The organism is Caproicibacter fermentans (assembly GCF_014303955.1).
Classification (GTDB): domain Bacteria; phylum Bacillota; class Clostridia; order Oscillospirales; family Acutalibacteraceae; genus Caproicibacter; species Caproicibacter fermentans.
Window position 1 is genome coordinate 2,750,049 of record NZ_CP060286.1, and the last position, 56,666, is coordinate 2,806,714.

Consider the following 56,666-nt stretch of genomic DNA (forward strand, 5'->3'; position numbering starts at 1 on the left):
GTCGTGAGCGGTCTGGGCAACACAAGGCGGCTGATTGAGGCGGTGCAAAACGGAAAAGCCCGTTATGATTTCGTGGAGGTTATGGCCTGCCCCGGCGGCTGCTCCGGGGGCGGCGGGCAGCCGATTCTGGAGGGCGAAGAGCCCGCCGGCGTTCGCAATGAAAATCTGTACGGACTCGACCAAAGCAGCAAAATCCGCTTTTCCCATGAAAATTCCGCAGTTTTGCGCGTGTATCGGGATTACCTGGAAAAGCCGTTGTCCCACCGGGCGCACGAGCTGCTGCACACGGACCACAGGCTTTGGAAGATGCCTCTTTCCCCCGGGGCCGCCGGGCGGGAGACGGCGGAGCCGGACCGGACGGACTGGTAAAAAGCTTGGAACACAAAAGGCGCGGGAGAGTTTTCCCGTGCCTTTTGTGTTCTTTATGATGGTTGAGAAGCGCAGAGCTTTTTACGAAAACACGAGTCGAGATGATCGTTCACAAGTCCGGTCGCCTGAAGGTGCGAGTAAACGATGACCGGGCCGAGAAACTGAAATCCGCGCTTTTTCAGGTCGCGGCTGACCTGTTCGGAGAGCTCCGTTTTCGCGGGAATCTCATCGAGCGTGTCGTAATGCCCGACGACCGGCTTCCCACCGACGAATCCCCAGATGTATTGGTCGAAGCTGCCGAATTCCTTTTGCACCTCCAGAAAACGCCGCGCGTTGTTTACCGCGGATTCAATTTTTCTGCGGTTCCGGATAATGCCGGAGTTGGTCATCAGCTCCTCGATTTTATCTTCCCCGTAGGCCGCGATCTTCTCCGGGTCGAATCCGTCGAACGCCGCGCGGTACGCTTTGCGTTTGCGCAGAATCGTGATCCAGCTCAATCCTGCCTGCGCGGATTCCAGAATCAGGAATTCAAAGTGTTTTCGGTCGTCGTGAACGGGAACGCCCCATTCCTCGTCGTGATAAGCCCGGTAAAGATCGTCGGATTCGCACCAGCCGCAGCGCGTCATAACAGAATTCCCCTTTCGTCTTTCACCTCGGCGGTATAAAAAGATATGTCTATTATAAAAGATTCGAACGTTTGTTGTCAAGCGCCTGCGGTTTAAGCGCCGTTAACCTACCTCTGCCGGTGAGGCCGGAAAAGCTTAGTATAAAACGCCTTTAACGTTTCTCCTTTTTGTTTGCAGGGGGACAGAAATGAAATGGACGAACGGCTGCCTTTTTGGAAGGCCGCAGGAAACATACTGCGCCTTGGAGCCGCGGAAGTACCACCGCACATTAACCGGTCATTTCAGCGCGCGCGAAGCGTTCAGAATGGCGAGAACCGACACTCCGACGTCCGCGAAAACGGCTTCCCACATGTTGGCAAACCCAAGCGCGCCAAGAGTCAGCACGATGAGTTTTACGCCCAGCGCGAAGACAATATTCTGCCGGGCGATGAGGAGCGTCCTTCTTGAAATGCGGATCGCGTCCGCAATTTTGGAGGGATGGTCGTCCATCAGGACGACATCGGCGGCCTCGATTGCCGCGTCGGAACCAAGCCCCCCCATTGCGATGCCGATGTCGGCGCGGGAGAGCACAGGCGCGTCGTTGATGCCGTCTCCGACAAACACCAGCTTGCCGCGTCCGGTTTTTTGACCGAGCAGGCGCTCGACCTGCTCCACCTTGCCGGCGGGCAGCAGTTCGGCGTGGACTTCGTCGATCCCGAGGCGCGCGGCGACGTCTTCCCCGACGGCTTTGGCGTCGCCGGTCAGCATAACGGAGGAGCGGACGCCAAGCTGTTTTAACGCGGCAATCGCTTCGGGCGCGTCTTCCCGTACTTCGTCGGAAATCACGATATGCCCCATATACGTCCCGTCGACTGCAACATGGACGATCGTGCCGGTCAGTTCGCACTCTCTGCCGTGCACACCCTCTTGCTCCATCAGCTTGGCGTTGCCCACGCTGACCGATTTGCCGCCGATTTTCACGCGCACGCCCTGTCCCGCGATTTCCTGTACGTCCGACACCTCCGACCGCTCCGGCTCCTTTTTACAGGCCTCTTTCAGGGAGCGGGAGATCGGGTGTTCGGAATAGCTTTCCGCCAGCGCGGCCAAGTCGAGAAGCTCCTGCTCGGAAATCTGCTCCGGGTGGACCGCCGTCACGCGAAACGTGCCTTTGGTCAGGGTCCCCGTTTTGTCGAACACGACGATTTCCGCCCGGGCAAGCGCTTCCAGATAGTTGCCTCCCTTTACGAGAATGCCGCGCCGCGAGGCGCCGCCGATGCCGCCGAAGAAGCTGAGCGGAATCGAGATGACGAGCGCGCAGGGGCAGGAGATCACAAGGAAGATCAAGGCCCTCTGAATCCAGTCGTTCCACCCGCCGTGGAAGAACAGGGGAGGAAGCACGGCGAGGAGCAGAGCGCCGCCGACCACCGCGGGGGTGTAGTAGCGGGCAAAGCGGGTGATGAAATTTTCCGCTTTCGCTTTTTTGGCGGCGGAATTTTCCACTAGCTCCAGAATTTTGGAAACAGTGGATTCCTCGAACGGACGGCTGACCCGCACACGCAGCAGGCCGTTCAGATTGACGCATCCGCTGACGACCTCGTCGCCGGTCCCCACCTCACGCGGAAGCGATTCGCCGGTCAGGGCGGAGGTGTTTACGCTTGAGTTTCCATCCGTCACAATGCCGTCCAGCGGGATTTTTTCTCCGGGACGGACGACGATGATATCGCCGACCTGAACCTCCTCCGGGTCAACCTGCCTCATTTCGCCGTTTTCCTCTAAATTGGCGGAATCGGGCCGGATATCCATCAGGTCGGAGATCGACTTTCGGGAACGGCCGACCGCATAGCTTTGAAACAGCTCGCCGACCTGATAAAACAGCATGACCGCCGCGGCTTCGGGGTACTCGCCGGTCCAGAACGCGCCGACCGTTGCGACGCACATCAAAAAATTTTCGTCGAATACCTGTCCGTGCGCGAGATTGCGCGCCGCTTTCCAGAGAATATCACCGCCGACAACGGCGTAGGGAATCAGATAAAGAAGAAGTTTAAAAAAACCGGTTGTCGGAATGAATTGTAACAGGACGAGAAGAACAGCGCTTACACAGATGCGCAGCAGCATTCTTTTTTGTTTGTGATTCATTTCGCCGCTCCTTGCTTTGATTTTGGTGTGTTACGGATTGAGCCTGCAGTCCGGTTCAATCTTTTTGCAGACGGCCGCCGCCTGCTTCACAATTTCGTCAAAACGGCTTTCGTCCGCGTCCAGCGTGAGCTTCTGTGTCAGAAAACTGACGGTCGCGCTGTTAACGCCCGGAATTTTGCGGATGGCTTCTTCCATTTTCGCCGCGCACGCGGCACAGTCAAGGTCCGTCAGCTTAATTCGCTTTTTCATGGTTGTAACCTCCATTTGTTTCTTTATTCGCCGACATGCTCCATGCCCTGATCCAGAATGGCGCGCACATGGCCGTCCGCAAGGGAGTAGAGGATCGCCTTGCCCTCCCTGCGGTACTTGACCAGCTTGCTCTGCTTGAGCACCCTGAGCTGATGGGAAATGGCGGATTGGTTCATGCCGAGCAGCTGCGCGATGTCGCAGACGCACAGCTCCGATTCCAGCAGCGCGTAAAGAATCTTGATGCGCGTGGAGTCGGCAAAAATTTTAAACAGATCCGCCAGATCGTAAAGGATTTCATCGTCCGGCATTTCGATGTCGGTTCGGTTCGGCGCTGATTCCAAAGAAGAAAGGCCTGTTTTGTCATTGTTGGTCATAAAGCATCAAACATCCAATCATATGATCTATTGTTCATATGTTTATTTTATGTGATTTTTCAGAAAATGTCAATAGAGCATGAACGCTGCAAAAAAAATATTTCCGAATCCACTATATATTCGTATTGAATGGAGTATCAGGCGAATCAACTTTTTTGATTCCTGTGCGGCAAGGCATCGGTTCAGCGCCTTTGAAAAGGAAGGCTCAAAGCTGGTTCGAGAATGATGGATAGAACTGTTTTCGGGACAAATAATAAATTCGAGGTGATTGCATGAAAGGGACTATCGCAATACAAAAAGATCTTACGCCGGTCAGGGACTACCTGGCCGGAAAAGGGTACCATGTGGAATCAATCAATCTGGACGAACAGCAGTCTGCTTCCAAATTGCGGAATTACGACGCGATCGTGCTTTCCGGGGAAAATTCCGATTTTCTCGGGTATGAGGAGGCCAGGACGAAAGCGGTTGTCATCAACGCGAGCGGGCTGACGCCGGAGGAAGTGGCCGGAAAAATTGAGGCCGGCGGTTAAATACGCAGCAAAATCCTGTAACCGTTTGGGCTACAGGATTTTTTGCAGAAGCGAGGCGTGTGCGCCTGCGCCGGCTTTCCGATTATTTCAGGCGCTGATTGAGCCGGAAAAAGCCATCCCAGGGGTCTTTTTCCTGAATGCGTTTCAGGGCGTCCGCCATATGGATTCCGCTGGGGGCGACCGTGTCGAGCTCTTTCCAGGTAATCGGCATGGAGACGGAAGCCCCCGCTCTCGCCCGGATGGAGTAGGGGGCGATGCTGGTGGCGCCTCTGCCGTTTCGAATCCAGTCGATGAAAATCCGGCCTTTCCGCTTTTCTTTTCTGATATTGCTCGTGTAACGATCCGGCCATTTTTGTTCCATCAGCTCCGCGGTGCGTTTTGCAAAATCATGAAAGGCATCCCAGCCGACGGAGGGCTGGAAAGGGACGACGACGTGGTAACCCTTGCCCCCGCTGGTTTTGAGAAACGAGGTCAGCGAAAGCTGGTCCAGCACGCTTTTGATGTCCCGTACGCCCCGCCGCACCCCTGCCAGCTCCATTCCCTCGTCCGGGTCCAGATCGAATACCATCAGGTCGGGCTTTTCAATGTTTTCGACCCGGCTTCCCCAAATGTGAAATTCCAGCGTGCCCATCTGCGCCTCTGAAATCAGGCCGGCGGCGTTTTCAAGATAAAAATAATCCTCCGTCTCTCCGCTTCCGGTTTGAACCGGAATGGTTACGACTCCCTTGCTGCCCGGGCCGGGGTGTTTTTTAAAAAAGCAGGCCGCGGAAATTCCCTTGGGGCAGCGCACGATGCTGAGGATCCTGTTTGCAGCGTAGGGCAGCATGCGCTCCGACACCGCCGCGTAATACCGGGCGACGTCCGCTTTGGTGATTCCGGAATCCTCGAACAGAACCTTTTCCGGATTACTGATCCTGACGCCCATAACCGCGGCGCCGCCGTCGGATGATGATTTTGCCGCGCCGGAGGGCGCCGGTGTCTTCGGCCCCTCCGCGCTCTTGTCTTTTTCGGAATTCGGCTCTTCCATTCTGACCTCCTCGGGGTTTTTGTCCGACCGCAGGCCCTTGAAACTTGCCTGCCTTAACAGATGTTCTTCCGTCCACTCGGCAAATCGAATCTCCGCGACCGTTTCCGGCTGCAACCAGGTGACGGTTTCATTTTTCTTCGTCTTCGGCGCCTGCCGGAACGGCGGCGATTCCCGTTTGATCGGCTCGAATTTTTCTTCTAGCTCTCTCATGCTTTTTTCGCTCAAACCCGTTCCGGCGCGTCCCGCGTAAACCAGATCTTTTCCTTCGTAGACGCCGAGAAGAAGCGAGCTGATCCCGCCGAGCCTTTTTTCAGACCGCGTATATCCCCCGATGACGAATTCCTGCCGCTTTTCACATTTGAGCTTGATCCAGTCGCCGTTTCTTGTCCCGCTGTAGACGGAACCGGGTTTTTTTCCCACGATTCCCTCCAGATTTAACTTGCAGGCCGCAAGCAGGCTTTCTTTTCCGTTGCCTTCGACATGCCGGCTGTAGCGGAGGTTTTTCGGCGCGTCGTTCAAAAGGGCTTCCAGCGTATTCTTGCGGTCGGTCAGGGGGAGCTCTCTCAAATCCTCGCCGTCCAGCGCCAGAACATCAAAGACGAGATAGGTGAGCTGCTTGTCTCCCGGGTTTTTCAGGTAGCTTTGCAGTGCCTGAAAATCCGTCCTGCCACGCGAATCCGCGACCGTCATTTCTCCGTCCAGTACCATTGCCCTGCCGCCTGACCAGGCGGCGATGGAATCCGCAACCTCCTGAAACCGCTCTGTGTAGTCGTTGCCGTTCCTGGTGACGAGACGGACGGCGCCGCCCTCCGCGTACGCCAGAATTCTGTATCCGTCGTATTTGATTTCGTACAGCCAGTCCTCACCCTCGGGAACTGCCGCAACGAGCTTTGCAAGCTGCGCGTCGGCGCTTTGAAAGGGGTTCCGCGTGATCTTTTCTTCTTTTCCCGCTTCGATTTCCTCCATGGAGCGCCCTGTTCGGACGCTTGTGACGAAACCGGAAATACCGTCGGTATCTTTCGCGTACCCGTCTTTTTCTTTGATCAGGAGCCAGTTGTCTTCCTCTTTGCCGGCTTTCGCTTTCAAGCGGACCAGAGCCCATTTCCCCTGAAGGCGTTTTCCTTTCAGAACAAATTTCAGGGAACCGGCGCGAAGGCCCTCCGCGACCTCCGACAGCGGTTCCCAGAAGCCTTCGTCCCAGAGCATCACGGTTCCGCCGCCGTACTGGCCTTTGGGGATGGTTCCTTCAAAGTTCCGGTATTCCAGCGGGTGGTCCTCCACCCGTATGGCGAGCCTCTTGTCGCGAACGTTCCTAGACGGCCCCTTGGGAACCGCCCAGCTTAAGAGAGCTCCGTCCCATTCCAGGCGGAAGTCGTAGTGGTCCTTTCGGGCAAGGTGATGCTGAACGACGAATTTCAGGCGCTTTCCGGCCGGGACCGGTTTTCCTTCGGGTTCCCACGTTTTCTCAAAGTTTCTTTTTCGGTTGTATTCTTCCAGTTTCGTTGCGCTCATTTTAAATTCACCCCTCCGGCGAATCCCTTGAAATCGGGTTCCAGGCTTGATGCTATTATCAGCCGGCTGCGCGGGGTTTATCCGCTGCCGAATGGCCGGGCTGCGGAAAACAAAAAAGGACGCGGCCGCAGTGCCGTGTCCTTTCCCATTTTCCGCAGCGTTAGGAATCCTGTCGTAAGGATTCCGCCAGCTCTGCGATTTTTGCTTCGATCGTCCGGATGACGGTAAGGAACTCCGCGTCGTCCTTGCCGGTCGGGTCGTGCAGGCCCCAGTCCTCGCGCCGCCTGCACGGCAGATACGGGCATTCCACGTTGCAGCCCATGGTGACGACCACGTCCACGGGGGGCAGCTCCGCGAGCAGCTTCGGGCGCTGGTTCTGCTCCATATCGATTCCGTAAAGCTGCTTCATCAAGCGGACGGCGTCGGGATTGATGCGGCTTTTTTGCACCGTTCCCGCTGAATAGCTTTCAAAAACATCGGACGCAAGCCGCTTGCCCAGCGCCTCGGCAATCTGGCTGCGGCAGGAGTTGTGAACACAGATAAACGCAACTTTTCTCATTTTGTTAGGGTTCCTTTCCATGAACGGCCCGAAACGAAACTCTCATCGGGTGTTATCGGACCTTTTGCAGGATTTTCACGACCTCTTCGGTTTTCAGGACCTTGCCGAAGGAAACCACTTTCCCGTCCACGACCAGCGCGGGGGTGGACATGACGCCGTAGGCGGCGATCTTGGTAAAATCGGTCACGTGGTCAATCGACGCATCCATGCCGAGCCGCTGAAGCGCCTCTTTGGTCGCCGCTTCCAGCTGGTTGCACTTGGCGCAGCCGCTGCCCAGAATTTTGACGCTCGCGTTCCCGCCGCCCGTGCCTGCGGCCTGCGCCGTGTTTTCCGTGCCGCAGTTTCCCCCGCAGCCGCAGGAGGGCGTTTCTTCCGTCCGGTCTTTCTTTTTAAACAATGACATAAATAAAACTCCTTTCAATGATTCAATGTGTTTAGATCAGGATTCCCTGAATCGCGTTGAAAAAGTAGCCCACGGTGATAATACCGACGGTGCAGATGGCAATGAACAGCGCCAGCAGCTTCGGTTTCACCGCTTTGCGCAGCATCACCAAGGACGGCAGGGAAAGCGTTGTCACGGCCATCATAAAGGCCAGAATCGTGCCAAGCTGCGCCCCCTTGTACAGCAGGGCCTCCGCGATCGGAATCGTGCCGAAGATGTCGGCGTACATCGGAACGCCGATCAGGGCCGCAAGAACAACACCGAAGGGATTTTTGCTTCCCAGCACAAGCGACACCCATTCCTCCGGAATCCAGTTGTGAATGACCGCGCCGATGCCCACGCCGATGAGAATATAGGGGAACACTTTCTTGAAGGTGGACAGCATCTGCTCTTTTGCGTAAGTCAGGCGGTCCTTTTTGGTCAGGTCCGGCGACTCGATATTCACGCTGCCCGCCGTCATAATAAAGCTTTCCACGTACTTTTCCATGTGAAGCTTCTCAATGATCGTGCCGCCGACGACCGCGATCACCAGGCCGACCGCCACATAGATGACCGCCACCCTTGCGCCGAAGATGCCCATCAGCAAAAGCAGAGAGCCCAGGTCCACCATGGGGGAGGAAATCAGGAACGAGAAGGTCACGCCGACCGGAAGCCCGGCGGAGGTGAAGCCGATGAACAGCGGAATGGAGGAGCAGGAACAGAACGGCGTCACCGTGCCCAAAAGCGCCGAAACGCAGTTCGCCGAAACACCGTGAAACCGCCCGAGTATTTTTTTGCTGCGCTCCGGCGGAAAATAGCTTTGAATGTAGCTGATCAGGAAAATCAGAAAACAAAGCAGGATTGTAATCTTAATGACATCGTAAAGGAAAAATTCAATGCTGCCGACCAGCCGTGTGGATGTGTCAAGGCCCATTGCCGCGAGCCCGCCGCCGATCAGCCGGTCCAGCCATTTCATGCCCAGAATCTGATTCTGGAAAAAATCCCAGACTGTTTTCAATATCTCCATTGCGGGAACCACCTCACTTTATGAAACATCAAATCAAATAAATTTGATTTGTATTGCCTGTAAAAAGCCATCGCTTCAGGATGGCTTTATTTTTTGCAGCAGATTTCTTTTGCGGCCGCGTTCGGCGTTGTCAGCTCCCTGAGCAGGTCACCGGCATAAGCACTGCCTTTTTCACTGATTTTATAGTGCGTCCACTTGCCCTCCTGGCGGCTTTCCACAATGCCGGATTCGACTAAAATCTTCATATGATAGGAAAGCCCGGACTGCCCCAGGTCCAGCTGCTCCAGCAAAACACAGGCGCATTTTTCCCCGCTGCGGAGCAGCTCCAGTATTTTCAGCCGCTTCTCGTCGCAGAGCGCCTTGAATACCCGCGCGTGATTTTCATAGACCGTTGCCAAGCAATCACCTCATATCAAAAACATTTGATATGTATAGTATATGCGTCATATCAATTTTTGTCAATATGAAAATTTTTGACAAAAGGATGCGGGAGCGCCTTGGACGCCGTCGGCGCCGGCTTCCGTTCAAGGCCTGCCATATGTTCATATTTTGAAATAAATTGCCTGCTATTTATCTTGTTAATGAGGAACTTAAATGTTACAATTTTTGAAGTGTATGCAAAATGGATAAAACTTATTTCACAAGATGACAATTTTAGTAGAAATATGTAGAAGGAGAGCGGGAATGAAAGAGGGCTGTTATGAGCTATGGAGCGCGGCGGAGCTTGTAGCCATGAAATTCTACCAGAAAGGCTGTCACACGTTCGTGCTTACCTGCACCACCAACCTGTTGATGAAGGGACCGCTGAACAGGCAGCCTATGATCGATCTGTCGCGGGCAGTCCGCTTTCTCAGAAAGCATGCCTCGGGATTCCATATTCAGCCGGGTTGAGCTGCTTCAATTCGGCGAGGACGTATGGCGGAAAAACAAGCCGAACGGCGAAGTAGCCGTACGGCCGGAGCTGCCGATCAATGGATCACAACGGTTTTGCCGAAATGAATTGAGGAATTTTCTCCGTCGGGAAGGTCCCCGGCGGGGATGAAAATAACGCTAGAAGCTTCTTGTCGTGCGACATAAAACTTGGGGGGGGTTCATTTGAAAAAGTATTTTTTTAAATTACCCAACAAATTGTCTATAAAAATTCCTTTGGCGTATTTTTTCATTTTGATTCTCACCGTCACTTTAAGCAGCACGGCTCTGAACAAGCTCTCTTCCGAGTCTGCCCAGAAGCGGGTAAATCAGGCGACTGTCAAAACAATTACCTCCATTAAAACGAATGTTGACTTCATGATTGAAGATATAGACAACTATTCGAAAATGATGCTTTCTGATAATAATTTGCAGAATTTACTAAGGCAGGGGAATATCTATTCAAACCTGCAGGTACAATCAAAAGTGAGCTATTATTTTTATAATCTGATGCAGGCGGAGCCGATTATCGATTCTGTCAATATCTTTGACAATTCCGGCAACTGTTTTTCCATTGGGAAGCAAATCTCGCCTGCTTTCAATAAAAAGGATATTAAAGACGCCTCGTGGTATCGGGAGACTATCGAAAAAAAGGGGAAATACATACTGCGTTTGAACGGCAGCGGAGCGTTTTCAAGCCAGAATGGCAATTTCGTGTCCTTCATCCGTCAGCTCCGCGATGTAAATACGATGAGCTCGCTGGGCATCATGGTCATCAACATACCGGAGAGTGCGTTCCTGCAGGCTTATTCCAATGTGGTGAACGATAATTCCATGCAAGTGGTCATTCTGGATGAAAACAACAAAACCATTGTTCCGAGCACCGCGGACATACCAAGCATCCTGTCGTTTAAGCATATTCTTTTGAACAACGGTCACGGGATTCAACAGAAGATCTCTCAGGGCGGTTCCGGCTGCATGGTGCTCGATCTGGACTCGCAGAAATACATTATCTCTTATCTCTCCGACGAGGAACAGGGTTGGAAATACATAAGCCTTATGCCTTACGGAACCGCCGGTATGGAAAACAAATCCTTTGTTCTGCTCGCGTTTTTGCTGCTGCTGATCAACGGTGTTGTCTTCTTCGTAAGCTCGGTTTTTATTTCAGAAAACACCATAACGCCGATCCGTCAGCTTTTGCAATCCATGAAAAATGTGAACGAAGGCCGGTTTATTGAAGTGAAAGTGCAGCCGCAAAATTATGAATTCGGGCAGCTCTTCAACGGCTACAATGCGATGATACGGCAGATTCATAAACTGCTGGATAAAATTATTGAGGAGCAGAAAACAATCCGAAAAGCGGAATTGAATACACTCCAGGCACAGATCAAGCCTCATTTTCTGTATAACACGCTGGACTCCATCTCGTCGCTGGCTCTTTCCGGAGAAAGCGAAAAGGTATGCGGTCTGGTCGAATCTCTCGGGAATTATTACCGCATCAGCGTAAGCAAGGGAAGGGATATCATTTCCATCGGAGAAGAGATCGAGATGGTGCGTAATTATCTCAGCATTCAAAAGGTACGGTATCAGGATCTGTTTGAGGCGGAGTATGAGATAGAGGATTCTTGCCTGAAATACCCGATTCTGAAGCTCGTTTTGCAGCCTCTTGTCGAAAATGCCCTGTATCACGGCATCAGGCGGAAGGGAACATCCGGTATTATAAAAATTGCCGTCCGTGATTCGGGAGAAACCGTGTGCCTGTGTGTGGCCGACAATGGAATCGGAATGTCCCGGGAGGAAATCGGCAGGATCCTGAATCAGGAGAAAAGCAGCCGGAGCAAAAGCTTTGGCCTGTGGGGAACGATGGAACGTATCCGAATTTTTTACGGCAGCCAGGACTGCGTCCAGCTGGAAAGTGAACCGGGAAAAGGGACCAGAATCACGATAATAATTCCAAAAGGTGAGGGTTAAGATGGAGCAGATAAAAGTATTGATCGTGGACGACGAATATTTGATCCGGAATTTGATAAGAAAAAGGATTAACTGGGAGGAGCAGGGCATGACCATAGTCGGTGAAGCCTCAGATGCGCACGAGGCCCTGAATATGGTGGATACGCTGAGGCCGGACATTGTTTTTACGGACATCTGCATGCCGTTTATAGACGGGATTGAATTCAGCCGGATGGTCACGGAAAAGCATCCGGCGATAAAAATCGTGATCATAACGGGCCATGATGAATTTGAATTCGCACGGAGAAGCATTAAACTAGGCATCGCCGATTTCATTTTGAAGCCGATTCACGCCGCCGAGCTGCTGAACGTCACCGAGCGGCTCAAGAAAAAAATTCAGGAAGAAAGAACCAGAAAACAGGAATTTGAAAAGCTGAAGGAAGAGCTGCGGCAAAGCCTGCCCTTTTTAAGGGAAAAGTTTCTGAACAGATGGATCCTGCAGCGTCTGTCTGCCAGCGAAATTCTGGAAGAGCAGTCGTTTTTCAACCTTCCGTTCACAGAGGGAAATCTTCTGCGGATTGCGGTTCTGGAACTCTCGTTGACCACTCCGGAACAGACGCAGGAACAGAATCTTTTATTGAGCATGGACGGCCGGAAAAGGGTGGAAGCCTTTTTCAGCGGAAGTCCGGAGTCGGTTGTTTTTATGGACAATAAAAACCAGATCGTTGTCATAACGGATGTCCGGGGGCGGGACGTTGCCGTCGATTGCGAGCTGCTTAAGAAGGACCTGATTCATTCTCTCAAATGCTTTGTCTGCATCGGCGTCGGAAACCGGCATTCCAGTCTGAGAGATATCCCTATCGGGTATCGGGAAGCGTGCCGTGCCCTGAACTATAAAACATTTGTGGGAAAGAATCAGGTCGTGTGCTACGAGGATGTTGTGGAGTCCGGCGAACAGCAGTACCGTTCGAACCCGGAATTGCTGGAAGAATTGCATTTTTATATCAGCGCGGGCGCCGCAGAAAAAGCAGCAGCCGTTTTAAAGGAGATTCTGCGCTTCCCGTTTTCGGAAGTGAGTCAGATGCGTCTGGCCGCCATGGACATTATCGCGCAATGCCAAAACATTGAGGCCGAGCAGAAAATCAACGGCGGGGACACTCTCAACAAAGACACTCTGGCTGCGGTTTTGCTTTCCGACAATCTTCCGGATATTCAAAAGAAGCTGGAAGCTCACATCGCCGCCCTTTCCGGTTCCATCAATGCGAAAAACAGCACCAAGGCCGGTTATCTGATCGAACGCGTTAAGGATTTTTTGAATAAAAATCTTTCCAGCCCCGACCTCAGCCTCGTCAATACCGCCGCCGCTTTTTTCGTCAGTCCCGGACATCTAGGGCGCCTTTTTAAAAAGGCGACAGGCCAGACTTTTGTGGAATACCTGACGGATATCCGAATTAAAAGAGCGGAAATCCTGCTGAAGACAACGGAGCTGAAAGGCTATCAGGTCGGCGATGAGGTGGGCATCGCCGATCCTCATTATTTTTGCATCCTATTTAAGAAAAAAACCGGTAAATCGGTCAACGAATATCGAAAGGGCACAAAATGCAATGCCTGAATTTTGAAATATTGTGCGTTTTTTTTGAATGGATTTACAGTTTCGGTTCTTATAAAATGATATCGGATTCCAGAATAAAGCTCCCGGGGAGGTGTATCTTGAGGAGCAGCATTAGGAAACGCACCGCCTGCAGCCGGCGAACCGTCAAAGGTTTCCGCTACACGCAGGCAATTACAAGGAGGCAGAGTATGAAAGGGATTATCGGAAAAACTGCCGGTGTTGTTTTGGCACTGGGCATCTTATGCAGCACGGCCGCCTGCTCCGGCGGATCCAGCCAAACGGCCGCATCCGGTCCGGCGGCAGGTTCGGCATCTGCGGGAGGAGACGGTGAAATCAAGCTGGCACTGTGGGACCAGTCCGTTGGCGAGACTGATCCGACGGCGAAAATTCTTCCCGAAGTGGTAAGCCAGTGGAATAAGGATCATCCCAATATTCAGGTGGAGCGCACCGGTACGACCGGAGAGCAGTATAAGACGAAAATAAAAACCGCATTGGCGGCAAACGAGGCGCCGGACGTGTTCTACGGAATGGGCGGCGGCAGTTTTATGCAGCCCTATATTCAAGCCGGAAACGTCCTTGTTCTGGATCAGTACGTTTCCGATGAAACCAAGTCGAAAATGCGCAGCGGTATGCTGAGTGGCTGTCAGGTAAACGGTAAAATTTATACGCTGCCCTGTTATACGCACCTTGCCAACCTCTATGTCAACACGGCGCTGTTCAAAAAAGCGGGAGCAAAGGTGCCCACGACATTTGACGAGCTTCTTGAGGCGGTCACAAAGCTCAAGGCAGCCAACATCACCCCGGCGGTTATCGGCGAAAAAGACCGTTGGCCGGGCATGTACTGGTTTGATATCATGGCGATGCGCCAGGCCGGAAACGATGCGTGCATCGCGGCGTTTAAGGATCCCGCCAAGTTCAACTCCCCTGATTTCATAGAGGCGGCCAACAAAATGCAGAAGCTGGCCAAAGCCGGAATGTTCAACAGCAGCATGTTCAGCATGAGCTACGACGAGATGCTGGCCGCGTTCAACGCGGGCAACGCGGCGATGCTGTTCCAAGCCAACTGGGTAAATGCCGGCATTGAAGATGACTCTTCAAAAACAAAGGGCAATGTCGAGGTTGTCATTTTCCCCGTTTTTACGGACGGCAAGGGCAAGGCAAGCGAATTCTATGGCGGCGGGCAGGATGGCTTCTATATTAACAGCAGCACTAAAAATCTGAAAGAGGCTGCCGAATTTTTAACATACCTGAGTGAGGAACTGGGCTCCAAGGGCTACCTTGCGGGCGCTGGACTGCCCTGCTGGAACACGGATTCCCTGGATACCTCCAAGCTTTCGACTCTTGACAAGACGGATGCGAAGCTGCTCGACACGGGAACCTCCTTCATCACATGGTGGGACAATATCCTTCCCGCAGAATCCGCAGAGATCCACAAAAACCTGATAGCGGAACTTCTGGCAAGCAAAATTACCCCGGAAGACTTCTGCAAACAAATGGCTCAGCTTAAGGCGACGGAACTGACGTTCTGACAATCTTACAAAACTTGTAAAGATGTGGTCTTGGTAATTAAATACCTGGACCACTTCTTTTGTAGGAGAACTGTTTTATGAATTCTGTTTTATCAAACAAAAAAGCAATTTGCATTTTTGTCATACCAACTCTTGCCCTGTTTTTTATCATTGTATTCGTCCCGATTGTGGTCTCGAGCTACTACAGCCTTTTGGACTGGAACGGAGTCGGCAGAGGCGCCTTTATCGGTTTGAAGAACTACGTAGAAATGTTTACAAGCACACGCGCGCTGAACGCTATGAAAAATTCCCTTTTGTTTGCCGGCGCCTCCATTTTCATACAGCTTCCGATCTCCCTTTTGCTGGCCCTGATCCTTGCCTCCGGAGTAAAGGGAGAAGGTTTTTACCGGACGGTGTATTTTATTCCGGTTCTCATTTCAACCGTGGTCATCGCGCAGCTGTGGTCGAAGATCTACAACGCCGATTACGGCCTTTTGAACACCCTGCTGAAATCGGTGGGGCTGGGATACCTTGCGCAGGACTGGCTGGGCCAGACAAGTACGGCGCTGGCGGCTTCCTTTGTCCCGACGCTGTGGCAGTATGTCGGTTACCACATGCTGCTGATGTACGCGGGGGCCAAGTCCATTTCCAAAGACATCTATGAAGCCGCCAGGATAGACGGCGCGTCGTCCGCGCGCATTGCGTTCTCCGTCACCATCCCGCTGATGAAGCCGATTCTCAAGGTCTGTCTGGTTTTTTCCATGATCGGCGCATTAAAAGTATTCGATTTGGTTTATGTCCTGACCAACGGGGGGCCGTTCTTTACGACCGAGGTACCAAGCACTCTGATGTATACGACGATTTTCGATACCTACCGCTACGGTTACGGAAGCGCTTTTTCGGTGTTTATCATTGTGGAGTGTCTGGCCTTTACCTTACTGATTAATAAATTCTTTAAAACGGAATGAGAAGTGATAGCATGGATACAACGAAGCGGGCATCCGGATCCGTCGGAAAAGTTCTTCTTCAAATCTTTTTGATTTTTGTGGCGGTCACGCAAATCTATCCGCTGATTTGGCTCGTATTCTTTTCCCTGAAAGACAACAGTGAAATTTTCAGCGGCAATGTCGCGGGGCTGCCGAGCACATTCCGCTGGCAAAACTATGCGGTCGCTTTAAATCAGGGAAACGTAATTAAGTTTTTTCTGAACAGTGCCTTTGTGACCACCGTCACCATTGTTCTGGTTTTATTTCTCTCATCCATGGCAGCCTATGCGATCACCAGGATGAACTGGAAGCTCAGCAAATTTACCATGACCCTGATTCTGGTTGGCATGATGGTGCCGATTCACGCGGCCCTGCTTCCCCTGTTTATGGTTTTGAAAAATTTGAAGCTGCTGAATACCTACGCCTCGCTGATCCTTCCGTACTCCGCGTTCGCGCTTCCCATGGCGGTGTTTATATTGGGCAGCTTTTTCAAAGGGATACCGCTTGAGCTGGAAGAGGCCGCCGTGATAGACGGCTGCGGTATTTATAGAACCTATTTTTATATCATTGTGCCCCAGATCCGGTCCGCGCTTGCTACGGTCGCAATCTTCACCTATCTGTCATCGTGGAACGAGCTGATGTTCGCCGTGACGTTTATCAACAATCAGAGTTATCAGACGCTGACCGTCGGGATGATGTCGATGGTTGGAACGTATATCACGCAATGGGGCGTCATCGGGGCCGGACTGATGGTGGCGACGATTCCGACGATTATCATCTATCTGCTGTGCAGCAGCCAGGTTCAGGAAAGCCTGATTGCCGGAGCCGTCAAAGGTTGAAAACGATTGGGAGTTGAAGCTATGAGCCGAATTATCGTTCACGCGGAACATCCGTTAAACAAAATCAGCAAAAACATCTACGGGCACTTTTCCGAGCACCTCGGACATTGCATCTACGGGGGGATCTATGTCGGAGAGGAATCTGAAATCGCAAACGTAAACGGGATCCGGACCGATGTGGTGGAGGCGCTGCGGCACATCCGTGTTCCCGTGCTGAGATGGCCGGGAGGCTGCTTTGCGGACGAGTACCACTGGAAGGACGGCATCGGGCCAAAAAGAAAACGGAAAAAGATGGTTAACAGCAACTGGGGCGGGCTTGTGGAGGATAACTCCTTCGGCACGCACGAATTCCTGGAGCTTTGCCGTCAAGTAGGCTGCGAGCCGTATATCAACGGCAATCTGGGTTCCGGAACGGTTCGGGAAATGAGCGAATGGGTAGAATACCTCACCTTTCCGGGCCGGTCCCCCCTGACCCGGCTGCGCATGCGAAACGGCAGGGAACAGCCCTGGAAGATAAAGTTTTTCGGAATCGGCAACGAAAGCTGGGGCGGCGGAGGCAATATGCGCCCGGAATACTACTCGGATCTGTTCCGCCGGTATCAGACGTACCTGAAGGATTTTGGCGGCAACAAGCTCTTTAAAATAGCCAGTGGTCCGAATGAAGAGGATTACCGTTGGACGGACACGGTCATGAAGCTGACCGGGCCTTACATGGACGCTATCGCCCTTCATTACTACACGGTCCCCGGAGACTTCAACAATGTGAAGGGGAGCGCCCTGGATTTTACCGAGGCCGAATATTACACGACGCTGAAAAAAGCTCTGAAAATGGAGCGGCTCATTGAAAAGCATACGCAGATCATGGATCGCTACGATCCGAGTCACCGGGTCGCGCTGATTGTGGACGAATGGGGCACCTGGTACGACGCCGAACTGGGCGCGAATCCGCAATTCCTGTTCCAGCAGAATTCCATGCGGGACGCGCTGGTGGCCGCTTTGACGCTGAATATATTCAACCGCCACAGCGACCGTGTACGCATGGCGAACATTGCCCAAATGGTCAACGTACTGCAATCCGTCATTCTCACCGAGGGAAAGAAAATGGTGCTCACGCCGACATATTGTATCTATGATCTCTTTCAGGCCCATCAGGATGCGGCGCTGATTGATTCCGACGTGCAGACGAAGGAAGTGGGCACGCAGGGAGCCATGATTCCTCAGATAAGCGTTTCGGCGTCCCGTAATGAGGCCGGCGAGCTGAACCTGACTATTGTCAACACTTCACTGGACGAAACCGATTTGGCGGAATGCCGGATTTTAGGTTGGGAAGCGGGCCGCGTTACCGCTTCGATCCTGACGGATGACAGTCATGCTTATAACAGCTTTGCTTCTCCGGATACCGTGAAGATCAGGGCGTTTGACCGTTTGACTGTGAAAAAGGGAGAGATAACGGCTGAAATCCCGCCCTGCAGCGTTGTGAGAATTAAAACGGCATGCTAAATCTTTCCTGCATACCCATGCGCATTTCGCAATCATACAGTAAAATAAGACTCCGCCTCAAAAAAGGCGGAGAGTCTTTTTTTGCGAAATTTCCGGGGAACAAAGAAATCACGGCGCGCCGGCGCCCGTGTCCGTTTTCAGATAAGGCGCGGGATCCCCGCAAAGGCCAGATATCCGAAAAGATACACCCCGTTCAGGCCAAAAGCAATTCAGGCACAAATTGCTCTCAAATGATAAATTTGGCGCGATGCTCGATCAGTTGGGCCGCGATACTGACGGCGATTTCGGCGGGGGTTTCGCTGTGAATGTCAATTCCGATGGGGCTGTTCACCCGATCGAGTTCGGCGTGCGAGTATCCCTCCTTCAGCAGTTTTTCACGTACGGCCGCCACTTTGCACGCGCTGCCGACGACACCGATATAGGAAGCCTGACTTTTCAGGGCGAAGCGCTCGCAGTCGGTATCACCCAGATGCCCTCTTGTCATAATGCAGACACAGTCCTGCTCTTGCAAAATAATGCCGCTGTCCGCAAGGTGTGAATAATCCGCTGTAAGCACTTCTTCCGCACCGGGGAAAAGCTCTTTTGCCGAAAATTCCGGTCGGTCGTCTGTGACCACGCAGCGAAAGCCCAAATGCACCAGAAGCGGAACCAATTCCTGCGCCAGATGGCCGCCGCCGAAAATGCAGACGCGCGCTGAGGTATTGAGCCTTTCCACAAAGCACGGCTTTCCACCCTCGGCGGCCCGCCCCCGGATCTGGCCGTGCGTAAATTCTTCGGGACGTTTTTCGAACGCGAAGGGAACCGAACCGTCCAGCGGCAGCGCCCACCAGCATTCCCTATGCCTGCTCAGCAGTCCGACGAGCCGGGCGCAGACGGCGGCGTAGCGTTCTTCGTCAGGCCAAAGGGTAAACAGCACCTCCATGTCGCCGCCGCAAGTCATTCCCAGATCCGCGATCTCATTGGGCGCGAGGCGGAACTTCCGCAGTCCGCTTTCGCAGACCGTCAGCATATCTTTTGCCAGCTGGATACACCGGTATTCCAGCAGTCCCCCGCCGATAGTACCGTACAGCCGCCCCTCTTCGCCCACCAGCATATAGGACCCGGCATGACGCGGTACATGCGCGGTACTGTCGGCCACGGTAACCAGCATGCTTTTCAATCCGGTGCTTTGCCGTTCCGATAAAATTTGAAGCAGCTTTTCCATTTTTATTTCTCCTTTATTGATAAAGTGGGAATACGTTGGCCGGGGCAACGCCCAATTCGGCGGGCAGGGGCGATGATATTTTCCCTTTCGGGACGCGCCACCAGAGGTCCGGCGTACCCGCCGCCTGCCCCTCGTAGTGAAAGCTGAGGATACTTTCAAAGGGCTCCTCCATTTGACCGGTAAACCGGACCGGGAAACGGTTTCCGGACGACCGTGGATGGAAATAATGGGCCCGGATTCCCACGGCGCACGCATCGTCCCGCACCGGCAGGGCCGTCTTCAGCCGGACGCCCCAGCCAGGCGCCTCCAGCTCAAATTCTCCCGTCTTGCGGGCCCCGGTGATATTCTTACAGCCGGTAAGCACCGCCGCCTGCCGGTTTTCAGGGTTGGCAAACAGCTCCTTCGTTTCTTTGCAGGTCAGAAAGACGCCGTTGCCCATCACCCCGATCCGCCCGCAAAGATGATATGCCTCGTCACGACTGTGTGTCACAAGAAGCACCGGTCCCCCCAGCTCACGCAGCAGCTCCAGCATCCGCATCTGAAGCTGAACCCGCAAATGGCTGTCCAGCGCCGAAAACGGTTCGTCCAGCATCAGAAGTCTCGGCCTGCTGACAAGGATGCGGGCAAGCGCCGCCCGCTGGGCCTGGCCGCCGGACAGCTGCTCGGGGCGGCGGTCCTCCAGTCCGTTTAATTCCAGCTGCGTCAGGGTCTGCCCGTAAATCTCATTCCGTTTGGCTTTCGCTTTTTCGTTCTTCAGGCCGCATAAAATATTTTGGCGCACGGTCATATTCGGAAAAAGAGCATAGCTTTGAAAGAGATACCCCACCCGACGCTTCTGGGGAGGAAGATCGATTCCCCTTTCGCTGTCAAACAGAGGCTCGCCGTCCAGTAAAATTCGGCCCCGGTCCGGACGCTCGATTCCTGCGATACAGCGCAGTGTCATGCTTTTTCCGCAGCCCGATTCCCCCAATATTCCCATGATTCCGCCGTCGGCTTCAAACCGGGAGCACAGGGAAAAGGAGCCGATATTTTTTTGAATATCCACCTGAAGCATTCAGCGGCGCACCACCTTTTTGTTTTTTTGTTCCAGCAGATTCACCGCAAGCAGCACGACGGTGGAAATAGCCAGGTTGACCAGAACCCAGCGCATGGCCCCGGCGTTGTCGTCGGTACGCCAGAGCTGGTAAACCGTAGTCGAAATGGTGGCTGTTTTCCCCGGCGTATATCCGATCAGCATGCTGGTGGCGCCGTATTCGCCCAGGGCTCGGGCAAAGGCCAGCACCGTTCCGGCCAGAATTCCCTGACGGCAGTTCGGCATGCGCACCCGCCAGAAAATATAAAAATTGGACAGCCCAAGGGTTTTACCCGCGCAGGCAAGCGTTTCGTCAAAGCTTTCAAACGCGCCCCGGGCGGTTCGGTACATCAGCGGAAAGGCGACGATGGCGGCGGCAAGGATGCCTCCGTACCAGGTCATGACAAACCGGATGCCAAACTGCGAGAGAAATACGCCCAGCGGACGTTTCACACCGAATAAAAGCAGCAGAAAATACCCGCAGACAGTCGGCGGCAGCACCATGGGCAGAGTGAGCAGCACATCCAGAATTCCCTTGACCGCGCGGGGCAGACGGGCGATGTAATAGGCGGCAAAAACGCCGAAAAAAAACACCAGCACACAGCTGACGGCAGCGATACGCAGCGAGTTCCATAAAGGATACCAGTCCATAGTCCCCTCCTTTCAGGGTTACGGACAGAAGCGATGCTTCCGTTAGTAACCCGTACGCCTTGTTTTACGCTTTTGAAAACCCTACGGCTTTAAATACGGTCATGGCTTCGTCTGTGGTCAGATAATCTAAAAACGCCTTCGCCGCGTCCGCATGTTTGGAAGCTTTCAGAACGGCGGCGGGGTAAATGACCTGTCCGCACATTTCGGCGGTCGCATAGTCCACCGGAGTCAGCCCCGCGCTGAAGGCGTCCGTACAGTATACCACGCCGCAGTCCACGCTGCCTTCGATAATCTGGGTGGTAACCTCCTTTACATTTGAACCGTAAGTAATGGAACCCGATTTTGCCAGCGCTTTTTCGTCCAGCTTGTAATACGAAAGGATTTTCTGCGTGTACTGACCCACGGGCACGTCGCTGTTACCCATGCTCATCAGCACGCCGCCGGAGGAAAGCTTCTTGGCCAGCTCGTCAAAGCTGTTAATTTTTTTCGGATTTCCCTTTGGCACACAGAGAGTCACCTTATTTTCCAGAAGATTGATGCGGCTGCCTTTCGAGATCATATCAAGGCCTTCTGTATTTACGGTCTTATCCGCCGTGATATCCAGCTGGTTCATCTGTTTCTGCCCGGCGGAAATAAACAGATCGCAGCCTGCCCCCTCCTGAATCTGTGTTTTCAAGGTGCCGGAGGAATCAAAGTTAAAGGTCAGCTTGACGTTCGGCTCGGCTTTCTGATATTGTTCGCCTATTTTCGTCAAAGTTTCGGTCATGGACGCGGCCGCAAACACGACCAGCTCCACTTTTTCCGCCGCGGGCGCGGAGGACGAGGATGGGGAAACGCTTTCTGCGGAGGATGCGTCTGAACCGGCGGAACCGCCGCAGGCAGTCGTATTAAGCGCGATGACCATCGCCATCACGAGGGAACAGATCTTTTTCATATGCCACTCTCCTTTTTGCTGTTCGCAAAATTAATTCAAACGCGGTTTTACACGTTTGTTCCTGTCCTTCAGCGGGCGCAGTCGCCTGCCGTGCCGCGCAGAAGCTCCATCGCGTGGGGAATCGTATCCAAAAAAACGTCCATGCTCTCCTGACAGGCCCTGGGGCTGCCGGGAAGGTTGATAATGATCGTTTTGCCCCGGATCACCGATACCCCCCGGGAAAGCATAGCCCGCGGCGTGATCTTCAGGGAAGCCGCCCGGATTGCCTCGGAAATTCCCGGCGCGCTGCGCTGCGCTGCCGCCAACGTCGCCTCCGGAGTAACGTCGCGCGGCGCAAAGCCCGTGCCGCCGGTTGTGAGAATAAGATCCAGCCGGCGCTGGTCGCACAGACGAACCAGCTGCCGGCGGAGCGGCTCGGCTTCGTCGGCCAGCAGCAGTGTTTCCACGACTTCGTAGCCGGCATCCCGCAGTCTCCCCGCAATAGCGGGACCGCTTTTGTCCTCCCTTTCTCCGCACGCCCCCCTGTCCGACAGAGTGATCACCGCCGCCTGCCAGGGCAGGGGGAGCCCGGCGCTCCTCCACCGTCATTTCATCTCCCTGGGAGATGGATCCCGGCTCCAGCACGCGCGCGAACACGCCCTCCCGGGGCATAATGCAGTCTCCCATTTTTTGATAGATCGCACAGTGCTTGTGGCACTCTTTCCCGATCTGGGTAATTTCCAGCAGCACGCCGCCACAGCGCAGCAGCGTGCCCACAGGCAGAGAGCTGAAGTCAAATCCCTCAACCACGAGGTTCTCCCCGAAAGCCCCGGGGGTTACCCCCGCGCCCTGCCGGTTAAAAGCCTCAATCCTGTCCGCGCTCAGCAGGCTGACCTGTCGGTGCCAGTGCCCGCCATGGGCGTCGCCCTCGATTCCCCAATCGGGAGAAAAAATGCCGGTCCCGACATTCTGTTTCTGAATACCCCGTTTTTCGCTGATACATACCGCGAGTACCTTTCCCATCTTTTATCCTCCAATCTGGCTCATGCTCCGGTGCTCGGTGACATCCTGCGCACGGCTGAAGCAGTGAGCCCGCGGTTTCTTTTCAATCGTCCTCCGGACAGCGGCTTCCAGTTCTTCGTCGGAAGCTCCGCCGCGCAGCAGCGCCCTGAGGTCCTCCGCTGTATCGTAACAAAGGCAGGGCTTGAGCAGCCCGGTGCTTGTCAAGCGCACCCGGTTGCAGCTTGCGCAGAAGCAATGGCTGACCGCGTTGATAAAGCCGATACGCCCCGTCAGCTCCCGGCTGGCATAATACCGCGCCGGACCGTTGCCCCGTTTTTCTTCCGTGGGGGAAAGATCCGGCCATTGACGGCGCAAAAGGCTCAGGGCAATCTCCGCTGGAATTCCTTTCACCGCCGCGCCTTCGCCGATCGGCATCGGCTCGATAAACCGGACGTCCACCGGCATCTGCCGTGCCAGAGCGGCCAACGGCACGATGTCCGCGCAGGTCTCCGCCAGCAGAACCGCATTCACCTTTACCCGCATCCCCCGACGAACACAGAGCTCGACTGCCTGCCGAGCGGCATCCGCACAGACGCCGTCCGTTCCGGTAACGGCGCTGTATTCCTCATTGCGCAGGGTGTCCAGACTGATGTTGACGCCATCCAGTCCCGCACTGCAAAGCGCGTCCAGCTGCGGGGCAAGCAGCAGTCCGTTTGTGGTCAGGGTCACTTGTTCCACGCCGTTCAACCCCCTTGACACGCGCGGCAAACTCCGGGAAACCGCGCCGCAGCAGCGGTTCGCCGCCCGTCAGCTTATATTTTACAATCCCCAGCCCGACCGCCGTACGGCATACGCGCAGCAGCTCCTCATAGGTAAGCAGATCGCGGTGCCGCGCCAGCCGGACGCCGTGCGGCATACAGTATTTGCAGCGCAGGTTGCACCGGTCGGTAACGGAAACCCGCATATAATCGATGGTTCTCCCGAGCCGGTCCGTCATGGGCGCTCCTCGTTTCCAAAATAAAACTCTCCGCTTTTGCCGCCGTGCTTCTCCACCAGATGAATATTTCCCATTTCCATCCGCTTGTCAACGGCTTTGCACATGTCGTAGACGGTGAGCAGGGAAACACTTACGCCGGTAAGCGCCTCCATCTCCACGCCTGTCCGACCTTCGCAGAAGACGGTGCATACCGCCTCGATTTCACTGCTTTCCGGATGCAGGGTGAACTCCACCCGGCAGTTGGTCAGGTTGAGCCGGTGGCACAGCGGAATCAGGTCGGCTGTGCGCTTCGCGGCCATAATGCCGGCCACCTGCGCTACGCCCAGAACATTACCTTTTTTGGCCGTTCCGTTCCGAACGGCCAAAAAGCACTCCCCGCTCATGCGGATGCGTCCCGCCGCCACGGCCCGCCGCTTCGTCGCGGTCTTTCCGCTAACATCCACCATTACCGCATTCCCGCCTGAATCAATATGTGTAAAATCCATGTCTTTTCGCCCTCCGTTTCAGGTTCCTTTGCCGAAGCTGCAGTTCGGGTAACGGCACTCCTCGCAGTTCAGGCACAGTCCGCCGTTTCCAAGACCCGCCAGCCAGTCCGCCGTAACGGGCACATCCGCGAGCAGGCGGGGCAGGACAAGGTCGAATACGGTTCTTCTCGCGTACATGACGCAGCCCGGCAGGCCGCACACAGGCCGACCGTCCGGCATGTACGCCGCAAGGAACATGGCCCCCGGCAGCACCGGCGCGCCGTAGCTGACGACCTTCGCGCCGCTGTTTTTAATAGCGAGCGGCGTTTTGTCATCCGGGTCCACGCTCATGCCGCCGGTGCATAATATTAGCTCGCAGCCCCGGTCCAGCATGTCTCGGATCGCCGAGGTGATCTTCTCATGGCTGTCGTCCAGCACCTCGTGGGCAATCATCGTACAGCCGTATTCCCCCATTTTTTTCTGAATCACCGGCGTGAAGGTATCTTCGATTCTTCCGTAGTATACTTCGCCGCCCGTGGTCACGAGGCCGTATTTTTTCGCTCTGATCGGTGCCAGCTTCAACAAAGGTTCGTTTCCGGCAGTTTCCCTTGCGCGCGCCATCTTGTCCTTTTCGATGACGAGAGGGATGACGCGCGTGCCGCAAAGAACATCTCCTTTTTTCACGGGAAACCCCGAAAGTCTTGTGGCAATCATCATTTCTCCCAAAGTGTTGATCCCGCGCAGCCTGTCTAAATCCACCAGCAGCAGCCCGTCCCGGTCGGCGATCAACTCGATTTTGCCTTCCTTGGGTGCCGTAGCGTGCATTCCCGGCCCCTGACAGACGGCGCGCAGGATGTCCGCCGCGTCGTTTTCATGCAGCATGGTTTCGTCGTTTTCCCAGATATACACATGGTCCTTGCCAACGCTCAGCAGCACCGGTATATCCTCCGGCCTGATGACATGCCCTTTGCGAAAGACGGCGTCCTTTACGACGCCCCGGACGATCCGGGTAATATCGTGGCACAGCACCTGCCCCACGGCTTCTTCTGTTTTCATTAATTTCATGGTGTTGACTCCTGTAATTCTTTCAAGATTTTTACCGCTTCCCCGAGCCGCCTTTCCCATGCTTCCAGGGCCTGCGGGCCGGCGCATTTTGCCCTGCTTCTCTCAAAACGTTCTTCCAGCGTTACTCCGGTCACGCCAAGCGTCAGCTTATCCGCCAGATAAAGAAGCTTTGCTTCCGGCGGCGGCGCGTCACCCAGATCGTGGTGACGCGCCACGATTTCCGCCACCCGCGGCCATCCGGCACGATCGAGAAGCTCCGCCCCCTTAAGGGCGTGCCCGTGCCCGGACGGACGGGCAATGTCGTGCAGCAGGCAGGCCGCGCGGAGAAGCCCGCGGTCCGCCCGCCGCATCGCGCCGGACAGCTCCAGCGCTTTTTCCGCCACGGCGCGGCTATGGGCTCTCACCGGACCGGGCGTGCCCGCCCGGTCAAGCAGCGACCGGATTTCCGGGTCTTCCGGATAGCACGCGGGCTGAAGACCCACGCTCTCCACCCGTAAGCCTCCGTCTCCGCAGGTCAGTACGGTGACTCCTCCCCACGGTTGCCGTACGGAAAGCACCGCGTCGGATGGGAGTCCCATCACCGCACAAAGCCAGCCCCTGCCCGCTCCTCCGTGCCCGATCAGGACAACATTCCCCCGGGTTTCCGCCAGGAGCCTGCGCACACAGCCGTCCATCCTCCTTCCCGCCCCTGTGAAGCTCTCGCCACCGGGCGGCGCAACCGTCCCCATATGCTTTCCGCGGGCGGCGTACTCCGCAGGATACAGGCTCCTGATTTCCCCAAAGGAAAGCCCCTCCCAAAGGCCCGGGTCCAGCTCCCGCAGCTCCGGCTCCTCCCGGACGGGAATCCGACCGGCGGCCAGCAGCCGCGCCGTCTGCACGCAGCGCGGCAGGGGACTTGTATATACGGTGGAAACCGCTTTGTCCTCAAACCACCGCCCAAGACGCCGGGCCTGAAGGCACCCCACCGGGTCCAGCGCGGCACCTGAGTTTCCGGAGCAGATGTGAAAACCGTTTTCCGGCTGACCATGGCGAACAAAATAAACCGTTCTCAAAGAGGGTCCCTCCGATTTGTATTTTTATGGAACTCGCCCGTCTGAATAACGGGGTTTTCCGTATAAGGCAAAACCCCGTTGTCTGAGAGGCCCGGAGAATCCTAGTCTTCCGTCTTTTTAAAAATCCGCTGATAAATTTCTTTTACCGCCTGATTCGATTCCTGTACCATCCGGTCGTAGCGCCGGAGCAGCAGCTTTCCCTTGTCGGACAGCGACGTATGGCCGCCGCCCATGCCGCCTGGATGGCGGACGATTACGGAATAATCCAGCTGCTTTTCCATCTGGTTCAGAATCGTCCAGCCCTTGCTGTAGGACAGGTTCATCTGCCGGCAGGCTGTCCGAACGGATTCGGTCCGGTCAATCAGACGCAGCAGAAGCGCCGCGTCCGGCGTCAGAAAAACCTCTTCGCGGGCTAATTCGACTTTAACCTGAGGATGGAGCAGCTGCGCATTGTGCCAGGAAAGCAGATTCTGAAAATCCTCGGGCGTATCGGCGTCGAACAGAACGCCCTCGTCCTCCACCGGAATGCGCCTGAGCTGCGCACAACTGTGATCCAGTGCGCCGCGCAGGCCGTTTTCACCGTCGTACTGCAAAATTTCCGGCAAAATTCCGCTGGAAATCAGCAGCGGATGGCCCTCCTTGTCACCGCAGAGCGGAATGGCCACGTCCGCGCCGCTTTTCACCAGCGCTTCGGCCGTCCGGACGGTAAACAGCGGAATATCCACCGGCGTAAAAAGTACCTGGCCGCATTCTGTCAGCAGATACCGGAACCCGATTTTTGCGGAATCCAGCATCTGCGTGGAGGCGTACTCCGTGTTTCTCAGGCAGATAACACCCATCTTGGAAACATGTTTCTCGAGGACGTCCGCCCGATTTCCGGTGACAACAACGACCGGATCGGCCCCGGCCTGCTGCAGCGTAAAAATAATTCTCCGGATTGCTGATATGGAGCCGACCTTCAGCATGGGCTTAAAGGCGCCCATCCGGCTGGACATGCCCGCCGCAACAATGACCGCTCCGGTTTTCATGAAATTCCTCCCTTCCCGTACCATGCGGTTCGCCTGATCCTTTCCGGCGGCCTCCGTTCCCGTAATTTTATAAGCGAACCAGACAAAAACGGAGAGACGATCAACGTTACAAGGACGTCCGGCGAAAACAGGACCGGACAGATTGAGAGCCGCGCCGGCAAAAACACAGGGGGAAAGCCGGCAAAACGTCATTCCCGCAGAAATACTCGCGTTATACACAGCCGTGATTGCCACGGCGTTCGGCAGCGGCTGCAGGAACGAATCCGGCTTCGCTTTGCAGAAAACGCACAGCCCGGCACTCCGCTTGAATTAGAAGCCGTCGGGCCGGACGGCTTTATTTTATGCGCAGGATGGAAGCTTTTAGAACCGCCTCCAGCTCATTGACCTTATACTGGTTCTTTTCAAAGGGAACCGCATTCCGGGTGGCAAGCTTTGCAGCCGCCTCGGCGGTTTCCTTCCCGACGGGCTTTCCGATCAGGTACCCCTCCGCTTCCTTGGCTTCCAGCGGAACGGGAGCAACGCCTCCCAACACGATCCGGGCACCCGTAAACCGGCCGTTTTCCGCGCGGTACAGGCTTGCGACGCTGACGATCGCGAAATCCACCGACTTGCGCAGACGGAATTTGTCATAATGCATGACCGCGCCTTGCACAACGGGGACTTCAAACGCTTCAATCACCTCGCTGGGCAAAAGCTGGTCGGAAACCCTCAGTGCGGCGGTACAGAAATCCTTTGCTTTTACCCTGCGACGGGTCGTGACAACGGTTGCGTCCAGCGCCATCAGGGCGGTGGCTATGTCGGAAGGATTCACCGCGTAACAACCGCAGTTCATACAGCGCTTTGCCTCTTTTTCCGCCGTGCCATCCTCGTAGCTGTATTCATCCTCATCGGCAAGAGTGCGCTGGGAAACCGGAAGCTCGCGCTGCCGATTGGCCTGATGTGCCTGAGTCCCTTCGCGGTCAAAGCGCAGGAAACCATCGTCCTGATCCCCCCTGCACTCATGGACGGGAAAGCCCAGATAACTGCTGATGTTTTTGGCCGCGTTCCCGCCGGCACGGATGGCACGGATGGCGATATCGGGGCCGGTGGCAGCGTCGCCGCCGGCGTAAACGCCGGGCTTTCTGGTCTCGTTATGCTCGCCCACCTCGATCAGCCCGCGGGCGGATTTGACCTCGTCTTTAAATTTGTCCCCCAGAAAATCCAGATCCACTTTCTGACCGGTGGCCAGAATGACGCAATCGGATTTCAAGGTAAAGAGATCGGAATCGTCGTAGGTGGGATGAAAACGGCCGTTTTCATCGCGGACGGACAGGCACCGGTTGGTTTCCATCCCCACCACCCTGTCGTTCTCATAAATAACTTTGGACAGGCCGCGTCCGTTGATGATCTCCACACCCTCCTCGAGGGCGCGGGCGATCTCCTCTTCGGTAGCGGGCATTTCCTCGCGCTGCTCCAGACATACCAGCGTGACCTTTTCGGCGCCCAGCCGGACAGCGGTGAGCGCGACGTCCATGGCCACGTTTCCGCCGCCGCATACCAGCACGTTTTTATCAATCTGTTTGCGCATAAACTGCTTGACTTCCACGAGGAAGTTCAGTCCGAACTGGGTCAGGCTTTCGCCGTCCAACCCGAGCAAGGGCTGCTTCCACGCGCCTGTGTCCAGAAAAACGGAGTCGTTGGACGCTTCGATCTCCTCAATTTTGATATCCCTGCCGACTTCGGTGCCACAGCGAAACTCAACGCCCATATCCGCGATTGCCTTGACGACCGCGCGCACATAATGCTTCGGCAGCCGGTATTCCGGGATGCCGTACATCAGAACGCCGCCGGCCTCCTCCATTTTGTCGTAAACAGTTACCCTGTGCCCCTGGCCGCGCAGATAATACGCCGCGGTCAGTCCGGCGGGACCGCCGCCGACAATGGCGACGGACTTCCCGGTTTCAGAATCCGGGGCCCGGTAATATTTATGCATATTTTTCAGGATATAGTCTCCCAGGGAACGTTCCACACAGTGGATATTGACACTCTCGCCGTGCTTGCGCTGGTTGCAGTTCTTCTGGCAGGGATGGGGACAGACGCGGGAGGTCAGCATGGGCAGCGGATTGACCCGCAGGACGATTCTTGCGGCCGCGTCCCAGTTTCCTTCGCGGATTTTCTGCAGATACGCCGGAATATCGGTTCCGGCGGGGCAGCCTACCGAGCAGGGGTTGGCGTGGGCTCTCATGCCGCCGAAGACGGAATGATACCTGCTGTCGCCCTGACAGGCATAGCACTGGTCGCCGCCCTTGCGGGCGCAGATCAGGCGGCCGCCCGTTTCATGCGGATACCGGTAGAACCAACAGCGCACGTCCTGGCAGACGTTGCCTCCGATCGTTCCCTTGTTCCGGATCAGCGGGGTGGCGACGGATTTCGCGGCCTCCGCCAGCAGAGGCGCAAACTGCTTTGTTTCGCTGCTTTCCGCTACCTGGGTCAGCGTGGCGAGGGCGCCGATCTTCAGCACGCCGTCCTCCACGGAAACGGTGTCGGAACCGGGAATCCGCTTGATGTCGATCAGGGCGTCCGGATATTCCGGCAGAATGCGGTCCTTCAGGCTGCCGATCAAATCGGTCCCGCCCGCAATCAGAACATTTTTTCCTTTTTCAGCGAGCATTTCGCCGGCCTGCTCGAAGCTTTCCGCGCGTTTATATTCAAAATTTTTCATGGAATCCCTCCTTATAGTTTGCCGAGCGCCTTCAGAATCACGTCCGGCGTCGCGGGATAGGTAGAAACCTGAACGCCGATCGCATTTGAAATCGCCTGCATGGCCGCGCTGGCCGCCGCCGCGCCGGCAATTTCGCCCACACCGACCGCTTTGAACTGGTAGGTGTCGAACTGAGAACTCATCAGCACCGTCTGAAATCTTGGAAACTCGTTGAAGGGTCTCCATTTGTAGTCGATCATGTTATAGGTCAGCGGGCGTCCGGTCGCCGGGTCGATAATATGCTCTTCAAAGGTCGCCGTATCCAGACTTGCGGAGCCGATGCCTCCGTGGCACTGCATTTCCAGCGTGGCGGGGTCCAGCACCTGACCGGCGTCGGAGCCTCCGCACATATCGATCACATCTACCTTGCCGGTTTCCTTATTGACCTCCACTTCCAGAAAGACCATAAAGAAGTTGGGGGTGGAAAAGTTCTCCACGTGCTTGCCGTACCCGGTGAAGGAAGTAAACTGTTCCGTCAGCTTTTGATGGGAACCTTCTTTCCGGGGCGGGCGTGGGTCACCACGCAGAAATCCTCGATTTCCATCTTATCGATGGTGACCTCCAGATACGGCTCCGCCTTTTCAAAGATCATGCGCTTGACCTCGTCGCAGGCGTTGGCCAGCGCGTGGCCGTAGGTTATGGTGCCGCGGCTGCCGCAAAGGCCCATTCCGGTGGGGTTAAGGGTGCTGTCGGCCGGAACGATATCTATGTTCTCGTACGGAATATTTAAAGAATCCGCAACGATTTTCAGCATGTTGCTTCTCTGGCCCATGCCGGATTCGGTAATGTCGGCATGCACAATCACGCGGACATTGTCGGAAATCAGATCCGGCATCACGCGCACGTAGACCTCGTTGTTGTCCTCCCCGACGTCGGCATTGCCGATGATTCCGCATCCGACGCCCCGCACGACGTTGCCGTCTTCGCTCGTCCAGGTGGGCACGCCCCATCCCTTCCAGCGGTCCTTCCAGCCGAATTTTTCCGCGATGGTATCGATCGCTTTGACATAGTTGATGGAATGGGCTTTCCATTGGCGTCCGTCGCGCCATGTATACACGTCGCCGTCGCTGACATAGTTCTTCTTATAGCATTCCACCGGGTCGAAATTCCCTTCCCGCATGGTGCGGCCGATCAACAGCGACAGGCAGGAATTCAATTCCTGTCCGCCGTAACCCCGCACGATTCCGGCGGGCTGCTTGTTGGTAACAACGATGTTGGTGTCCAGATCCCAATTCGGGCATTTGGCCATGACCAGCTGGGATTCGCCGATCCCCACGCCCACCTGGCCCTGTGTCGCGTTGCAGAACGCGCCGGTATCCACCGCCCATTCCGCCTTTACGGCGCGGACGACACCGTTCTGGTCCATGCCGATCTTCGCGTGGACCTGACTGCCCAGACGGGTTTCGTGATTGGTCATCTGCTCGACTTTTGTCTCTGCGTATTTGACAGGGCGGTGGGAAGCCATCGCCAGCAGCGCGCCGAAAATCACAGGGATGCCGATGCTCTGCTTATTGCCGTAGCTGCCCCCGACGTTAAACGTCTTCGTTTTCAGGTTGCAGCCGGGAATGACCGAAGAATTGATAATGCGCAGAATAAAGGTGCTCTGGGAAGTGCCGTATACGGTAAAGTCCATGTTCCCTTCGTAGACGACGATAGCGGCCGGAGGCTCCGGCGCCATGGGAGCGCACATTTTGTTGAACGCAACCGTATCCTCGGCAACATAGGCGCACTCTTCAAAGCCCTTTTCCAGATCACCCTTGACCAGATGCCAGAAGGGACCGTCCTTCTGAAAAGGAGGGTACCCCGGGGGAACGATGTTATGGGGCATGGATTCGTACAGCTGGGGAGCTCCGTCCTCAAGGGCGGAAAACCCGTCGTAAACCGCGGGAAGCACATCGTACTCCACTTCGATCAGATCCATCGCCTCGTTGCAGAGATCCACCGTGTCGGCTGCCACCAAAGCGACGGCGTCGCCGATATAGCGCAGATGCCGGTCAAGCACGGGCTTCTGGGGCGGCCAGCCGAACATCCATTTCTGGTCCACGTCTTTGTAGGTAAGCACGGCCCTCACGCCCGGGATCTGTTTTGCCTTTTCCACGTTGATGGATTTGATAAGAGCGTGGGAATGCGGGGATTTCAGTGATTTGCCGTAAATCATATTGGGCAAGGAAAAATCGTCCAGAAAGACGGCCTTGCCGGAAAGAATGTCCTTCGCGTCCTTGCGGGGGGTATTTTTCCCTATGTATTTGTAATTTTCTTTTTTAACAGGCTGTATGTTCATGTTACTTGCCAACCTTTCCCACAACTTCGCCGATCGCCTCAAAAACATGGTACTGGCTGATACAGCGGCAGAAATTCCCGCTCAACGCTTCCTTGATCTCGTCGCTGTCAGGGTGGGGATTTTTGTCCAGCAGCGCTTTTGTGGCCATGATGATGCCGGGCGTGCAGTAGCCGCACTGAAAGGCGTATTTGTCCAGAAAGGCCTGCTGAATAGGATCCAGCGCGCCGGTTACGGGGTCCTGCAGTCCTTCAATCGTGGTAATGTGCTTGCCGTCACAGTCGATCGTCAATGTGATGCAGGACGTAATCGCGTCGCCGTCGACAATCACTGTGCAGCAGCCGCAGGCACCCTCTCCGCATGCCTGTTTGGAGCCCGTCAGCCCCAGCCGGTTGCGCAGCGTTTCGGAAAGCGTTTCACTGGGGGGAGCTGGCCGAACATCGTGCCGACAGAAAACCGGTATTCTGTTCCGTTGACATAAAGGGTAATCGATTCTACCTTCATGTATTTCATTCCCTTCTACTGAATTAATCAAACGATTGATTAATTACAACAAAAAACCTCCGCTGCTGAAAACGGCATTTCAATCGTTCATTTCTTAACAATAATAAGACAATCCTTGCTGCTTTGTCAATAAATCATAAACAGTATTCTTTATATTGTAAAATTTTCGTATATTAGCACAAAAAATAAGAGCTGTGCTGATGCAACTCTACGGATTACTATTTTTTTGCAAGTCGGTTTTCTTCTTTTATTGCTTTCTTCAGAAAACACCGTTATAATAGAAATAATCATATGATTAAGAGAACGGAGACGAAGGAGAAACCCATGCAGGATTTGAATAACCCTTCCACCACCAGGCAAAACCTCATCAACGCCGGGGTCAAGCTCTTTGCCATACACGGCTATGAGGCAACATCCACCCGTATGATCGCGAAAGAAGCAAATGTCAATATTGCCACCATTGCCTTTCACTTTCAAAATAAAGAAGGTTTTTACAGAGCCGTGCTGAAATATGTGGCCCATGAGCTGGACAGGCCCTTGCTTCCTCTGGTCGACCATGTCAGACGGCTGCGCAGCGCAAATTCCATCACTCCTGCGGTTGCCTGGGTGCTGATCGAAGAATACGTGGACTCTATGCTGAAAACCGTGCTTGTAATTCAGGATTTTGAGCACGCCCACTATCTGAACCTGCTATACCACGAGCAGCTGTATCACCCCGGCAACGAGTACCCGATCACGCAGGTGGTCTGCAAGAAAATGGAGAGCATCCTCACGGAGCTTCTGCAGGATTACCGTAAGGACACTGACCGCGAAACGGCCACCACCATCAGCCGTATCGTTTCCAGTTCCATCGTTGCGTTCGGGGAGCACCCCATGTTCATCCGCCGGGCGCTGGGGCTGGCGGACGACGCTCCGCTTCCCGATCATATCATCGAAACCGCTAAGGAATATCTTCTGAACGGCATCCGCAGCTTCCGCGCTCAAGCCTAGGCCGCGTTTGTCCTCGGACACAACTCTTTTTTTGATCTTAATCCGCCGCGGAGGAGCTGCGCTTTTCCAAGGTAAATGTCAAGTGACTGCAGGACGGGTCCACCGTGAGAAGCGTTCCCAGATTTGTTGTCTCCTCGGTAGCGCCGGACAGGTCACTGACTTTCGGCACGTTGCGCAGCAGCACACGCAGGTTTGTCGTCTTTCCTTTCCAGCGAAGAGTCACCTGATTCCCGATTCTTTCCGCCTCCGCGCGAAGCAGGGGGCTCCCGTCTTGGTTTACTATTTCCGTGCATACCGGCTCTGTGCCCGAGAGTTCAAAAAGATGCAGCGTGAGGCCGTCGGAGTAGTCATAGTCCGGCTTTTGGTCGTTTTTCCCCAATGCCAGAATCGTGTTCGGCCTGACGAACAGCGGCAGGCTGAAGTAATCGTATCGTCCTTTCAGCCAGGTACCCCCGTCAACCACTTCGTTTGACAACAAATGTGTCCACTTTCCCTTCGGAAGGTAATACTCGGCCGTGCCGTCCTCCCGGAAAACCGGAGCGACCAGAAGAGAATCGCCCAGCATGTACTGTTGGTCAAGCACTTCACAAGTCCGGTCATCCGGAAATTCGAGCACCATGGCGCGCATGCAGGGCAAACCGGTTTCGTGAGTGGCGCAGGCCATGGAATAGAGGTATGGCATCAAGCGGCATTTCAGCTCGGTGAAAAAGCGCAGGACGTCGACGGCTTCTGAATCGAACAGCCACGGCACGCGATAGCTGCCGCTGCCGTGCAGGCGACTGTGGGTGGAAAGCAGTCCGAAGGCTGTCCAGCGTTTGTAAAGATCGGGCGTAGCCGTGCTTTCAAAGCCGCTGATGTCGTGGCTCCAGAAACCGAAGCCGGAAAGGCAAAGCGAAAGCCCGCCCCGCAAACTCTCCGCCATCGAACTGTACTTTGCCGCACAATCGCCGCCCCAATGCACCGGATATTGCTGGCCTCCTGCTGTGGCGCTGCGCGCAAACAGGACAGCGTTGTTCTCGCCGAAGTTTTTCCTCAGCAGGCCGAATACCGTGCGGTTATACAGTTGTGTGTAATAGTTGTGCATCATCGCGGGATCGGAACCGTCGAAATACAGCACATCCGTCGGAATCCGTTCGCCGAAATCCGTCTTGAAGCTGTCCACACCAAGGTCAATGAGCTTCTGCAGCTTGCCGCAATACCAATCGCAGGCGGCGGGGTTGGTGAAATCCACAATCGCCATGCCGGCCTGCCAGAGGTCCCACTGCCAAACATCGCCGTTCGGGCGTTTCAGAAAATATCCGTTTCTCATGCCCTCTTCGAACAAAGCCGACTTTTGAGCGATGTACGGGTTGATCCAGACACAGATGTTCAGGCCCTTCCGCTTGAGGCGTGCCAGCATTCCTCTTACATCGGAAAACACCTCCGGATCCCATTCAAAATTGCACCACTCATATTCTTTCATCCAAAAACAGTCAAAATGGAACACGCGCAGCGGGATATTCCGCTCCGCCATTCCGTCAACAAAGCTGTTGACGGTCTTCTCGTCGTACTGCGTGGTGAACGAAGTCGTCAGCCACAGGCCGAACGACCAAGCGGGCGGCAGCGCAGGGCGGCCCGTCAGGGCGGTATAATTTTGCAGCGCACCTTTCATGTTCTCTCCGCCGACGACCATGTATTCCAACCGCTGTCCGGGTACGCTGAACTGCACGCACGAAACCGTTTCCGAAGCGATTTCATAGGAAACGCGGTCTGTGCTGTTAACAAACACGCCGTAGCCGCGGTTCGATAGGTAGAACGGAACGTTTTTATAAGCCAGATCGGAGGAAGTTCCGCCGTCCGCGTTCCAGAGGTCGACGGTCTGCCCGTTTTTCACAAACGGGGTAAAACGCTCGCCAAGGCCGTAAAGCTTTTCGCCGATGTCCAGTCCGAGCTGTTCCAGCATGAACTCTCCCCATGGGGCGGTAACATAGGCGAGAGGCCGATCCGCCGTTGCAGTCAAAAGCCTGCCGTCGAAAAAATAGCGGACGCGGAAGCGGGAGCGGGAGAGCACCGCGGTCAGCTTTCCGCTCGTGATGCGGATTTCGTCTTCGGTTTGTTCCGTTTCGAGTTCGCAATGTTCGTCCTGCACGCCAAAGCGGGGCTCCTTTCGTGCCGTCCCGGCAAAATGCACGGCCTCCACGCGCAAAACATCCGGTCTCGGCGAGGAAAATCGAACGGTGAGCAGCGGGCGGTTCAGCGTCTGTCCGCGGTCCGTCACCTCAAGGTCTGCGGCGTAGACGGTAACTCTGCCTTTTTCAACCTGCACGTCGCGCACCTGAACGGCGCGGCAAAATTGCACGCCGGGTTTATTGAGCCAGTATCCATCGGTGAATTTCAAGGGAATCTGCATCCTTTCTTTGCTGCGTTTCCGTGATCGTGTTCAATTGGCCGCTTTCCTTTGTCCCCGGAGCTTTTGCTCCGAAATTCGGAGGGCGAAATCCCGCAGAATGTGCGGAACGCCTTGCTGAAATAATTGCTGTCATTATAACCCAGCCGCTCCGCGATGGATTGAATCCGCAGATCTTTCTCCTTCAGCAGTTCCTGCGCGCGGGTCATCCGGTACCGCAGGACGTATTCGTAAATGCCCGTGTTGTACTTTTCCCGGAAGAGCCTCGAGATATATTCTTTGGAGTAGTGAAAATAATCCGCGAGTTCCGACAGGTGAATGTCCCTCGCGTAATTGCGGTCGAGGTAGTCCTTGACGGCGCACGCCAGCCGCTCCGCGACGACCGCGGAGGGGGGCTCATGGCTTTCGCGTACCACATGGGCCACTTCGTCCAGAAGGTCGCGCGCTTTTCGGAGTGCCGTGTTCAGTTCTTCTTCCACAACGGGCTTTAACAGGTAATCAATGACGTGGTACTGGATGGCAATGCGGGCATAGGTGAATTCATCGTATCCGCTGACCACAATGAATTTTGCGTGCGGAAATTCCAGGGCTGCTGTCTTAAGAAATTCGCTTCCGTTCATCAGCGGCATTTTCATATCCAGAAACACAATATCGGGCCGAAGTTCCCGCATGGCGGAAAGTCCCGCCTGGCCGTCAAAAGCAGATTCCGGTTCGGCAATATCCAGCTGGAACCAGTGCCCAAGAGCTTGAATCACGCGGTGAACCGGTCCTTCATCGTCAATGATCAGCGATCGGTACATATATCCTCCTCATCTTCATTCAGCGGGATCACAAGCTCCACTTTTGTTCCTCCCGCAGGTTCGCTGGCAATGGAAAGTGAAGCGCGCTCCCGGTATAAAATCTTTAGTCTTGCCGCCAGATTCGGCAAGCCGATACCGCTGCTTCCGCCCGCTCCTTCCGATTGCGTCATGCCGCGTACTTCGGCAAGGCGTTCGCGGGACATCCCTCTGCCGTTGTCCGATACCACGATCTTGAGCCCGCCCCCGGAAACCCGGATGCTCACCTGAATGGAAATCCTGTCGCTGCTGTTCTCCACTCCGTGCTTAATGGAGTTTTCCACCAGGCACAGGATGGAGATTTTTGGAATCAGCAGAGGCTGGGAACAGTCATCCATGTGGATCTCATATGCGAGGCGGTCCTCAAACCGGGCGTTCTGCAAAAACAGATATTCCCGGACATGCCGGATTTCGGTTTCGACTGAAATCCGGTCTTTTTCCCGCACAGAGTACCGAAGCAGGGAAGCAAGCGCTTCAACCATGCGTTGGATCGTTTTTTGCCCGGAAAGAACCGCCTCCGTCGAAATCGCCTGCAGCGTGTTGTAAAGGAAATGCGGGTCTACCTGCGCCTCCAATGCTTTCATCTGCGCGATTTTCTCGTTCAGCTCGGCGACGTAGTTCTTCTGGATCAGCTCGTCAATCTGGCCCGTCATCCAATTAAACTGGCGGGAAAGATTGATGACCTCCGCGCTGCCTCCGACATATACCTTTGTTTTAAAATCCCCCCGGCCCACGTTTCTCATTTGCTTTGCCAATGTCCGGAGCGGACGCATCTGGATACGAATTAGCATGGAAATCAGGCAGGCGGAAACAAGAAAGGCAGTCAGCGCAAGGAACAGGCTGAGATTCCGGTTTCGGGCCACCGGCTCCCGCAGGGTGTCCTGCGGGAGCAGACTGATGAGCTTCCAGTTCCCGTCCGGCGTACTGCTGGAAACGGTCAGGTAATCTTCTTTGCCCAACGAAACACTCCTGCTCTGTGAAGAGAGAACCTGTTTTATCTGCGGGATATCCTGAGCGTCCAGAACCGCGTCGTCGCTTGTATAGGTAAGCCGGCCTTGCCGGTCCAATATGCTGAGAACACTTTTCATACCGCTGCTGTCGGCGGAAAGACTTTTACAATAAGAATTGTTCACCGTGATTTCCACAAAGGCGAGAGGGCGTCGGTTCATGATGTTGATGAATACCCGGCAGATCGTCAAAAAGCTTCCGCTTTTTCCGTATTCCGGTTGGAAGGCAATATGGCTGTTTGCGGAATTTGCCTCCTTGAAGAGCTCCGCGTCTTCAATGGACTTGAATGATGCGCTGCGCACATTGAAATCCGATCGGGTAATGCTGTAACAGGTTTGGTTTTTCAGCAGGTAGATCCGGTAGGAAACGATATCTCCGCGGGTTAAAAATGTATCCCGCAAAGCAGAACTGACTGTAGAGGAAGAGGTGTAGTCAATCGGTTTTTCGGAGCTGATGATATGGAGCAGCTGGTCGTTGTATCGAAGTTGCATGGAGTAGTTTTCTAACTGCGCCATGTATTTGGAGAAATCGTCTTTTTTCAGATCCAGTATCTCCTGGGTGGAGGATAATTGCTGCCGGTTGACAGTTTCAATTGTGCGGCCGTATGTAAAACCGGTCATAGCCGTCAAAATCAAAAACACAATCAGCGTAATGGCCAGAATCAACTGCCTGGATACCGGCATTTGATTTATTTGCTGTTTTATCCGGAACCAAAATCTCGGCATTCTGATTCTCCTAAAGCATTTTTATTCATTATAACATAAATTTTCCGGCAGGTTAAGATTTTTTTTGTATCTCTTTTTCCCATTAATCGTTCTTGATTTTCACTTTTCATTTTGGCAGAAACGGATTATTCTAAAAGCAGGAGTCCTGAGTTCTCAAAGATTAAGGAGGCATATGAAATTGAAAAGGTTGATTGCTCTATCTGTTTGCGCGGCCTTACTCATCGGCGCTTTGGCCGGGTGCTCCGGCGGCGGAACATCGGCCTCATCCGGGACGAACAGCACAGCGGGCAGCTCGCAGAGCTCCCAGCCGGTTACGCTGAATTTCATGCTGAACAGTCCGGAACTGACCGACCAGTATAAGGCCATGGTCACAGAGTACAAAAAGGTTGCACCGAGCATAACGATCAACATGACGATCATTCAGAATGACTACCAGACGGTGCTGAAATCCAAATTGAATTCCGGCGATATTCCCGATCTGTTTATGTCAAGCGCTTATAACGACAACAAAGTTTACCGGGATTACACCTACGACCTTACAAACGAAAGCTTTATGAAAGAAATAGACCCGCAGTTCCTGCAAAGCGTAAAGCTGGACGGGAAGGTGACCGGCTATCCGTTCCTGGTGCAGTCGCATTCGTTTATCTACAATAAGGAGATGTTCCAGCAGGCGGGCATCACCGCGCTTCCTGCCACACTGGATGAATATAAGTCCGCTTGCGAAAAGCTGCAGGCAAAGGGCATTCAGCCGCTCAGCTCCGGTTTTGCCGAATGGTGGGTGCTGCCCCAGATGACCTACCCCTCCATGAGTGATGCGTACAAAGGCGACTATAGCTCGCTTTTTACCGATGTCAAGAGCGGAAAGCTTAAATTCGGAGATCTCCCTCAGGTCGATTTTGCTCTCGATCTGATTGACCTTGTAAAGAAATACAGCGGCTCCAAGCCGATGGAATCCACTGCCGATATGCAGGTTTCCGATTTTGCGAACGGCAAGGTCGCCATGATCCACCAGGGGTCGTGGGAAGAGGACTCCATCCGCAAAATTAACAGCAATATCGACATGGGCTATCTGGACGCTCCCCGCCTGGATGGAAAGTCCGTCGTAGCCGTTGACACCAACCTGACCATGCGCGTCTCGAAGGACTCCAAGAATCTGAAAGACGTTCTTTCTTTCTTAGACTGGCTGACTACTTCGGATTACGGCAAAAAGTGGATTCCGCAGGTCATCAAACAGATTTCCCCACAGAAGGGCGCCGCAAGTCCCGACACGCAACTGGCCAAAGAAACCGCCCAGGCGGAAGCAGATTCCTCCACCTGCCAGTGGTGGATCTTCAATGGACCGGACGGCATTGAACAGCCGTTTGGAACCGCATTCCAGAACTATGCCGCGGGAACAGCGACCCGCCAGCAGACGAAGGACGCCTTGACAAAAGTATTCGTCGACGCCTTCAATGCTGAAGGCTAAAGCGCAATCATTTCTCAGCGATCATGTGAGGGGACGATTCCGCCCCCTCATTTTTGACCGGATGCCGGGAGGTCGGAATTTATGAATCAGGCGCGGAAAAAAAAATTATCTCATACGATAGAATTCCTTGGCTTTACCATGCCCGCCGCCTTTGCAATTCTGCTGTTTGTCGGAATCCCCTTTCTCATGTGTATCTTTTATTCGTTCCGAAAATGGAACGGTATTCAGCGTGCTTCCACATTTATCGGGTTTCAGAATTATGTGCGGGCCTTTACGGACGATCCCACTTTCGGACAGTCCATTCGTTATACGCTGATCTATGCGCTTTTTACCGTTATTTTCATCAACATAATCGCTCTGGTGCTTTCCGTTGTGCTGGAGCAGTCGGACGCTTTCGGAAAAGGATTTTTCAGGGCGGCGTTTTATATTCCAAATATTATCAGCCTGATTATCATCGGGTTTACCTGGAAATTCATTTTCAGCCGCGCCTTTGAAGCGATGCAGGAATCGACCGGCGCGGCGATGTTCGGCTGGAGCTGGCTCGGGCAGCCGAAACTGGCCGTATTCAGCACAGTGCTTGTCACCGTATGGCAGGCGCTGGGATTTTACATGCTGATTTACATCGCGGGACTGCAGTCCGTACCGGAAGATGTTATAGAGGCCGCGACGATCGACGGCGCGGGGAGAGTCCGCCGATTCTTCTCGGTGATTTTTCCGTTGATAATTCCTTCCGTTACGGTCTGCACTTTTTACTCCATTGCAAATTCGCTTAAGATGTTTGAGTTGATATTCACACTTACCGGAGGAGGCCCGGGAACGGCGACAACTTCGGTTGCACTCGACATTTACAACACCGCCTTTAACAGCAACCAGTATGGCTACGGCAGTTCGAAGTCTGTCATTCTGTTCGCTATGGTGGCAGTCATTACCATCCTGCAGGTTACCGTCTTTAAAAAGAAGGAGATAGAGGCATGAAAAAGACAAAAACTGCTTCCGCCGCCACTTTTCTTCTCCTTCTGGTCGTTCTGGCATGCTACCTTTCTCCGCTGCTGATCATGGTTTTCGGCTCATTCAAATCCTACAGCGAGATCATGTCGCAGGTGCTGGATGTGCCGCAGCGTTTTTCCCTGGATAACTTCCGGAATGTTTTCACAAGCATGAATTACCCAAAGTCCCTCTGGAATACCCTTCTGGTAACGACGATCGGCGTCGCGGGAATCGTTGTCATCAGTTCCCTGGCGGGCTATAAGCTTTCCCGGGTAAAAACACGCTACAGCTACATCCTCTTCCTTTTCTGCATCATGCCGATGATGATTCCCTTTCAATCCTTCATGATCACGTTGGTAAAACTCGCAAAGCAGCTTGGCCTGCTGGGAAACCTGTATGGGCTTGGCGTTATATACTGGGGGCTTGGCGCTCCGCTGTCGATTTTCCTTTACCACGGCTTTGTGAAAGGGATTCCCCACGAGCTGGAGGAGTGCGCCATGCTTGACGGCTGCTCGTCGCTGCGTATGTTCATCAGCGTCATCTTCCCGATGCTCAGGCCCGTCACTGCAAGCGTAGTCGTTGTCAATGCCATGTGGATTTGGAATGACTTCCTGCTTCCCCTTCTGACAATCAGCAACAACGATTCCATCAAGACCCTGCAGCTTGCCGCTTACGGGTTTATGGGTCAGTATAAAATGGAATGGCAGAACATTATGGCGGGGGCCATTATGATTATTATCCCGGCCCTGATCGTATACTTGATTTTTCAGAAAAACATCGTCAAAGGTATGGTTGCCGGCGCAGTCAAAGGCTAAAATCGTTCAGCGCACCGAAGCGCACGGCAACCGCTTTTGGTCGCCGATACGGTTTCGGCTTTTTTCGCCGGGCGTAACCAGAAAAGCTGAGTATTTGTTTCAGTTTATATTTCGATTGCCACCATCCCGCCGCCTGTGGCGGGGGAATTTGCTATCGTCAGGGTTCCTCCATGCAGCTTTACAATGGAAGCTGCAATAAACAGTCCCATTCCGTAATGCAGCTTCGAGTTTCGGCTGAAATCACCCTGATAAAATTGACTTGTTGCACTTTTTAAATCTTCGGGAGAAAACCCTTTGCCGCTGTCCGTTACGGTAAATCTGATTTTATGGTTCTCCGCCGACACGGAAAACCAAATTGTACCATGCTCCGGAGAATAATCAACCGCGTTTGACACGATGTTTATAACGGCTCGTTGCAGGAAGGATACGTCAACACAGATCGTATCCGGCAGATTTTTTTCATCAAATTGAGTTTTTATTTGCTTCACCGAGGCCAGCGCACCAATCTGCGCGTAAAGCTCATCTAAAAAGGCTCTGATCGGAGTGTCTTTTCGCCGAAGGGAAAAACCGGCTTCCGCTTTGGAGATGTCGATCAGCATCTGCACATACCGCTCCATTTGATCCGCGTTTTTCATGATATAGCGGGTATACTCTTTCTGTTCCGCCGTTTGGTTTGTGTCGTCCAGCATTTCCGCATTCCCGCGGACAACGGTAAGCGGGGTTTTCAAATCATGCGCCAAGGCGGAGATCTGTGTTCTTTTCGTCTGTTCCATTTTCCACTGTTTTTCCAGTGAGAGTCCCAATTCTGTCTTCATACTGTCAAGGGATTGCAGGGCGGCGTCGATTTCCTCAATGCCGCTTGATTCGATTTCAAACGCAAGATCTTTTTTCCGTATTTTTTCCGTGGCATTTTGCAGAGGGATGAGCTTACGGCTGATTTTCCTCCCGTAAAGCCTGGAGAGAAATACAATCTCAAATAAGGACGTTGCAAGAATCATCCAAAGCAGCAGAATCTCAGGTACGGTCAGGTGTTCGCGCAACAGCCGCGATGAAAATTGAGACAGGGAGGAATACCCAATGATGCAATATCCGTTTCGCCGTTGAATCGGGAAATAGCAATTTGCGTTCAGCCCGGTGGACAGAAGGCTTCCCGAGATGGTTCTGCCGCTCCGGACAACCTCCCATGCCTCGGCGGCTTCGGGCAGGGTCATGCTTCCCGACATATACCCGCCATTTGCACTTACAACAGCATACTTGCAGGTCTTGGGAATCAACTCCGCGCTCACGGTTTCGGCAGACGCAATCGCGGCCTTTTGCCGTTCAATGGATGCTTCCACATCGCCGACAGAGAGTACAAAGCCGGTTTTCAGCGATAGGAAAAGCAGCCCTATGCCGATCAGGACAATCAAGACAAAACCGGCGAAAATGGTGAGCAAATACCGGATGAAGAAGGTTCTCAGCCTGATGTTTCTGTTTCTCAGTCCCATTTATATCCGATCCCCCAAGCCGTTGAAATCGGAGCTAACCGATAGACGGCAAGCTTTGCCCTGATGTTTTTGATATGCACGGCTACCGTAAAGCTGCCGCCCTCCGCGTCGTATCCGCAAACCGCGTCATAAATCTGTTCTTTGGAAAACACCTGGCCGTGGTTTTTCGCAAGGAATTCACAGATCCCGTATTCGCTTTTGGTGAGCGGAATTTTTTGACCCTTTGCGGTCACTTCCTTTGCCGCGAGGTTAAATTCTAACCCGGAAAGTTGCAGGACGTTTCGTTTTACACGCTTTTCCCTGCGCAGATGCGCGTTGACCCTTGCCCTCAGTTCTCCGATGCCGAACGGTTTTTTGATGTAATCGTCCGCGCCCAGGCCGAACCCATACATCACGTCGGATTCCATTGTCTTGGCGGTGAGAAACAGGATGGGGCAATCCACCAGACTCCGCACCTTCCGGCAAAAGGCAAATCCGTCCGTCCCAGGCATCATGACATCCAGCAGGATCAAATTATAATAATTCAGTGTTTTTAAATTGATTTTGTCGGGCGATCCGGCTGTTGTTACCAGGTGACCATCTTTTTCCAGTGCCCTCTTGATCAGGGCCAGAATGTCCGGCTCATCGTCTACGGCAAGAATTTTTGCCATAGCCGCACCTCCTTCCCTGTATAATCATTTAACATGCTTATTTACCTCTGTATCTGTTTCCGGCTGGCCGCGATCCGGTATTCCGTCCGCGTCGAGAACGGCAAGCTTTCGGATGCAGCCCACCCATCTGCCGAGATTCTCTTTTGATCCGGTATCCTCAAGAATTGTATAGTATTTCTCCTTATAAGTAAACTGTGTGGCATTGTCAGGATTGAGAGAACATTCTTCTTTGCCGCTGGAATATAGTTCGATTTTTTGACTCAAAAAAGAACAGCCGGAAAACAGTCCGGACAGAGCGCGGCGGATAAGATGAGAGCAAGAGTTTTGTTCTTCATTGTTTTTCCTTTCATGGTATAACTTAATAAACGATGGTTCTATTCGTTCGACCGCGAACCTTCCCAGCGCTGAAACCAGAAAAGGCTTATCACAAAAGCGGCAATCGTAGCAGGTATTGCGACCGTCATGCATTTTTCCAGTTCCGTGTACCCGATTGCTTTCGACGGATCGATCCATACGGATACGAGGCAGTCACAAAGACGCGCGCTCCAGGTGCAGGGAATGTAATACCATTTTCCGTCTCCAAGCCCCGTCAGGGCTAAAGCGGAAATCAGGCTTTCCACGATTCCGAGACCTATGGACGCGCCCCTGCCAAACCGGAAGCTTACAAACAAATGCAGAAGATAAGGAAAAACGCTCCCGGCGATCAGGAAGCCCGCCGCCTTAAAATAGAGAATTCCGGGTACCGTTCGAAAACCGGCCGCAAACGCGCCGATCGAAATCGCGACGGCGAAAATCCCCGGTAGGAGCAGGACGAGCAATTTACTGGCATAGGCCGCCGGGCGCGATTCCACTCCGCACAGCATGACCTGAAAATTTCCCGCCTGCCGTTCCTGCTCCGCGCTTTTCCCGCAGATCAGGCCGATCATTAAGGGAAACGCACTGCCGATCACCTCGAAATAGCCGCTGATTTTTGTTTCCGCATTCCACGGCGAGACGGAATCATAGCTGAGAAACAGGACGGCCGCCGCCAAAGGAATCAGCAAGTGGATCCACGGCATGGAGGTATGCCTGAATTTTTCAAAATCGGAGCGAACGAAGCGTATGAAAGCCGGCATTTTACTTTACCTCCTGTTTTTGAAACCATTTCGCCGTGACGGCAAGCAGCAGAAGAAATAAAGCAACGGACAGAACAAGACCGACCGGAATCACGCCCGGATTCCGCAGCGGATCTCCCTGCGCGGCTAACGTGCCGTTTGGCAGGATACCGAGTACAGGGCACATCAAACGAGTTGCCCAGCTGTAGGGGCATGCCCACCAGAAGGACTCCGTGGCCGCGAAAAAGTCCAGTATGAGTCCCGCTCCTAAATTGATCAGCATCGCCGCCATAAGGCCGAATTTTTTGGATAGAAACAGGCAAAACGGAATCTGCCAGAGCGAGACGATGATCAGAATCAGCGTTGCTCCCGCCATCCGGCTGACCGTTATGGTGGATGAAGGGGTCATCAGGAACTTTCCCAAACTGATTCCAGCAAGATGAAGGATGCAGGCGGCAGCCGTATAGACGGCAATCAGAAGGACTTTCGAGATCCAGATTTTTTGCAGGGAAACCGGAAGCGGAAATACCGAACGATAACGAAGCTTTCTGTCTTCTATTTGGTTTACCAATGAGGTTGTAAGCGTAATAAACCCGGGCAGGAGGAGCGTGTACCACCAGTTATAGCCGTTCTGGACAAGGTACATGCCGGATAATATGCCCGAAAGCAGCACCGTAAGAAGCGGTGCGATCAAAACAAGTTTTTTCGCAAAGGTTCTTCTGCATTTCAAATTTTCCGCTTTTAAAAAGTTCAGCATTTCAGGCACCCGCCTTTTTGCTGTTCTTTACAACTTCCATAAACAGCGATTCCAAATTTTCTCCGGGATTAATTTCAGCCTCATACCCCAGCATGCCGTCCGCTATGATGCCGATATGGTCGGCGATCAGTTCCACTTCGGAAAGAATGTGGCTGGACAGGATCACCGTGATGCCCTGTTCGGGAAAAGAGCGGATCAGCTCGCGCAAATCCTGTATGCCGATGGGATCAAGGCCGTTGGTCGGCTCGTCCAGAATCAAAAGCTTCGGATGATTCAGCAGGGCGATCGCGATGCCGAGTCGCTGCTTCATTCCCATGGAAAACTGTCCGGCGCGCTTATGTCCGGTATCGGTCAGGCTGACGGTTTCCAGCACTTCGCGAATGCGGGAATCCGGCAGATTAAGCAGCAGCGTGCGAACCTTCAGGTTCTCTTTGGCGGTAAGGTTTTCATACAGCGGCGGCGATTCGATCAATGCGCCGATGTCGGACAAATCCCCGCGGCTCCAAGGGTGCCCTTCGAAAATAATTTCACCGGAGGTCGGGCGAAGCATCCCGGTGATCATTTTCAGCGTCGTCGATTTTCCTGCTCCGTTCGGCCCCAACAGGCCGTAGACGGAATTCCGCTGAATGGAAAGCGTGAGATTGCTGACGGCATGCTGCCCTTTAAAATCCTTGCACAGCCGATTTGTTCGTAAGAGATGGGAATCCATAAACATCATCCTTTCACTCGTTTCATTTCAACCAATATAAAAGGAAAGTTTAAAGATTTCATAAAGATAAAAAAGGGATCAAATAAAATGAGCGTAAAAAAATCAGACTCTGCCTCAAAAAAGGCAGAGTCTTGTTTCCAAAAACCTTCGCGAAGAAAGAAATCATAGCGCGCCGGCCCGTTTTAACCTGTGCCGTACTTAGATAAAACGCGGGATTACCACAAGAGCCAGAATCCCGACAAGGTATATCCCGTTCAGGCCAAGAGCAATTTTGGTATAAATATCTCTCATATGCATTTTGGCAAACAGAAACAGGGAATAAATGAAGCTGAGCGCGATGAATATGAAGTAACCGATCACGATCCCCGTCACGTCCGGGTCGGTGGGTTTCCACACAAAGAAAATCGTCATGGGAACAAAAACGGTTATAAAGGCAATGATACTCAGAATTTTATTTTTCATGGGTTCTATCTACTCCTTTTATTTGATCTCCAGTTTTACGGAACCGGTAAAGCCGTCGCTCTTCACCGCAATATAATTGCTGGCGGACGGCAGTTTGATCGTTCTGGAAGTCTCGCCCGTGCTTTCGATCAGCACCTCGGGATCATTCGTTCCTGATTCAAAAACGACCTTTGCCGCTCCTTTCGAAATATTCAGCTTGCAGGTGACTTCAACCTCATTTCCGCCGTCCCGTTCCAGCGCTGTTCCGCCAAACAGGGTTTCCGTCCCGGTGAAGCCGTCGTAATCGGCGGAATAGCTTCCGACATAGCTGTCGGTCCCGAGGCTGCGTTTTCCCTGCAATTTGCTGTCTTTCGTCAGGTTATCATCCCCGGCTTCCTGAAGTGTTTGGTTGTAGTGATCAACCATCTCGTCTTTCGTGCAGCCTGTCAGCAGGAACAAAAAGCAGCACGCGATCATGAAAAAAAGAATTGATTTTTTCATTTGGTTGCCTCCTGTCGGTTGTGCCGGCTGCGGCCGCCCTTCTTTGGGGCCGCGGCCGTATCTTTCCCCGGATGATGGATGATGATCGCGGTCAGCAGTATCATGGCTAAAATTACGCAGGTGCCCATGAAAGCGTTCTGCGTGGAAGCATAGCTGCCTGCGGTATCGGACACAAAGCCTTCGCCGCCAAACCCCACGATACTGAGCCCGGCTGAAAGCGGATACAGGTTGCGCAGCACCGGGTTCTTGAGGAAAATAGAGACGTATCCGAGCAGAAACGCAGCCACAGCCCCGCCCCGGAACGCGCCCTGCTTACGCCCGCATAACGCGATCAGCGGAAGTTCACCGATACAGGTAAACAGTGCCATAGCGGTCATCTGCACGCTTCCTGATAAAACGACGGGCAGCGTCAGATTTTCCCGGCAGCTGATTAATCCAACCAGCAGCGTCACCAGCGCGGCATACAGTCCGAGCAGAAGCGCGATGATTCCGAGCGCGGTCAGCTTCCCGGTCATCAGACGCGGAAAGCTGACGGGGACGGTCATCACGCTTTTTAGTGTGTCGTCCGTATATTCCCGGCTGATCATATAGCCGCCGATCAGCGCGAGAATCATCGGAAAGAAAATCGTCATATTGTTCCAGATGGTGCTGTTGATCAAATCGGGGAATGTATAGTTTAAAACGCTCTTGGCGTCGTCAGACATTATATTTTGCATCACGATTGAAATGATGGGGGAGCAGGTTGCGCCGATCATGCCGACGAGAATCACGCTGTACCGTTTGAGTTTTTGAAATTCAGTGAGAATCAGGTTCATCGTCATGCTCCTTCCTATAGTTCGCGCCGGTTGTAAATCCGTATCATCAGCGCGGCAGATATCCCTGACAGCACGGCAAGGATTCCAATGCAGACCGGGGTCGATACAAAGTAAGGGCGCATGCTTTCATAAAACACCGCCGACGCACCGGTTCCCGGACGGTAAAACTGAAAAATCCATTTTTGAATCAAAGGAATAGGCAGTATTGTTCCGATGTTGAACCCCACCGCGGACTTCATTCCCAAATCGGTAAGATGAAACACATAATTGATTATGGTGTAGAACAGCGTGATTACAATCGAAATCAGATTGTTTTTATTAAACCAGACCACCAATACCACGCAGGGCAGGGCTGCGGCCAGCATCATAAGCCCCAGCAAAAGACTGATAATAAATTTTTGCTCCATGTTGATAAGAGCCATGCCGAGCAGCTTTGCACAAACTGCGCTGGCCAGAAATCCCGCAACGGAATAAACGACGGAGATAACCGCCATGACACTGATTTTTGCCAGCACGAGCTTGCCTTTTGAAACCGGGATCGTCATCAGGTTTTTCAGCGTGTCACTGTCCTGTTCCGTAAAAAACAGTGTTGTTGAAAGAACGGCCAAAACCGGCAGCAGCAGAAGATAATCACCCGGGTCGACAACGCCTGAAAACAGGTTGTCGTAATCTTGCCCTCCCGGGGTTTTCCAGTACATGAGCGCCGTTAAAGCGGGAAAAACAAAGGCGGCCAGCGTCGCCAGCAGAAACATAGGACGCCGTTTGAACTTTCGAAATTCACAGAGGATCAGGTTATGCAATGCCTTCACCCCCGGTCACGCGCTTAAAGTAGTCCTCCAGCGTGTCCTCGCAGGTGTGCGCCTCCGCTACCTCCAATCCGCTTTCGATGAATGCGCGGGTGAGCGCGGTCACCGGAAAATTCGTATCATACAGGCGCAGGCTGCGGTCATTTTCCACGGTGAAGTTTTTCGCCCCGAAGCTTCGCTCCATGATCCTGGCTGCCTGCGCCGTATCGGAGACGAGAAAATGGACATACTTGCTGTTCTTATTCTCGAGTTCCGCAAGGCTTTCTTCCTCCAACAGAACCCCGTGGTCAATGATGCCGATGTCGTCCGCAAGCAGGGAAATTTCCGAAAGAATGTGGCTGGAAATCAGAATGGTTTTTCCTCTCGCGTCGCACAGCTTCCGGATGAACGAACGGACTTCCGCAATGCCGATGGGGTCAAGCCCGTTGATCGGCTCGTCCAGAATCAGCAGTTCGGGGTCGTGCATGATGGCAAGCGCGATGGCCAGACGCTGCTTCATGCCGAGGGAATACTGGGAGAACAGCTTTTTATCGCCGTATGGCAGCCCGACGACCTCCAATGCGCCGGAAACAGCGTTGCGCTTGGATACGCCCCGGAGCCGGGCAAAGATTTTCAGATTTTCCGTGCCGGTCAGATTGGGGTAGAAGCCCGGCGATTCGATCAGGTTTCCGATGCGGGGCAGGATTTTTTTCTCGTTTCCGCGGATATTTTTACCGAAAACTCTTACCTCGCCCGAAGTCGGCTGCGTCAGGCCCAGCAGCATTTTCATCGTCGTGGTTTTCCCGGCGCCGTTTCGTCCGAGCAGCCCATAAATACGGCCCTTTCTGACATGGATATTCAGGCTGGCAACGCTTTTCTGCGCCCCATATTGTTTGGTAAGATTTTTTGTTTCTATGATCAAATTATTCAATCCCAGAACCTCCTTTTCTTACTGTAACCAGTGTAACACGGAATTCTTGCATTAACCTTGCCGGAACCTTGCGTTAACCTTGCAATTTCGGCAAAACGGACGGATACCCTCTTACAAGCCGCAGCCTGTTTTTTGCCTAAGCCTATCGATTTCACCGGCACCGCCGGCTGTTTTGTTGCACAAAGAAGGGGCTGTCGCAAAATAGCATTATTCAAAAATCATACATAAAAATGCGTCTTGATCTGGCTGATAAAAGCCGTTTCAAGGCGCATCCTTTTATTTTTGAGGCAGTTTCTTTTTGCAATTTGCTATCGCGATTTCATTTTGCAAGCCCGCACTCAATTTTTCACCGGAAAGCAGACGGTAAAAGCCGTATATAGGTTTGGCTCGCTTTGGACGCGAATCGTCCCGTCCATTTTTTCAGCCATCTCCCTGACGATGGACAGCCCCAATCCGCTGCCTTTATCGGAGCGGCCTTTGTCGCATTTGTACAACCGTTCAAAGATATGCGGCAAATCCGCTTTCTCGATGCCGATCCCGTTGTCTGTGATACGGATTTCAATTTTCTTTTCTTTTTGTTCCATTTCTATTTTAATCTGGGTGGCGCGGCTGTGGGTAATGACGTTTTGCACCAGATTGTTGAGGATCCTAGCGTATCCGTCCGGATCCACCTTTGCAAACAGCGGCCTTTCCGGAATATCAATTTCATAGTCCAGATGATTTTCCTCAAAGATGGGAATCCAGTCTTTCAGAACATTCCGCGTCAGTTCCGCAAGCTCCGCCCGCTCGATGGATAGGAAAAATTCGCTGGAATTGAGCCTGAACCAGTCGAAAAGCATGTCGATATAATCCTTCAGGTCGTGGGCTTTGTGTCTTGCGATTTCCAGATACTCTTCGCGCTCTTTGCCTGTGACAACGCCTCTGTGCGCGGCATCCAGATAGCCGATCAGGGTGGTGAGCGGCGTCCGCACGTCGTGGGAAAGGCTGGTCATAAGCCGGCGGTTGGTCTCGTCCGCCGCCCTGAGCCCGGAGAGCTGTTCCTCGTAACGGGTGACAATTTCATTCATTTTGTAGGAAAGGTCCGCGGTCAGCTCATTGCCCACGGCAAGAATTCTGCGGTTCCCGTTTCCGGCTTCAATGTCATTCAGAGCTTCTGTCATGTCCTGAAGCTGCCGCTTGACGCCAAGGAGTTTTCCCATGCAGATCATGGCGCACAGAAAGGCAAGAAAAAACAGTACGCCGAATATTATATTGAGAATCACGGCCTACACCTCCTTGTTGAAGCGGTAGCCGATTCCCTTTACCGTTTGGATGTAAAAGGGCGATCCCGAATCGGGTTCGATCTTTTTGCGCAGCCTGCTGATGATCGCCATGATGTTGCTGTCGTCGTAAACATACGGCTCGCGCCAGACCTCCTCATAAATCTGCTGCTTTGTCAATATTTTCCCCTGATTTTTCGCGCAGAACAGCAGCAGGTCGAATTCTTTCGGAGGCAATTCAAACGTCCCGTTCGAAGTGGTTACGCTCCTGTTGTCCAGGTCTATGGTCAGTCCCTGATAGGTCAGCGGCCGCGAATGATCCCCCGTCGTATTGAACCGCGTATAACGGCGGATTAAGGAAAGAACGCGGGCAATCAGTTCCTCCATATCAAAAGGCTTTGTCAGGTAATCGTCCGCGCCGGAACGCAGCCCGCGAACCTTTGAGGTGCTGTCGTTTTTGGAGGTCAGCATCAGGATGGGAATGCTGCTGTTTTGCCGTATTTTCTCCATGGTTTCAAAGCCGTCCATTCCCGGCATCATCACATCCAAAAGAATCAGCTGGTAATCATTCTTTTGAAGCATGGCGAGCCCGTCCGCGCCGGAGCAGCAGTGTTCCGCGCTGATATTTTCAGCCGCCACGCTCTGTTTGATCAAAGCGCACAGCTCTTTATCATCATCGATCACTAAGATTCTATAGTTCAAATTCAGTCCTCCCCGTTTTTCGTTTATCAGCAGGCTTGCGTGCATCCTTGGGGATGGCCCACGCATGACCGAAACGAACCGTTTCGGCGACCCGGTTTTCTTCGCAGAGCTTCTGAATCCGGCGTTCTGAAATTTCCCGTTTTTCTGCTGCCTGCCGGACGGAAATATCATCCAGCATTGCCTGGCCTCCGTAGGATACGTTTTTCTTCAGTATATACGGAGAGACGAATGGAAGCAAGCGCGTCAAGATTTTCTTAACGACAGAATTGATTTTTTTGCTGTTGACAAGTCTGCAAAGAAAGGATACGATAGTATTTATTGGAAACCAAATAAACAGTATTAGTTTATACAGTGTTGGAGGCTTTCGCATGTCCATACAATCAAAATCAAAAAATAGGATGCTTCCCGTGGTGATGATCAGCTTGGCGTTGGCCCTGCGGCAGATGTCCATGACGATTGTGGCTCCGTTCATCTCCACTTACTGCAAATCGCTTGACGGATACACACCCCTGCTCGCGGGGCTTGCGGTAGGCGCATTTGGACTGATGCAGGCGATTTTACAGATTCCTTTTGGATTGCTCAGTGACAAGTATGGCAATAAACGCATCTTGCTTACCGGCCTTGCGATTGTCATAATCGGCTTTATTGTAGGCTTTTTTGCAAAAAGCATCCGGATGCTGATCCTGGCGCGCGTACTGCAGGGCAGCGGGGCGGTGATAGGAGTGGGTTATTCCTGGGTTGCGGGTCTTGCCGGCGATCAGGACCGGACAAAAGCCATGAGCGTTCTCGGCGCATTTGTCTCCGCGGCGGCGGCCCTTGCTTTCGCAGTCGGGCCGCTGCTGCGCGGAGTGATGTCTGTCAGCCGGATGTTTCTGGCCGGTGCGATTCTCCTTACCATGAATTCACTCTATATCCTGCTTTTCCTGAAAGATGCCGGTGACCGCGGAAAGGCATCCGTTCCTCGGCGCAGTGAGATTTCCTTCTTGCTGCGAAACCGGACTTTTGTTATAATGAATTTGTTGGCGTTTCTGAATAACTTCATGATGATGTCCGTTTTTTATGCCGCGCCGATTTACATGGATCAGGTAACCGGGCAGAACGGAATGTGGAAGATTTTTGTACCGGCGATTCTCGTTGCCGTCCTGTTTATGAAGGTCACTGTCAGGTGGGTGGACCAAGGGTATGTCAATGCGGTGCTTCTGGTCGCATTTGCCGTTTCTGTTCTGAGCATTCTGTTTTACTTGCGTCCGTCCTCATTCCATTTTTTGCTTTTGGGGACCACCTTTTTTCTATGCGGATATATCACGATTGCCACCGTAGCGGCAACCCATGTCAACGAGGTGGTGGAGGACAGTCTGCGCGGTACGGGGAACGGGATTTTCAACTCGTTTCAATATATCGGTAATTTTGGCGGCGCATTGGCAATGGGGGCCGTTTGGGGAAGCTCGCAAAAAGCTGCCTGGCTGATCGTCACCGCTGCCGGAGTGGTCGGATTTCTGCTGACTGCGCTTGACAGGCGAGTAAACACAAAAAAGTCGGAAAGGAAGGTTTTGGAGCATGAAAAATAAAATTCTGGATGCCGTGGCACGGCTGATTGAACAGTACGGTCTAAAAAAATTTACAGTGGATGAAGTGGCTGCCGAGCTGCATATCAGCAAAAAAACACTCTATCAGTATTTCAGCGGCAAAGATGAGATGATCCGGGAGTATTTTGAAAAAACCCTGGAAAGCGACAGACAGAACGTTTTGGATACAGTCGGGAGCGACAGGAGCTTCCCTGACAAAATTCATGCCATCGTGCATTCGAGCCATCGTTACCGGCTGCCCGTACGGATTATGGACGAAGCGAAACAGTTCTATCCCGACGAATGGGCAAAGGTTAAAGATTTGAAACAGTTCAAGCTCGATGAGTTTCAAAAGCTTTTGAAGCAGGCGTCCGACGAGGGAATCCTGCGACCGGATGTGCATTTCGGCATTCTGTCCGCCATGCTGGAACGGGTCAGCGATTTGTTTCTCGACACCGACTTTCTTCTTGAAAACGGGATGAAGGCTACCCAGGCCATTGATGAGGTGTTGAATATTATCATCGGCGGTATTTTAAAAAAGGATGAGTGAACACCATGGAAGCATTAAAGCTCACGAGCAGCGCGTTTCAGGAGGGCGGCCGGATCCCGGTCAAATACTCGGCGCGCGGTCTGTCTCCCTGCTTTTCAGAGGAGTGTCTCGCGTCCGCCTCTTTATGATAAACTTGCTGAGGAAAAAACGACGTGTCGGAAATCGGACCGGAGGAAACGGCCGATCTCATCCGATCCATAAACCAGAGAGGGGAATCACAGCATGGTTGACATTCACCAATGGATGAAACAATATCAGGACGCTGTGCGGAATCGATTCGGCGGCCGGATCCTCCTGATTGGGCTGCAGGGCAGCTACGGAAGAAACGAAGCGCATGAAACCAGCGATATCGACGTTGTCCTGATTCTGGACGCGGTATCGCTTCACGATCTGAAGCAATATAAACAGGTAATCGAAACGCTTCCCGACAGTCCGCTGATCTGCGGTTTCGTATCGGGAAGGGAGGAGCTTGCGGGCTGGTGCAAATCGGATTTGTTTCAGTTTTATTATGATACCGTCCCTTACTATGGCAGCCTGGACGACATCATCCCCGCTCCGACCGACGCGGACGCCCGCGCTGCGGTATGGATGGGCGCCTGCAACCTCTACCATATGTGCAGCCACAATTATCTGCACGGCGGCGATATGGAAACGCTAAAGGCTTTGTATAAATCGGCTTTTTTCGTTTTGCAGGCGAAGCACTTCTCGGAAACCGGAGACTACGTGAAAAATCATTCGGCTTTGAAAGACGTGCTGACCGCAACGGACCTGTCCGTTTCGCAGGCTGCGGAGCAGATAAAAACGGCGGATATATCGCAGGCCGCACTGGGGCGGTATTCGGAACTGTTGCTCCGATGGACACATCAGCTGATCCGCGAATACGGGAAATGAACCACAACTTATTTCGAAGGAGGGATTACTTATGATGGAATTGCCTGAGGCGATCACGATCGCCAGGCAGATGAACGATGCCGTTTTCGGGAAACGGGTACGCCGCGTCCTCCCGCCTTCGAAAGCACATAAATTCTGCTGGTATGCCGGCGATCCGGCGGAATACGACGCCGCAGTGAGCGGGAGTACCATTCGATCAGCCGAGGGGTTCGGCATCTTCGCGGAACTGGCGTTCGATAACGGGAAACGGCTGTGCTTCAACGACGGGGTCAACGCGCGGCTCGTAAACCGCGCCGACGCGCCGAAGAATTATCAGCTGCTGATAGAATTTGATGACGGGACGGCTCTTGTCTTCACCGTCGCCATGTACGGCGGCATCATCCTCCATGACGGTACGTATGACAACGAATACTACCTCAAAAGCAGGACGGCAATTTCACCGTTTTCCGACCGGTTCGAACCGTATTACCGCAAACTGAAGGCGGGAAGCAAACCGGCTCTGAGCGCGAAAGCGTTCCTCGCCACGGAACAGCGCTTTCCCGGTATCGGCAACGGCGTGCTGCAGGACATCCTGTTTACCGCCGGAATCCACCCAAAGCGAAAAATTGGAACATTCAGCGAAGCGGAGCGGGACAACCTTCTTTCCTGCATCGTCTCGGTTCTGCATGACATGACGGCTCGCGGCGGGCGGGACACGGAAAAGGACCTCTTCGGGCGCCCGGGCGGCTACCGGGTGAAGCTGTCCAAGAACACGCTTGCCTCCGGCTGCCCGAGGTGCGGAGGGCGGCTTGTGAAAGAGGCCTATCTGGGAGGAGCGGTGTATTACTGCCCATCGTGTCAGCCGTTAACAAAGGAAGAAATTTAATTGCAAAGCATCGCCCTGCCTGCCGTTTCGGGCGGACAAGAACATCCGGAACGGGAAGAACAGCTGCTGTGCAAAAAACAAGCTGAGAAAGGAATCTTGAAATGAGCGATTGGTTTACCATAGACCATATAGACAAGGACACACATATCATCAGCGAATACCGGCATTGGGAGGAAACGCACTGCTATTTGCTCGTCGGCACGGAACGGGCGCTCCTGATCGATACCGGCCTCGGCATCTGCAATATCTACGGCGAAGTGAGAAAGCTGACCGACAAGCCGGTCACCGCCGTGGCAACCCATATCCATTGGGACCATATCGGCGGCCACAAATACTTTCCGGATTTTTACGCCCATGAGGAGGAGCTGA

The 56,666-nt window shown here is 53.5% G+C and carries 60 protein-coding genes and 2 pseudogenes (2 of these 62 cut by a window edge); 19 read left to right on the forward strand and 43 right to left on the reverse strand.

Annotated elements, in window-relative coordinates; translation table 11 throughout:
- Positions 1-369, forward strand: partial view of a [FeFe] hydrogenase, group A gene (locus tag HCR03_RS13575; RefSeq protein WP_187034706.1) — the final stretch only. The gene continues 1,410 nt to the left of window position 1, outside the view; 369 of the gene's 1,779 nt are visible here — the last part of the coding sequence; its start codon lies off the left edge, out of view; it ends in the stop codon at positions 367-369.
- Positions 370-422: 53 nt separating this feature from the next.
- Here HCR03_RS13575 and HCR03_RS13580 read toward each other — a convergent pair whose 3' ends face one another.
- The 4 genes from HCR03_RS13580 to HCR03_RS13595 form a co-directional block, all read right to left on the reverse strand.
- Positions 423-995: a DNA-3-methyladenine glycosylase I gene (locus HCR03_RS13580; RefSeq protein ID WP_187034708.1), complete on the reverse strand. Its 573-nt coding sequence runs from the start codon at positions 993-995 to the stop codon at positions 423-425.
- Positions 996-1,271: 276 nt separating this feature from the next.
- Positions 1,272-3,110, reverse strand: coding sequence for a heavy metal translocating P-type ATPase (locus HCR03_RS13585; protein ID WP_187034710.1), 1,839 nt, complete (start codon positions 3,108-3,110; stop codon positions 1,272-1,274).
- A 30-nt stretch (positions 3,111-3,140) separates the two neighbouring features.
- The gene (locus HCR03_RS13590; protein WP_066643909.1) at positions 3,141-3,359 is read right to left on the reverse strand and encodes a cation transporter; all 219 of its coding nucleotides are present in this window, start codon (positions 3,357-3,359) and stop codon (positions 3,141-3,143) included.
- Between the two features lie 23 nt (positions 3,360-3,382).
- The gene (locus HCR03_RS13595; RefSeq protein ID WP_407926871.1) at positions 3,383-3,667 is read right to left on the reverse strand and encodes an ArsR/SmtB family transcription factor; all 285 of its coding nucleotides are present in this window, start codon (positions 3,665-3,667) and stop codon (positions 3,383-3,385) included.
- 338 nt (positions 3,668-4,005) lie between these two features.
- Here HCR03_RS13595 and HCR03_RS13600 point away from each other — a divergent pair, with 338 nt between their 5' ends.
- Positions 4,006-4,263 (forward strand): YkuS family protein, encoded by a 258-nt coding sequence (locus HCR03_RS13600; RefSeq protein WP_066643911.1) that lies wholly within the window; start codon positions 4,006-4,008, stop codon positions 4,261-4,263.
- 82 nt (positions 4,264-4,345) lie between these two features.
- Here the strand turns inward: HCR03_RS13600 and ligD are convergent, their stop codons facing one another.
- The 5 genes from ligD to HCR03_RS13625 form a co-directional block, all read right to left on the reverse strand.
- Positions 4,346-6,802, reverse strand: a complete 2,457-nt coding sequence (gene ligD, locus HCR03_RS13605; protein ID WP_187034712.1) for a DNA ligase D — start codon at positions 6,800-6,802, stop codon at positions 4,346-4,348.
- 160 nt (positions 6,803-6,962) lie between these two features.
- Positions 6,963-7,361 carry an arsenate reductase ArsC gene (locus HCR03_RS13610; protein ID WP_187034714.1) on the reverse strand — a complete coding sequence of 133 codons (399 nt, stop codon included), beginning with the start codon at positions 7,359-7,361 and terminating at the stop codon, positions 6,963-6,965.
- Between the two features lie 52 nt (positions 7,362-7,413).
- Positions 7,414-7,764, reverse strand: coding sequence for a thioredoxin family protein (locus HCR03_RS13615; protein ID WP_156990799.1), 351 nt, complete (start codon positions 7,762-7,764; stop codon positions 7,414-7,416).
- Positions 7,765-7,795: 31 nt separating this feature from the next.
- Positions 7,796-8,809, reverse strand: coding sequence for a permease (locus HCR03_RS13620; protein ID WP_187034716.1), 1,014 nt, complete (start codon positions 8,807-8,809; stop codon positions 7,796-7,798).
- Positions 8,810-8,895: 86 nt separating this feature from the next.
- Positions 8,896-9,207, reverse strand: a complete 312-nt coding sequence (locus tag HCR03_RS13625) for an ArsR/SmtB family transcription factor (RefSeq protein WP_066643916.1) — start codon at positions 9,205-9,207, stop codon at positions 8,896-8,898.
- 286 nt (positions 9,208-9,493) lie between these two features.
- Here HCR03_RS13625 and HCR03_RS13630 point away from each other — a divergent pair, with 286 nt between their 5' ends.
- The 7 genes from HCR03_RS13630 to HCR03_RS13660 all read left to right on the forward strand — a co-directional run bounded on the left by HCR03_RS13630 (position 9,494) and on the right by HCR03_RS13660 (position 18,113).
- Positions 9,494-9,700, forward strand: coding sequence for a hypothetical protein (locus HCR03_RS13630; RefSeq protein WP_187034718.1), 207 nt, complete (start codon positions 9,494-9,496; stop codon positions 9,698-9,700).
- Positions 9,701-9,904: 204 nt separating this feature from the next.
- Positions 9,905-11,689 carry a sensor histidine kinase gene (locus tag HCR03_RS13635; RefSeq protein ID WP_156990797.1) on the forward strand — a complete coding sequence of 595 codons (1,785 nt, stop codon included), beginning with the start codon at positions 9,905-9,907 and terminating at the stop codon, positions 11,687-11,689.
- 1 nt (position 11,690) lies between these two features.
- Entirely contained in the window at positions 11,691-13,280 is a 1,590-nt protein-coding gene (locus HCR03_RS13640) for a response regulator (protein ID WP_066643918.1), read from the forward strand.
- Positions 13,281-13,468: 188 nt separating this feature from the next.
- The gene (locus HCR03_RS13645; RefSeq protein WP_187034722.1) at positions 13,469-14,809 is read left to right on the forward strand and encodes an extracellular solute-binding protein; all 1,341 of its coding nucleotides are present in this window, start codon (positions 13,469-13,471) and stop codon (positions 14,807-14,809) included.
- 77 nt (positions 14,810-14,886) lie between these two features.
- Positions 14,887-15,756, forward strand: coding sequence for a carbohydrate ABC transporter permease (locus tag HCR03_RS13650; protein WP_066643920.1), 870 nt, complete (start codon positions 14,887-14,889; stop codon positions 15,754-15,756).
- A gap of 11 nt (positions 15,757-15,767) precedes the next feature.
- Positions 15,768-16,613, forward strand: coding sequence for a carbohydrate ABC transporter permease (locus HCR03_RS13655; RefSeq protein WP_156990794.1), 846 nt, complete (start codon positions 15,768-15,770; stop codon positions 16,611-16,613).
- A gap of 21 nt (positions 16,614-16,634) precedes the next feature.
- The gene (locus HCR03_RS13660) at positions 16,635-18,113 is read left to right on the forward strand and encodes an alpha-N-arabinofuranosidase (RefSeq protein WP_187034724.1); all 1,479 of its coding nucleotides are present in this window, start codon (positions 16,635-16,637) and stop codon (positions 18,111-18,113) included.
- 226 nt (positions 18,114-18,339) lie between these two features.
- Here the strand turns inward: HCR03_RS13660 and HCR03_RS13665 are convergent, their stop codons facing one another.
- The 17 genes and pseudogenes from HCR03_RS13665 to HCR03_RS20630 form a co-directional block, all read right to left on the reverse strand.
- The gene (locus tag HCR03_RS13665; RefSeq protein WP_187034727.1) at positions 18,340-19,317 is read right to left on the reverse strand and encodes an XdhC family protein; all 978 of its coding nucleotides are present in this window, start codon (positions 19,315-19,317) and stop codon (positions 18,340-18,342) included.
- A 13-nt stretch (positions 19,318-19,330) separates the two neighbouring features.
- Entirely contained in the window at positions 19,331-20,371 is a 1,041-nt protein-coding gene (locus HCR03_RS13670) for a sulfate/molybdate ABC transporter ATP-binding protein (protein WP_156990791.1), read from the reverse strand.
- Entirely contained in the window at positions 20,372-21,040 is a 669-nt protein-coding gene (gene modB, locus HCR03_RS13675) for a molybdate ABC transporter permease subunit (protein WP_066643925.1), read from the reverse strand. It lies immediately after the preceding gene.
- A 64-nt stretch (positions 21,041-21,104) separates the two neighbouring features.
- Positions 21,105-21,974, reverse strand: a complete 870-nt coding sequence (modA, locus tag HCR03_RS13680; RefSeq protein WP_187034729.1) for a molybdate ABC transporter substrate-binding protein — start codon at positions 21,972-21,974, stop codon at positions 21,105-21,107.
- A gap of 68 nt (positions 21,975-22,042) precedes the next feature.
- Positions 22,043-22,516, reverse strand: coding sequence for a MogA/MoaB family molybdenum cofactor biosynthesis protein (locus HCR03_RS20620; protein WP_407926812.1), 474 nt, complete (start codon positions 22,514-22,516; stop codon positions 22,043-22,045).
- 100 nt (positions 22,517-22,616) lie between these two features.
- Positions 22,617-22,976, reverse strand: a pseudogene (locus HCR03_RS20625) (MOSC domain-containing protein); the annotation flags it as partial.
- A gap of 3 nt (positions 22,977-22,979) precedes the next feature.
- On the reverse strand, positions 22,980-23,498 hold the full coding sequence (locus HCR03_RS20345; RefSeq protein ID WP_330601188.1) for a GTP 3',8-cyclase MoaA family protein: 519 nt from the start codon (positions 23,496-23,498) through the stop codon (positions 22,980-22,982).
- Between the two features lie 6 nt (positions 23,499-23,504).
- Positions 23,505-23,952: pseudogene (locus HCR03_RS20350) on the reverse strand (radical SAM protein); the annotation flags it as partial.
- Positions 23,949-24,437 carry a cyclic pyranopterin monophosphate synthase MoaC gene (moaC, locus tag HCR03_RS13695; protein ID WP_066643929.1) on the reverse strand — a complete coding sequence of 163 codons (489 nt, stop codon included), beginning with the start codon at positions 24,435-24,437 and terminating at the stop codon, positions 23,949-23,951. The pseudogene HCR03_RS20350 and the gene moaC, both read right to left, overlap by 4 nt.
- A gap of 18 nt (positions 24,438-24,455) precedes the next feature.
- Positions 24,456-25,481: a molybdopterin-binding protein gene (locus HCR03_RS13700; protein WP_187034731.1), complete on the reverse strand. Its 1,026-nt coding sequence runs from the start codon at positions 25,479-25,481 to the stop codon at positions 24,456-24,458.
- On the reverse strand, positions 25,478-26,533 hold the full coding sequence (locus tag HCR03_RS13705) for a histidine phosphatase family protein (RefSeq protein WP_187034733.1): 1,056 nt from the start codon (positions 26,531-26,533) through the stop codon (positions 25,478-25,480). The genes HCR03_RS13700 and HCR03_RS13705 overlap by 4 nt, the downstream gene beginning before the upstream one ends.
- Before the next feature lie 101 nt (positions 26,534-26,634).
- Positions 26,635-27,753: an NTP transferase domain-containing protein gene (locus tag HCR03_RS13710; protein WP_187034735.1), complete on the reverse strand. Its 1,119-nt coding sequence runs from the start codon at positions 27,751-27,753 to the stop codon at positions 26,635-26,637.
- Positions 27,754-27,895: 142 nt separating this feature from the next.
- A complete protein-coding gene (locus tag HCR03_RS13715; RefSeq protein WP_156991096.1) occupies positions 27,896-30,262 on the reverse strand; it encodes an FAD-dependent oxidoreductase in 2,367 nt (788 codons plus the stop codon).
- Positions 30,263-30,273: 11 nt separating this feature from the next.
- On the reverse strand, positions 30,274-30,738 hold the full coding sequence (locus HCR03_RS20170) for a molybdopterin cofactor-binding domain-containing protein (RefSeq protein ID WP_267459183.1): 465 nt from the start codon (positions 30,736-30,738) through the stop codon (positions 30,274-30,276).
- 38 nt (positions 30,739-30,776) lie between these two features.
- Complete coding sequence (locus tag HCR03_RS13720; RefSeq protein ID WP_267459184.1) at positions 30,777-32,582, reverse strand: xanthine dehydrogenase family protein molybdopterin-binding subunit; 1,806 nt, start codon at positions 32,580-32,582, stop codon at positions 30,777-30,779.
- Position 32,583: 1 nt separating this feature from the next.
- Positions 32,584-32,910 carry a (2Fe-2S)-binding protein gene (locus HCR03_RS13725; protein ID WP_407926872.1) on the reverse strand — a complete coding sequence of 109 codons (327 nt, stop codon included), beginning with the start codon at positions 32,908-32,910 and terminating at the stop codon, positions 32,584-32,586.
- A 47-nt stretch (positions 32,911-32,957) separates the two neighbouring features.
- On the reverse strand, positions 32,958-33,083 hold the full coding sequence (locus tag HCR03_RS20630) for a hypothetical protein (RefSeq protein WP_407926887.1): 126 nt from the start codon (positions 33,081-33,083) through the stop codon (positions 32,958-32,960).
- A gap of 324 nt (positions 33,084-33,407) precedes the next feature.
- Between HCR03_RS20630 and HCR03_RS13730 the strand changes: the two genes are divergently transcribed.
- On the forward strand, positions 33,408-34,073 hold the full coding sequence (locus HCR03_RS13730; protein WP_066643935.1) for a TetR family transcriptional regulator: 666 nt from the start codon (positions 33,408-33,410) through the stop codon (positions 34,071-34,073).
- 37 nt (positions 34,074-34,110) lie between these two features.
- Here HCR03_RS13730 and yicI read toward each other — a convergent pair whose 3' ends face one another.
- From yicI to HCR03_RS13745, 3 genes are read right to left on the reverse strand one after another with little or no spacing between them, the layout of a single operon-like run.
- Complete coding sequence (gene yicI / locus HCR03_RS13735; protein WP_066643936.1) at positions 34,111-36,450, reverse strand: alpha-xylosidase; 2,340 nt, start codon at positions 36,448-36,450, stop codon at positions 34,111-34,113.
- Positions 36,447-37,259, reverse strand: a complete 813-nt coding sequence (locus tag HCR03_RS13740) for a response regulator transcription factor (protein WP_066643937.1) — start codon at positions 37,257-37,259, stop codon at positions 36,447-36,449. Before HCR03_RS13740 ends, yicI begins: the two co-directional genes overlap by 4 nt.
- The gene (locus tag HCR03_RS13745) at positions 37,244-38,986 is read right to left on the reverse strand and encodes a sensor histidine kinase (RefSeq protein WP_187034737.1); all 1,743 of its coding nucleotides are present in this window, start codon (positions 38,984-38,986) and stop codon (positions 37,244-37,246) included. Before HCR03_RS13745 ends, HCR03_RS13740 begins: the two co-directional genes overlap by 16 nt.
- 220 nt (positions 38,987-39,206) lie before the next feature.
- Here HCR03_RS13745 and HCR03_RS13750 point away from each other — a divergent pair, with 220 nt between their 5' ends.
- The 3 genes from HCR03_RS13750 to HCR03_RS13760 all read left to right on the forward strand — a co-directional run bounded on the left by HCR03_RS13750 (position 39,207) and on the right by HCR03_RS13760 (position 42,295).
- Positions 39,207-40,493 (forward strand): ABC transporter substrate-binding protein, encoded by a 1,287-nt coding sequence (locus HCR03_RS13750; protein WP_187034739.1) that lies wholly within the window; start codon positions 39,207-39,209, stop codon positions 40,491-40,493.
- 81 nt (positions 40,494-40,574) lie between these two features.
- Positions 40,575-41,468 carry a carbohydrate ABC transporter permease gene (locus HCR03_RS13755; RefSeq protein WP_156991093.1) on the forward strand — a complete coding sequence of 298 codons (894 nt, stop codon included), beginning with the start codon at positions 40,575-40,577 and terminating at the stop codon, positions 41,466-41,468.
- Positions 41,465-42,295, forward strand: coding sequence for a carbohydrate ABC transporter permease (locus HCR03_RS13760; RefSeq protein ID WP_156991092.1), 831 nt, complete (start codon positions 41,465-41,467; stop codon positions 42,293-42,295). Before HCR03_RS13755 ends, HCR03_RS13760 begins: the two co-directional genes overlap by 4 nt.
- 104 nt (positions 42,296-42,399) lie before the next feature.
- Here the strand turns inward: HCR03_RS13760 and HCR03_RS13765 are convergent, their stop codons facing one another.
- The 14 genes from HCR03_RS13765 to HCR03_RS13830 form a co-directional block, all read right to left on the reverse strand.
- A complete protein-coding gene (locus HCR03_RS13765; RefSeq protein WP_187034741.1) occupies positions 42,400-43,782 on the reverse strand; it encodes a sensor histidine kinase in 1,383 nt (460 codons plus the stop codon).
- Positions 43,773-44,432 carry a response regulator transcription factor gene (locus HCR03_RS13770; protein WP_066643943.1) on the reverse strand — a complete coding sequence of 220 codons (660 nt, stop codon included), beginning with the start codon at positions 44,430-44,432 and terminating at the stop codon, positions 43,773-43,775. The genes HCR03_RS13765 and HCR03_RS13770 overlap by 10 nt, the downstream gene beginning before the upstream one ends.
- 24 nt (positions 44,433-44,456) lie before the next feature.
- A complete protein-coding gene (locus tag HCR03_RS19845; RefSeq protein WP_066643944.1) occupies positions 44,457-44,696 on the reverse strand; it encodes a NisI/SpaI family lantibiotic immunity lipoprotein in 240 nt (79 codons plus the stop codon).
- A gap of 110 nt (positions 44,697-44,806) precedes the next feature.
- A complete protein-coding gene (locus HCR03_RS13780) occupies positions 44,807-45,547 on the reverse strand; it encodes a lantibiotic immunity ABC transporter MutG family permease subunit (RefSeq protein WP_187034746.1) in 741 nt (246 codons plus the stop codon).
- A gap of 1 nt (position 45,548) precedes the next feature.
- Positions 45,549-46,283 carry a lantibiotic immunity ABC transporter MutE/EpiE family permease subunit gene (locus HCR03_RS13785; protein WP_066643946.1) on the reverse strand — a complete coding sequence of 245 codons (735 nt, stop codon included), beginning with the start codon at positions 46,281-46,283 and terminating at the stop codon, positions 45,549-45,551.
- A 1-nt stretch (position 46,284) separates the two neighbouring features.
- Positions 46,285-46,992, reverse strand: a complete 708-nt coding sequence (locus HCR03_RS13790) for a lantibiotic protection ABC transporter ATP-binding protein (protein WP_187034748.1) — start codon at positions 46,990-46,992, stop codon at positions 46,285-46,287.
- 198 nt (positions 46,993-47,190) lie between these two features.
- Positions 47,191-47,454 (reverse strand): hypothetical protein, encoded by a 264-nt coding sequence (locus tag HCR03_RS13795; protein WP_156991089.1) that lies wholly within the window; start codon positions 47,452-47,454, stop codon positions 47,191-47,193.
- Positions 47,455-47,472: 18 nt separating this feature from the next.
- Positions 47,473-47,934, reverse strand: coding sequence for a hypothetical protein (locus HCR03_RS13800; RefSeq protein ID WP_187034750.1), 462 nt, complete (start codon positions 47,932-47,934; stop codon positions 47,473-47,475).
- Entirely contained in the window at positions 47,931-48,749 is an 819-nt protein-coding gene (locus HCR03_RS13805; protein ID WP_187034752.1) for an ABC transporter permease, read from the reverse strand. Before HCR03_RS13805 ends, HCR03_RS13800 begins: the two co-directional genes overlap by 4 nt.
- 14 nt (positions 48,750-48,763) lie before the next feature.
- Positions 48,764-49,558 (reverse strand): ABC transporter permease, encoded by a 795-nt coding sequence (locus HCR03_RS13810; protein WP_228724970.1) that lies wholly within the window; start codon positions 49,556-49,558, stop codon positions 48,764-48,766.
- The gene (locus HCR03_RS13815; RefSeq protein ID WP_066643952.1) at positions 49,542-50,465 is read right to left on the reverse strand and encodes an ABC transporter ATP-binding protein; all 924 of its coding nucleotides are present in this window, start codon (positions 50,463-50,465) and stop codon (positions 49,542-49,544) included. The genes HCR03_RS13810 and HCR03_RS13815 overlap by 17 nt, the downstream gene beginning before the upstream one ends.
- Positions 50,466-50,803: 338 nt before the next feature.
- Positions 50,804-51,673 carry a sensor histidine kinase gene (locus tag HCR03_RS13820; protein ID WP_066643966.1) on the reverse strand — a complete coding sequence of 290 codons (870 nt, stop codon included), beginning with the start codon at positions 51,671-51,673 and terminating at the stop codon, positions 50,804-50,806.
- A gap of 57 nt (positions 51,674-51,730) precedes the next feature.
- Positions 51,731-52,426, reverse strand: coding sequence for a response regulator transcription factor (locus tag HCR03_RS13825; protein WP_066643967.1), 696 nt, complete (start codon positions 52,424-52,426; stop codon positions 51,731-51,733).
- Positions 52,416-52,604: a DNA-binding protein gene (locus HCR03_RS13830; RefSeq protein WP_187034754.1), complete on the reverse strand. Its 189-nt coding sequence runs from the start codon at positions 52,602-52,604 to the stop codon at positions 52,416-52,418. Before HCR03_RS13830 ends, HCR03_RS13825 begins: the two co-directional genes overlap by 11 nt.
- Before the next feature lie 235 nt (positions 52,605-52,839).
- On the opposite strand from HCR03_RS13830, the gene HCR03_RS13835 reads away from it, so the two are divergent.
- The 6 genes from HCR03_RS13835 to HCR03_RS13855 form a co-directional block, all read left to right on the forward strand.
- Positions 52,840-53,994 carry an MFS transporter gene (locus HCR03_RS13835; RefSeq protein WP_228725208.1) on the forward strand — a complete coding sequence of 385 codons (1,155 nt, stop codon included), beginning with the start codon at positions 52,840-52,842 and terminating at the stop codon, positions 53,992-53,994.
- Positions 53,984-54,541, forward strand: coding sequence for a TetR/AcrR family transcriptional regulator (locus tag HCR03_RS13840; protein ID WP_187034758.1), 558 nt, complete (start codon positions 53,984-53,986; stop codon positions 54,539-54,541). The genes HCR03_RS13835 and HCR03_RS13840 overlap by 11 nt, the downstream gene beginning before the upstream one ends.
- A 5-nt stretch (positions 54,542-54,546) precedes the next feature.
- Positions 54,547-54,669, forward strand: coding sequence for a hypothetical protein (locus HCR03_RS20175; protein WP_267459185.1), 123 nt, complete (start codon positions 54,547-54,549; stop codon positions 54,667-54,669).
- Between the two features lie 94 nt (positions 54,670-54,763).
- Positions 54,764-55,432 (forward strand): nucleotidyltransferase domain-containing protein, encoded by a 669-nt coding sequence (locus HCR03_RS13845; RefSeq protein WP_187034760.1) that lies wholly within the window; start codon positions 54,764-54,766, stop codon positions 55,430-55,432.
- A 31-nt stretch (positions 55,433-55,463) separates the two neighbouring features.
- Positions 55,464-56,297 carry a DNA-formamidopyrimidine glycosylase family protein gene (locus HCR03_RS13850; RefSeq protein WP_187034762.1) on the forward strand — a complete coding sequence of 278 codons (834 nt, stop codon included), beginning with the start codon at positions 55,464-55,466 and terminating at the stop codon, positions 56,295-56,297.
- A 101-nt stretch (positions 56,298-56,398) separates the two neighbouring features.
- On the forward strand, positions 56,399-56,666 hold the beginning of the coding sequence (locus HCR03_RS13855) for an MBL fold metallo-hydrolase (RefSeq protein WP_066643957.1). It continues 494 nt past the right edge of the window; 268 of the gene's 762 nt are visible here — the first part of the coding sequence; its start codon is at positions 56,399-56,401; the stop codon falls past the right edge of the window.

Coding starts and splice junctions, on each gene's coding strand:
- HCR03_RS20630 (WP_407926887.1), bottom strand. CDS start 33,083: ATGAAGGTAGAATCGATTACCCTTTATGTCAACGGAACAGAATACCGG.
- HCR03_RS13710 (WP_187034735.1), bottom strand. CDS start 27,753: ATGACGTTTTGCCGGCTTTCCCCCTGTGTTTTTGCCGGCGCGGCTCTC.
- HCR03_RS13670 (WP_156990791.1), bottom strand. CDS start 20,371: ATGCTTCAGGTGGATATTCAAAAAAATATCGGCTCCTTTTCCCTGTGC.
- HCR03_RS13620 (WP_187034716.1), bottom strand. CDS start 8,809: ATGGAGATATTGAAAACAGTCTGGGATTTTTTCCAGAATCAGATTCTG.
- moaC (WP_066643929.1), bottom strand. CDS start 24,437: ATGGATTTTACACATATTGATTCAGGCGGGAATGCGGTAATGGTGGAT.
- HCR03_RS13595 (WP_407926871.1), bottom strand. CDS start 3,667: ATGCCGGACGATGAAATCCTTTACGATCTGGCGGATCTGTTTAAAATT.
- HCR03_RS13650 (WP_066643920.1), top strand. CDS start 14,887: ATGAATTCTGTTTTATCAAACAAAAAAGCAATTTGCATTTTTGTCATA.
- HCR03_RS13755 (WP_156991093.1), top strand. CDS start 40,575: ATGAATCAGGCGCGGAAAAAAAAATTATCTCATACGATAGAATTCCTT.
- HCR03_RS13585 (WP_187034710.1), bottom strand. CDS start 3,110: ATGAATCACAAACAAAAAAGAATGCTGCTGCGCATCTGTGTAAGCGCT.
- HCR03_RS20175 (WP_267459185.1), top strand. CDS start 54,547: ATGGAAGCATTAAAGCTCACGAGCAGCGCGTTTCAGGAGGGCGGCCGG.
- HCR03_RS13790 (WP_187034748.1), bottom strand. CDS start 46,992: ATGGATTCCCATCTCTTACGAACAAATCGGCTGTGCAAGGATTTTAAA.
- HCR03_RS20345 (WP_330601188.1), bottom strand. CDS start 23,498: ATGCGGGTAAAGGTGAATGCGGTTCTGCTGGCGGAGACCTGCGCGGAC.
- HCR03_RS13600 (WP_066643911.1), top strand. CDS start 4,006: ATGAAAGGGACTATCGCAATACAAAAAGATCTTACGCCGGTCAGGGAC.
- HCR03_RS13590 (WP_066643909.1), bottom strand. CDS start 3,359: ATGAAAAAGCGAATTAAGCTGACGGACCTTGACTGTGCCGCGTGCGCG.
- HCR03_RS13615 (WP_156990799.1), bottom strand. CDS start 7,764: ATGTCATTGTTTAAAAAGAAAGACCGGACGGAAGAAACGCCCTCCTGC.
- HCR03_RS13820 (WP_066643966.1), bottom strand. CDS start 51,673: ATGATCTGCATGGGAAAACTCCTTGGCGTCAAGCGGCAGCTTCAGGAC.
- HCR03_RS13730 (WP_066643935.1), top strand. CDS start 33,408: ATGCAGGATTTGAATAACCCTTCCACCACCAGGCAAAACCTCATCAAC.
- HCR03_RS13655 (WP_156990794.1), top strand. CDS start 15,768: ATGGATACAACGAAGCGGGCATCCGGATCCGTCGGAAAAGTTCTTCTT.
- HCR03_RS13840 (WP_187034758.1), top strand. CDS start 53,984: ATGAAAAATAAAATTCTGGATGCCGTGGCACGGCTGATTGAACAGTAC.
- HCR03_RS13830 (WP_187034754.1), bottom strand. CDS start 52,604: ATGCTGGATGATATTTCCGTCCGGCAGGCAGCAGAAAAACGGGAAATT.
- HCR03_RS13765 (WP_187034741.1), bottom strand. CDS start 43,782: ATGGGACTGAGAAACAGAAACATCAGGCTGAGAACCTTCTTCATCCGG.
- modB (WP_066643925.1), bottom strand. CDS start 21,040: ATGGACTGGTATCCTTTATGGAACTCGCTGCGTATCGCTGCCGTCAGC.
- HCR03_RS13660 (WP_187034724.1), top strand. CDS start 16,635: ATGAGCCGAATTATCGTTCACGCGGAACATCCGTTAAACAAAATCAGC.
- HCR03_RS13580 (WP_187034708.1), bottom strand. CDS start 995: ATGACGCGCTGCGGCTGGTGCGAATCCGACGATCTTTACCGGGCTTAT.
- HCR03_RS13645 (WP_187034722.1), top strand. CDS start 13,469: ATGAAAGGGATTATCGGAAAAACTGCCGGTGTTGTTTTGGCACTGGGC.
- HCR03_RS13835 (WP_228725208.1), top strand. CDS start 52,840: ATGATCAGCTTGGCGTTGGCCCTGCGGCAGATGTCCATGACGATTGTG.
- HCR03_RS13740 (WP_066643937.1), bottom strand. CDS start 37,259: ATGTACCGATCGCTGATCATTGACGATGAAGGACCGGTTCACCGCGTG.
- HCR03_RS13720 (WP_267459184.1), bottom strand. CDS start 32,582: ATGAACATACAGCCTGTTAAAAAAGAAAATTACAAATACATAGGGAAA.
- HCR03_RS13850 (WP_187034762.1), top strand. CDS start 55,464: ATGATGGAATTGCCTGAGGCGATCACGATCGCCAGGCAGATGAACGAT.
- HCR03_RS13845 (WP_187034760.1), top strand. CDS start 54,764: ATGGTTGACATTCACCAATGGATGAAACAATATCAGGACGCTGTGCGG.
- HCR03_RS13700 (WP_187034731.1), bottom strand. CDS start 25,481: ATGAAATTAATGAAAACAGAAGAAGCCGTGGGGCAGGTGCTGTGCCAC.
- HCR03_RS13630 (WP_187034718.1), top strand. CDS start 9,494: ATGAAAGAGGGCTGTTATGAGCTATGGAGCGCGGCGGAGCTTGTAGCC.
- modA (WP_187034729.1), bottom strand. CDS start 21,974: ATGAAAAAGATCTGTTCCCTCGTGATGGCGATGGTCATCGCGCTTAAT.
- HCR03_RS13715 (WP_156991096.1), bottom strand. CDS start 30,262: ATGAAAAATTTTGAATATAAACGCGCGGAAAGCTTCGAGCAGGCCGGC.
- HCR03_RS13780 (WP_187034746.1), bottom strand. CDS start 45,547: ATGCCGGCTTTCATACGCTTCGTTCGCTCCGATTTTGAAAAATTCAGG.
- HCR03_RS13665 (WP_187034727.1), bottom strand. CDS start 19,317: ATGGAAAAGCTGCTTCAAATTTTATCGGAACGGCAAAGCACCGGATTG.
- HCR03_RS13610 (WP_187034714.1), bottom strand. CDS start 7,361: ATGAGAAAAGTTGCGTTTATCTGTGTTCACAACTCCTGCCGCAGCCAG.
- HCR03_RS13745 (WP_187034737.1), bottom strand. CDS start 38,986: ATGCCGGTATCCAGGCAGTTGATTCTGGCCATTACGCTGATTGTGTTT.
- HCR03_RS13795 (WP_156991089.1), bottom strand. CDS start 47,454: ATGAAAAATAAAATTCTGAGTATCATTGCCTTTATAACCGTTTTTGTT.
- HCR03_RS13770 (WP_066643943.1), bottom strand. CDS start 44,432: ATGGCAAAAATTCTTGCCGTAGACGATGAGCCGGACATTCTGGCCCTG.
- HCR03_RS13800 (WP_187034750.1), bottom strand. CDS start 47,934: ATGAAAAAATCAATTCTTTTTTTCATGATCGCGTGCTGCTTTTTGTTC.
- ligD (WP_187034712.1), bottom strand. CDS start 6,802: ATGAGCGCAACGAAACTGGAAGAATACAACCGAAAAAGAAACTTTGAG.
- HCR03_RS13805 (WP_187034752.1), bottom strand. CDS start 48,749: ATGAACCTGATTCTCACTGAATTTCAAAAACTCAAACGGTACAGCGTG.
- HCR03_RS13760 (WP_156991092.1), top strand. CDS start 41,465: ATGAAAAAGACAAAAACTGCTTCCGCCGCCACTTTTCTTCTCCTTCTG.
- HCR03_RS13640 (WP_066643918.1), top strand. CDS start 11,691: ATGGAGCAGATAAAAGTATTGATCGTGGACGACGAATATTTGATCCGG.
- HCR03_RS13785 (WP_066643946.1), bottom strand. CDS start 46,283: ATGCTGAACTTTTTAAAAGCGGAAAATTTGAAATGCAGAAGAACCTTT.